At 57.7% G+C, this 55,890-nt stretch carries 55 protein-coding genes (1 of these 55 only partly in view); 28 read left to right on the top strand and 27 right to left on the bottom strand.

Annotated features, from left to right (window positions below; translation table 11 throughout):
* From lipB to lipA, 3 genes are all read left to right on the top strand, one after another.
* Positions 1 to 443 carry the 3' portion of a lipoyl(octanoyl) transferase LipB gene (gene lipB, locus ACWYRJ_RS04985; protein ID WP_111964398.1) on the top strand. The gene continues 199 nt to the left of window position 1, outside the view, so only the last 443 of its 642 coding nucleotides appear in the window; its start codon lies off the left edge, out of view; it ends in the stop codon at positions 441 to 443.
* A gap of 291 nt (positions 444 to 734) precedes the next feature.
* Positions 735 to 1,688 (top strand): YbeF family transcriptional regulator, encoded by a 954-nt coding sequence (locus tag ACWYRJ_RS04980; protein WP_455507505.1) that lies wholly within the window; start codon positions 735 to 737, stop codon positions 1,686 to 1,688.
* A gap of 207 nt (positions 1,689 to 1,895) precedes the next feature.
* Positions 1,896 to 2,861 (top strand): lipoyl synthase, encoded by a 966-nt coding sequence (gene lipA, locus ACWYRJ_RS04975; protein ID WP_028019480.1) that lies wholly within the window; start codon positions 1,896 to 1,898, stop codon positions 2,859 to 2,861.
* An 81-nt stretch (positions 2,862 to 2,942) separates the two neighbouring features.
* On the opposite strand, the gene tatE is transcribed toward lipA, so the two are convergent.
* Positions 2,943 to 3,146 (bottom strand): twin-arginine translocase subunit TatE, encoded by a 204-nt coding sequence (gene tatE, locus ACWYRJ_RS04970; RefSeq protein WP_023310742.1) that lies wholly within the window; start codon positions 3,144 to 3,146, stop codon positions 2,943 to 2,945.
* 125 nt (positions 3,147 to 3,271) lie between these two features.
* Entirely contained in the window at positions 3,272 to 4,060 is a 789-nt protein-coding gene (locus ACWYRJ_RS04965) for a deaminated glutathione amidase (RefSeq protein ID WP_455507504.1), read from the bottom strand.
* A gap of 67 nt (positions 4,061 to 4,127) precedes the next feature.
* Here ACWYRJ_RS04965 and crcB point away from each other — a divergent pair, with 67 nt between their 5' ends.
* On the top strand, positions 4,128 to 4,511 hold the full coding sequence (gene crcB, locus ACWYRJ_RS04960; protein WP_008501029.1) for a fluoride efflux transporter CrcB: 384 nt from the start codon (positions 4,128 to 4,130) through the stop codon (positions 4,509 to 4,511).
* Between the two features lie 219 nt (positions 4,512 to 4,730).
* Here crcB and cspE read toward each other — a convergent pair whose 3' ends face one another.
* Together cspE and pagP are read right to left on the bottom strand one after the other, a co-directional pair.
* Positions 4,731 to 4,940 (bottom strand): transcription antiterminator/RNA stability regulator CspE, encoded by a 210-nt coding sequence (gene cspE, locus ACWYRJ_RS04955; RefSeq protein WP_002439184.1) that lies wholly within the window; start codon positions 4,938 to 4,940, stop codon positions 4,731 to 4,733.
* 191 nt (positions 4,941 to 5,131) lie between these two features.
* Complete coding sequence (gene pagP, locus ACWYRJ_RS04950; RefSeq protein WP_249429395.1) at positions 5,132 to 5,749, bottom strand: lipid IV(A) palmitoyltransferase PagP; 618 nt, start codon at positions 5,747 to 5,749, stop codon at positions 5,132 to 5,134.
* A 393-nt stretch (positions 5,750 to 6,142) separates the two neighbouring features.
* On the opposite strand from pagP, the gene dcuC reads away from it, so the two are divergent.
* On the top strand, positions 6,143 to 7,510 hold the full coding sequence (gene dcuC / locus ACWYRJ_RS04945) for an anaerobic C4-dicarboxylate transporter DcuC (RefSeq protein WP_249575710.1): 1,368 nt from the start codon (positions 6,143 to 6,145) through the stop codon (positions 7,508 to 7,510).
* Between the two features lie 94 nt (positions 7,511 to 7,604).
* Positions 7,605 to 8,414 carry a ribonuclease I gene (gene rna, locus ACWYRJ_RS04940; RefSeq protein ID WP_455507503.1) on the top strand — a complete coding sequence of 270 codons (810 nt, stop codon included), beginning with the start codon at positions 7,605 to 7,607 and terminating at the stop codon, positions 8,412 to 8,414.
* On the opposite strand, the gene ACWYRJ_RS04935 is transcribed toward rna, so the two are convergent.
* Positions 8,408 to 9,025 carry a flavin reductase family protein gene (locus tag ACWYRJ_RS04935; RefSeq protein WP_111964405.1) on the bottom strand — a complete coding sequence of 206 codons (618 nt, stop codon included), beginning with the start codon at positions 9,023 to 9,025 and terminating at the stop codon, positions 8,408 to 8,410. The genes rna and ACWYRJ_RS04935 overlap by 7 nt on opposite strands.
* Before the next feature lie 246 nt (positions 9,026 to 9,271).
* Here ACWYRJ_RS04935 and rnk point away from each other — a divergent pair, with 246 nt between their 5' ends.
* Positions 9,272 to 9,682, top strand: a complete 411-nt coding sequence (gene rnk, locus ACWYRJ_RS04930) for a nucleoside diphosphate kinase regulator (protein ID WP_033144918.1) — start codon at positions 9,272 to 9,274, stop codon at positions 9,680 to 9,682.
* 139 nt (positions 9,683 to 9,821) lie between these two features.
* Positions 9,822 to 9,911, top strand: coding sequence for a small membrane protein YldA (yldA, locus tag ACWYRJ_RS04925; protein ID WP_271367125.1), 90 nt, complete (start codon positions 9,822 to 9,824; stop codon positions 9,909 to 9,911).
* A gap of 8 nt (positions 9,912 to 9,919) precedes the next feature.
* Here the strand turns inward: yldA and ACWYRJ_RS04920 are convergent, their stop codons facing one another.
* Positions 9,920 to 11,158: a zinc-dependent alcohol dehydrogenase gene (locus ACWYRJ_RS04920; protein WP_455507502.1), complete on the bottom strand. Its 1,239-nt coding sequence runs from the start codon at positions 11,156 to 11,158 to the stop codon at positions 9,920 to 9,922.
* 180 nt (positions 11,159 to 11,338) lie between these two features.
* Here ACWYRJ_RS04920 and uspG point away from each other — a divergent pair, with 180 nt between their 5' ends.
* Positions 11,339 to 11,767 carry a universal stress protein UspG gene (gene uspG / locus ACWYRJ_RS04915; protein ID WP_023310731.1) on the top strand — a complete coding sequence of 143 codons (429 nt, stop codon included), beginning with the start codon at positions 11,339 to 11,341 and terminating at the stop codon, positions 11,765 to 11,767.
* A gap of 61 nt (positions 11,768 to 11,828) precedes the next feature.
* On the opposite strand, the gene ahpF is transcribed toward uspG, so the two are convergent.
* Together ahpF and ahpC are read right to left on the bottom strand one after the other, a co-directional pair.
* Positions 11,829 to 13,394: an alkyl hydroperoxide reductase subunit F gene (ahpF, locus tag ACWYRJ_RS04910; RefSeq protein WP_047648423.1), complete on the bottom strand. Its 1,566-nt coding sequence runs from the start codon at positions 13,392 to 13,394 to the stop codon at positions 11,829 to 11,831.
* 126 nt (positions 13,395 to 13,520) lie between these two features.
* On the bottom strand, positions 13,521 to 14,084 hold the full coding sequence (ahpC, locus tag ACWYRJ_RS04905; RefSeq protein ID WP_014882974.1) for an alkyl hydroperoxide reductase subunit C: 564 nt from the start codon (positions 14,082 to 14,084) through the stop codon (positions 13,521 to 13,523).
* 622 nt (positions 14,085 to 14,706) lie between these two features.
* On the opposite strand from ahpC, the gene citR reads away from it, so the two are divergent.
* From citR to ACWYRJ_RS04890, 3 genes are all read left to right on the top strand, one after another.
* Entirely contained in the window at positions 14,707 to 15,606 is a 900-nt protein-coding gene (citR, locus tag ACWYRJ_RS04900; protein WP_455507501.1) for a DNA-binding transcriptional repressor CitR, read from the top strand.
* Between the two features lie 170 nt (positions 15,607 to 15,776).
* Complete coding sequence (locus ACWYRJ_RS04895) at positions 15,777 to 17,000, top strand: phosphoadenosine phosphosulfate reductase (protein WP_111964408.1); 1,224 nt, start codon at positions 15,777 to 15,779, stop codon at positions 16,998 to 17,000.
* Positions 16,985 to 17,611, top strand: coding sequence for an IbrB-like domain-containing protein (locus tag ACWYRJ_RS04890; protein ID WP_455507500.1), 627 nt, complete (start codon positions 16,985 to 16,987; stop codon positions 17,609 to 17,611). The genes ACWYRJ_RS04895 and ACWYRJ_RS04890 overlap by 16 nt, the downstream gene beginning before the upstream one ends.
* Here the strand turns inward: ACWYRJ_RS04890 and ACWYRJ_RS04885 are convergent, their stop codons facing one another.
* Positions 17,612 to 18,772 carry a pyridoxal phosphate-dependent aminotransferase gene (locus ACWYRJ_RS04885; protein WP_111964410.1) on the bottom strand — a complete coding sequence of 387 codons (1,161 nt, stop codon included), beginning with the start codon at positions 18,770 to 18,772 and terminating at the stop codon, positions 17,612 to 17,614. It abuts the gene before it with no gap.
* 122 nt (positions 18,773 to 18,894) lie between these two features.
* On the opposite strand from ACWYRJ_RS04885, the gene ACWYRJ_RS04880 reads away from it, so the two are divergent.
* From ACWYRJ_RS04880 to ACWYRJ_RS04870, 3 genes are read left to right on the top strand one after another with little or no spacing between them, the layout of a single operon-like run.
* Positions 18,895 to 19,509, top strand: a complete 615-nt coding sequence (locus ACWYRJ_RS04880) for a methylthioribulose 1-phosphate dehydratase (protein ID WP_115874478.1) — start codon at positions 18,895 to 18,897, stop codon at positions 19,507 to 19,509.
* Positions 19,506 to 20,195 (top strand): acireductone synthase, encoded by a 690-nt coding sequence (gene mtnC, locus ACWYRJ_RS04875; RefSeq protein ID WP_149366036.1) that lies wholly within the window; start codon positions 19,506 to 19,508, stop codon positions 20,193 to 20,195. The genes ACWYRJ_RS04880 and mtnC overlap by 4 nt, the downstream gene beginning before the upstream one ends.
* Positions 20,192 to 20,734: a 1,2-dihydroxy-3-keto-5-methylthiopentene dioxygenase gene (locus tag ACWYRJ_RS04870; RefSeq protein WP_023293046.1), complete on the top strand. Its 543-nt coding sequence runs from the start codon at positions 20,192 to 20,194 to the stop codon at positions 20,732 to 20,734. Before mtnC ends, ACWYRJ_RS04870 begins: the two co-directional genes overlap by 4 nt.
* 53 nt (positions 20,735 to 20,787) lie before the next feature.
* Here ACWYRJ_RS04870 and ACWYRJ_RS04865 read toward each other — a convergent pair whose 3' ends face one another.
* Entirely contained in the window at positions 20,788 to 21,258 is a 471-nt protein-coding gene (locus ACWYRJ_RS04865; RefSeq protein WP_111964413.1) for an SRPBCC family protein, read from the bottom strand.
* A 42-nt stretch (positions 21,259 to 21,300) separates the two neighbouring features.
* Complete coding sequence (gene mtnA, locus ACWYRJ_RS04860; protein ID WP_455507499.1) at positions 21,301 to 22,317, bottom strand: S-methyl-5-thioribose-1-phosphate isomerase; 1,017 nt, start codon at positions 22,315 to 22,317, stop codon at positions 21,301 to 21,303.
* Positions 22,318 to 22,421: 104 nt separating this feature from the next.
* Here mtnA and mtnK point away from each other — a divergent pair, with 104 nt between their 5' ends.
* Positions 22,422 to 23,621 carry an S-methyl-5-thioribose kinase gene (mtnK, locus tag ACWYRJ_RS04855; protein ID WP_455507498.1) on the top strand — a complete coding sequence of 400 codons (1,200 nt, stop codon included), beginning with the start codon at positions 22,422 to 22,424 and terminating at the stop codon, positions 23,619 to 23,621.
* A gap of 52 nt (positions 23,622 to 23,673) precedes the next feature.
* Here mtnK and ACWYRJ_RS04850 read toward each other — a convergent pair whose 3' ends face one another.
* Genes ACWYRJ_RS04850 through ACWYRJ_RS04835 form a run of 4 tightly spaced genes read right to left on the bottom strand, consistent with a single transcriptional unit; the run spans position 23,674 to position 28,490 of the window.
* Complete coding sequence (locus tag ACWYRJ_RS04850) at positions 23,674 to 24,915, bottom strand: LVIVD repeat-containing protein (protein ID WP_149366039.1); 1,242 nt, start codon at positions 24,913 to 24,915, stop codon at positions 23,674 to 23,676.
* Entirely contained in the window at positions 24,912 to 25,976 is a 1,065-nt protein-coding gene (locus ACWYRJ_RS04845; protein ID WP_455507497.1) for a sugar ABC transporter substrate-binding protein, read from the bottom strand. The genes ACWYRJ_RS04850 and ACWYRJ_RS04845 overlap by 4 nt, the downstream gene beginning before the upstream one ends.
* A 19-nt stretch (positions 25,977 to 25,995) precedes the next feature.
* A complete protein-coding gene (locus ACWYRJ_RS04840) occupies positions 25,996 to 26,991 on the bottom strand; it encodes an ABC transporter permease (protein WP_115874471.1) in 996 nt (331 codons plus the stop codon).
* Positions 26,988 to 28,490, bottom strand: coding sequence for a sugar ABC transporter ATP-binding protein (locus tag ACWYRJ_RS04835; protein ID WP_455507496.1), 1,503 nt, complete (start codon positions 28,488 to 28,490; stop codon positions 26,988 to 26,990). The genes ACWYRJ_RS04840 and ACWYRJ_RS04835 overlap by 4 nt, the downstream gene beginning before the upstream one ends.
* 158 nt (positions 28,491 to 28,648) lie before the next feature.
* Between ACWYRJ_RS04835 and ACWYRJ_RS04830 the strand changes: the two genes are divergently transcribed.
* The 4 genes from ACWYRJ_RS04830 to ACWYRJ_RS04815 all read left to right on the top strand — a co-directional run bounded on the left by ACWYRJ_RS04830 (position 28,649) and on the right by ACWYRJ_RS04815 (position 31,403).
* Positions 28,649 to 29,737, top strand: a complete 1,089-nt coding sequence (locus tag ACWYRJ_RS04830) for an oxidoreductase (RefSeq protein WP_455507495.1) — start codon at positions 28,649 to 28,651, stop codon at positions 29,735 to 29,737.
* Between the two features lie 57 nt (positions 29,738 to 29,794).
* Positions 29,795 to 30,538 carry an SDR family NAD(P)-dependent oxidoreductase gene (locus tag ACWYRJ_RS04825; RefSeq protein WP_223581551.1) on the top strand — a complete coding sequence of 248 codons (744 nt, stop codon included), beginning with the start codon at positions 29,795 to 29,797 and terminating at the stop codon, positions 30,536 to 30,538.
* Positions 30,539 to 30,721: 183 nt separating this feature from the next.
* Positions 30,722 to 31,018 (top strand): type II toxin-antitoxin system RelE family toxin, encoded by a 297-nt coding sequence (locus tag ACWYRJ_RS04820; RefSeq protein ID WP_149366043.1) that lies wholly within the window; start codon positions 30,722 to 30,724, stop codon positions 31,016 to 31,018.
* A complete protein-coding gene (locus tag ACWYRJ_RS04815) occupies positions 30,999 to 31,403 on the top strand; it encodes a helix-turn-helix domain-containing protein (RefSeq protein ID WP_115874467.1) in 405 nt (134 codons plus the stop codon). The genes ACWYRJ_RS04820 and ACWYRJ_RS04815 overlap by 20 nt, the downstream gene beginning before the upstream one ends.
* Here ACWYRJ_RS04815 and ACWYRJ_RS04810 read toward each other — a convergent pair.
* The 7 genes from ACWYRJ_RS04810 to entC form a co-directional block, all read right to left on the bottom strand.
* Complete coding sequence (locus ACWYRJ_RS04810) at positions 31,400 to 31,597, bottom strand: YbdD/YjiX family protein (protein WP_006809671.1); 198 nt, start codon at positions 31,595 to 31,597, stop codon at positions 31,400 to 31,402. The genes ACWYRJ_RS04815 and ACWYRJ_RS04810 overlap by 4 nt on opposite strands.
* Before the next feature lie 104 nt (positions 31,598 to 31,701).
* Positions 31,702 to 33,807 carry a pyruvate/proton symporter CstA gene (cstA, locus tag ACWYRJ_RS04805; RefSeq protein ID WP_111964422.1) on the bottom strand — a complete coding sequence of 702 codons (2,106 nt, stop codon included), beginning with the start codon at positions 33,805 to 33,807 and terminating at the stop codon, positions 31,702 to 31,704.
* A gap of 149 nt (positions 33,808 to 33,956) precedes the next feature.
* A complete protein-coding gene (entH, locus tag ACWYRJ_RS04800; protein ID WP_455507494.1) occupies positions 33,957 to 34,370 on the bottom strand; it encodes a proofreading thioesterase EntH in 414 nt (137 codons plus the stop codon).
* A complete protein-coding gene (gene entA / locus ACWYRJ_RS04795) occupies positions 34,371 to 35,126 on the bottom strand; it encodes a 2,3-dihydro-2,3-dihydroxybenzoate dehydrogenase EntA (protein ID WP_455507493.1) in 756 nt (251 codons plus the stop codon). It lies immediately after the preceding gene.
* Positions 35,126 to 35,980 (bottom strand): isochorismatase family protein, encoded by an 855-nt coding sequence (locus tag ACWYRJ_RS04790; RefSeq protein WP_455507492.1) that lies wholly within the window; start codon positions 35,978 to 35,980, stop codon positions 35,126 to 35,128. Before ACWYRJ_RS04790 ends, entA begins: the two co-directional genes overlap by 1 nt.
* 10 nt (positions 35,981 to 35,990) lie before the next feature.
* Entirely contained in the window at positions 35,991 to 37,601 is a 1,611-nt protein-coding gene (gene entE / locus ACWYRJ_RS04785) for a (2,3-dihydroxybenzoyl)adenylate synthase EntE (protein ID WP_455507491.1), read from the bottom strand.
* Between the two features lie 9 nt (positions 37,602 to 37,610).
* A complete protein-coding gene (entC, locus tag ACWYRJ_RS04780; RefSeq protein ID WP_455507490.1) occupies positions 37,611 to 38,786 on the bottom strand; it encodes an isochorismate synthase EntC in 1,176 nt (391 codons plus the stop codon).
* A 188-nt stretch (positions 38,787 to 38,974) separates the two neighbouring features.
* Between entC and fepB the strand changes: the two genes are divergently transcribed.
* Positions 38,975 to 39,934, top strand: a complete 960-nt coding sequence (fepB, locus tag ACWYRJ_RS04775) for a Fe2+-enterobactin ABC transporter substrate-binding protein (protein WP_455507489.1) — start codon at positions 38,975 to 38,977, stop codon at positions 39,932 to 39,934.
* Between the two features lie 46 nt (positions 39,935 to 39,980).
* Here the strand turns inward: fepB and entS are convergent, their stop codons facing one another.
* A complete protein-coding gene (entS, locus tag ACWYRJ_RS04770) occupies positions 39,981 to 41,228 on the bottom strand; it encodes an enterobactin transporter EntS (protein ID WP_455507488.1) in 1,248 nt (415 codons plus the stop codon).
* 108 nt (positions 41,229 to 41,336) lie between these two features.
* On the opposite strand from entS, the gene fepD reads away from it, so the two are divergent.
* The 3 genes from fepD to fepC are packed head-to-tail and all read left to right on the top strand — an operon-like array spanning position 41,337 to position 44,121.
* Positions 41,337 to 42,341, top strand: a complete 1,005-nt coding sequence (gene fepD / locus ACWYRJ_RS04765) for a Fe(3+)-siderophore ABC transporter permease (protein ID WP_455507487.1) — start codon at positions 41,337 to 41,339, stop codon at positions 42,339 to 42,341.
* Positions 42,341 to 43,330, top strand: a complete 990-nt coding sequence (fepG, locus tag ACWYRJ_RS04760; RefSeq protein ID WP_127732739.1) for an iron-enterobactin ABC transporter permease — start codon at positions 42,341 to 42,343, stop codon at positions 43,328 to 43,330. The genes fepD and fepG overlap by 1 nt, the downstream gene beginning before the upstream one ends.
* Positions 43,327 to 44,121, top strand: a complete 795-nt coding sequence (gene fepC, locus ACWYRJ_RS04755) for an iron-enterobactin ABC transporter ATP-binding protein (protein WP_455507486.1) — start codon at positions 43,327 to 43,329, stop codon at positions 44,119 to 44,121. The genes fepG and fepC overlap by 4 nt, the downstream gene beginning before the upstream one ends.
* 82 nt (positions 44,122 to 44,203) lie before the next feature.
* Here fepC and entF read toward each other — a convergent pair whose 3' ends face one another.
* From entF to fes, 3 genes are read right to left on the bottom strand one after another with little or no spacing between them, the layout of a single operon-like run.
* Positions 44,204 to 48,061 carry an enterobactin non-ribosomal peptide synthetase EntF gene (gene entF / locus ACWYRJ_RS04750; protein WP_455507485.1) on the bottom strand — a complete coding sequence of 1,286 codons (3,858 nt, stop codon included), beginning with the start codon at positions 48,059 to 48,061 and terminating at the stop codon, positions 44,204 to 44,206.
* Positions 48,058 to 48,270, bottom strand: coding sequence for an MbtH family protein (locus ACWYRJ_RS04745; protein WP_149366052.1), 213 nt, complete (start codon positions 48,268 to 48,270; stop codon positions 48,058 to 48,060). Before ACWYRJ_RS04745 ends, entF begins: the two co-directional genes overlap by 4 nt.
* Positions 48,271 to 48,280: 10 nt before the next feature.
* Positions 48,281 to 49,480, bottom strand: a complete 1,200-nt coding sequence (fes, locus tag ACWYRJ_RS04740) for an enterochelin esterase (protein ID WP_455507484.1) — start codon at positions 49,478 to 49,480, stop codon at positions 48,281 to 48,283.
* 144 nt (positions 49,481 to 49,624) lie between these two features.
* Here fes and ACWYRJ_RS04735 point away from each other — a divergent pair, with 144 nt between their 5' ends.
* Positions 49,625 to 51,874: a TonB-dependent siderophore receptor gene (locus ACWYRJ_RS04735; protein WP_115874453.1), complete on the top strand. Its 2,250-nt coding sequence runs from the start codon at positions 49,625 to 49,627 to the stop codon at positions 51,872 to 51,874.
* A gap of 85 nt (positions 51,875 to 51,959) precedes the next feature.
* Positions 51,960 to 52,607, top strand: coding sequence for an enterobactin synthase subunit EntD (gene entD / locus ACWYRJ_RS04730; protein WP_149366054.1), 648 nt, complete (start codon positions 51,960 to 51,962; stop codon positions 52,605 to 52,607).
* Positions 52,608 to 52,718: 111 nt separating this feature from the next.
* Here the strand turns inward: entD and betT are convergent, their stop codons facing one another.
* The gene (gene betT / locus ACWYRJ_RS04725; RefSeq protein ID WP_455507483.1) at positions 52,719 to 54,752 is read right to left on the bottom strand and encodes a choline BCCT transporter BetT; all 2,034 of its coding nucleotides are present in this window, start codon (positions 54,750 to 54,752) and stop codon (positions 52,719 to 52,721) included.
* A gap of 128 nt (positions 54,753 to 54,880) precedes the next feature.
* On the opposite strand from betT, the gene betI reads away from it, so the two are divergent.
* Complete coding sequence (gene betI, locus ACWYRJ_RS04720) at positions 54,881 to 55,468, top strand: transcriptional regulator BetI (RefSeq protein ID WP_111964437.1); 588 nt, start codon at positions 54,881 to 54,883, stop codon at positions 55,466 to 55,468.
* A 13-nt stretch (positions 55,469 to 55,481) separates the two neighbouring features.
* The coding region (locus ACWYRJ_RS04715) for an aldehyde dehydrogenase family protein (RefSeq protein ID WP_455507482.1) at positions 55,482 to 55,890 on the top strand (409 nt) is incomplete at its 3' end.

Here is a 55,890-nt window from a genome sequence, read left to right as displayed (position 1 = left end):
TTCAGAGCGATCGCGGCGGTCAGGTCACTTACCATGGACCCGGGCAGCAGGTGATGTACGTCCTGCTCAACCTGAAGCGCAGAAAGCTGGGCGTCCGCGAGCTGGTTACCTTACTGGAACAAACTGTCGTCAACACGCTGGCGGAATATGGTATTGATGCGCATCCGCGAGCCGATGCGCCTGGGGTGTACGTTGGGGAAATGAAGATCTGCTCTCTGGGGCTGCGTATTCGTAAAGGCTGTTCGTTCCACGGCCTGGCATTGAACATAAATATGGATCTCGCCCCTTTCCAGCGCATAAACCCCTGCGGCTACGCCGGCATGGAAATGACGCAAGTGCGTCAGTGGGTTGAAACCGCTACGCCAGACAGTATTCGTCCCGTGCTTTTGAAGAATGTTTTAGCACTACTTAACAATCCCCCACACGAATATATCGCTGCTTAATATATCATACAACATGGCTCGCTAATTTGGCGGGCCATCGTTTATTTACCGTTTTTGCGCTTTACAATAATCCACAGATTCTATATTTTCGAAGCGCCCGAATATTACCGCTACATATTATTTAGCCTCCAGCAAGTACGGCAAACACGGCATAAGTAACGTGAGCAATTATCACACAAGTGTTTGCTTTTGATAAACAAGTGAAACAAAACCAACACTTTACGAATCTCTACAAGCATAATAAATAAATTCAACTATCATTCATATTGTGAATGTATACGGAGTGAAAGCGTGGAGTATAATAATTTACCAGCCAAACGACTGAATGAACCCGGTGGCGAAGACAAGCCGCAAATTTTTCGGACTTTACGTAATATTGATCTCAATTTATTGACTATTTTTGAGGCAGTATATGTCCATAAGGGTATCGTTAACGCTGCGAAAATTCTTAATCTCACGCCTTCAGCAATAAGCCAGTCAATCCAAAAGCTGCGCGCTATATTTCCTGACCCGTTATTTATCCGTAAGGGCCAGGGGGTAACGCCGACGGCTTACGCCACGCATCTGCATGAGTACATCAGCCAGGGTCTGGAGTCGATTCTGGGCGCACTGGATTTAACCGGGAGCTATGATAAGCAAAGAACCATCACCATCGGCTGTTCCCCTTCTGTGGGTGTACTGGTCATGCCTGCGATCTTTCAGGCCGTGAAAGAGCATGCTCCGCAGCTCCTGCTTCGCAATGTGCCTCTCAATGAACCTGACGTTCAACTTGCCCAGTTCCAGACGGACCTGATTATAGAAAGCGGCAGCTTCAGTGCCAGAGCGCTGGGTCAAAATGTGCTCTATGCAGATAATCTGGTGCTGGTTTGCCGCCAGCAGCATCCTGCTCTTAGCGAGCCGTTGACCATCGAAAACCTTCGCAACTACGACCATTCGTCTTTCATGACCGAAGGGCAGTCTAACCATGCACTTCGTCAGCGCATTGATGAAATTTTCCCTGAACGACAGATCAGCTTCAGCAGCTACAATATGTTTACCACCGCATCCCTGATCGGTAGCAGCGACATGCTGTGCGTTATGCCATCACGCCTGTACGGTCTGCTACGAAAATGCTGGCCGCTGGAAAGCATTCCGCTCAGCCAGCTTAATGCGGAATCTATCGAGATTTCACTTCATTATAACAAGCTGAGTTTGCGCGATCCGGTCCTTGAAAACGTCATCCGCATTATCCGTCAGGCCTTCTGACAGGTTTACCCAGCACAAGTCCCTGCAACGGGCAGGGCAAAAGGCACAAAACAACAACTATTTTACAAATTGGCGATCTGGCAGGCTGCTTTAACGACCGTTTCAATGATATACTGCCTGTCGTTCGTTCAAAAATAGTTGATAAATACAACATTCCCTTGAATTGAAACGCTTTCCTTCGATATTCGCAACTGGAACACGCACGCTATGAGTAAACCCATTGTGATGGAACGCGGTGTTAAATACCGCGATGCCGATAAAATGGCCCTTATCCCGGTTAAAAACGTGGCTACAGAGCGCGAGGCGCTGTTAAGAAAACCGGAATGGATGAAAATCAAACTTCCGGCCGACTCTTCGCGTATCCAGGGGATCAAAGCGGCGATGCGCAAGAATGGCCTTCACTCCGTTTGTGAAGAAGCCTCTTGTCCGAACCTTGCTGAATGTTTCAATCACGGTACCGCGACGTTTATGATTCTGGGTGCTATCTGTACCCGTCGCTGCCCGTTCTGCGATGTTGCTCATGGCCGTCCAGTCGCACCTGATGCTAACGAACCCCAGAAGCTAGCGCAGACTATCGCCGACATGGCGCTGCGTTACGTGGTTATCACCTCCGTTGACCGTGACGATCTGCGTGACGGCGGAGCGCAGCACTTCGCCGACTGTATTACGGCCATTCGCGAGAAAAGCCCAAACATCAAAATCGAGACGCTGGTGCCTGACTTCCGTGGCCGTATGGACCGCGCGCTGGATATCCTCACCGCCACGCCGCCAGATGTGTTTAACCACAATCTGGAGAACGTGCCGCGTATCTACCGTCAGGTACGCCCGGGTGCTGACTATAACTGGTCTCTGAAACTGCTGGAGCGTTTCAAAGAAGCGCATCCACATATTCCGACTAAGTCCGGTCTGATGGTGGGTCTGGGTGAAACTAACGACGAAATCATCGAGGTGATGCGCGATCTTCGTCGCCACGGTGTGACCATGTTGACCCTGGGACAGTATCTCCAGCCAAGCCGTCACCACCTACCGGTACAGCGCTACGTGAGCCCGGACGAGTTCGATGAAATGAAAGCCGAAGCGATGGCGATGGGCTTCACCCACGCAGCATGCGGCCCATTTGTTCGCTCCTCATATCATGCCGATATGCAGGCTAAAGGCGAAGAAGTGAAATAATGCTGTAATATTCATTTACAGTAATACAAAAAAACCGGCCACATGAGCCGGTTTTTTTTCGCAAGCCCTCGGGCGATGCTGTCACTCTTTGTGAGAAAGCTTATCTGCCGGGACGTCATCCTCGGCGCTTTTCTTCGCCGCTGCATCATCATCGTTCATCGCTTTCTTAAAGCCCTTGATGGCAGCCCCCAGGTCACCACCCAGCGTGCGTAACTTCTTGGTACCAAACAGCAGGACGACCAGTGCGGCAACCACCAGCAGTTTGGTAATACTAATCTCACCCATAGATACCTTCTTTACTTATAACAGGCTGCATTCAGCGCCAAAACCTGATTGTATTAACGGTCATTTAGCGCGTGCACACAATAGCAATCTGTAACAAGGTGAATCAAGCATTGTTGAAAAAAACATCACAATAATTGCGGTGGCGCAAACCGACGATTAAGAAGAACGGGTAATTGCTGACGCGCAAGCGCAATTCTCTCTGATTTTATCTCCGCCACCAGCAAGTCCGGGGCTTCAGCGGCGGCGGCTATCGTCACCCCCAGCGGATCAACCACCCTGCTTTGTCCGATGTTTTTCGTGCCACATTCTCCTGCGGCAACGACATAGCAGGTGGTATCCAGCGCGCGTGCCGCAAGCAGCGTTGCCCAGTGGTGCTCTTTTAACGGCCCTTTGACCCACGCGGCAGGAAGTACCAGCATGTCCTCACCCTGCAGCGCCAGATGCAGCGCCAGCTCGGGAAAACGCAAGTCATAGCAGGTCATCAGCCCGATCCTGAATCCGTCAATCTCCAGCAGCGGTGGGATATTGTCTCCGGGGTCAACGAGCCTCGACTCCTGGATGCTGAACGCGTCATAGAGATGAAGCTTGGCGTAATGTGCGACTATGGCCCCGTCACGAATGGCCACCAGCGTATTCACTGCGCGACCCGGCGTGGAGGGGACATGGATCGTTAAGATTGTCGTCATCGTATTGCCCGCGCTCTGGGCGAGCAAATGTTGTAAAAATTCCCCGTCCAGCGGCTGCGCGGACTTCACGGATAAATCCGGGTCATTATCATCCCTGGCCAGCAGCGCCTCGGGGAGAACCAGCAGCGACGCCCCTTTCTGCCCGGCCTGCTTCATCAGGTTGACGCACGTGAGCGCATTTTTATGCCACTCAGGCGTGACCACAAACTGCCCTACCGCAACATACATATTTGTCCCCTTATCATAAACGGCGTTAAACTCGCTTCTCTTACACATCAAATAGCAGGTATTTAGCGTGTTACAACTACTTTTAGCCGTTTTTATTGGTGGGGGAACGGGTAGCGTTGCGCGGTGGTTTCTGAGTATGCGGTTTAATCCCCTGCATCAGGCGATTCCCATGGGGACGCTTGCCGCTAACCTGATTGGTGCTTTTATCATTGGCATGGGGTTGGCCTGGTTTAACCGAATGACGCACATCGACCCAATGTGGAAGGTATTGATTACAACCGGATTTTGCGGCGGTTTGACCACCTTCTCAACCTTTTCTGCGGAGACAGTTTTTCTCTTTCAGGAAGGCCGTATCGGCTGGGCGCTGATGAATATGGCGATCAATATGCTCGGCTCTTTTGCGATGACGGGGATCGCATTTTGGCTATTTTCTTCCGCAAGCGCGCATTAACAGCCGAACCGTTAATGTTGGCTTAATTTTTCTCTGTCACTCTGAATGCAGTACTGAACGAGGGTGACAGAATGAAACAGAGTCTGATGAGCGCAGGAATGGTGTTATTGAGCGTGCTGATCGTTGCCAGCTTCCTGAAAATGTATCTGCTTGGCTGATTCAACACGAAAAAAACCCGCTCGTTGAGCGGGTTTTGAAATTCTTGCTGACGCGTCTGAATTACAGAGCGATTACGTTAGCAGCAGAAGGGCCTTTGGCACCGTTAGTGATTTCGAACTCTACACGCTGACCTTCAGCCAGAGTTTTGAAACCATTAGACTGGATTGCAGAGAAGTGTACGAACACGTCTTTGCTGCCATCTTCAGGAGTAATGAAACCGAATCCTTTGGACTCATTAAACCACTTAACGTTACCTTTAATCTTAGACATCAAAATTACCTTTACATTAAAAAACGACACAAATGCTGTGTCGGTTATCAGTACATCAATTGTGGGACCTTTTGTCCAGCGGATCTTTGATAAAAAGTGACTAAAGTCGCGTTAATTTTCACTGACAGATTTTTATCGCTTATGAATCAACGTCTGCGCGTTTTTTTCACCAGCATGTAACGTTTTGTCAGTTAAAACTGAAAACGCATCCATGCGAAGTAAACGTTACCGTTGTTGTACGTACCCGGAATGTAGGTCATCTGGAACGTTGCGGGGCCATAGCCAATAGAGGCCAACGGCAGCAGCACTGGGATCGGGATGTAGTTCCAGTTGTCACGTGCAGTGACCCCGGCGGTATAGCCCAAACCGACGTGGAAGTTTTCGTCCGCTAGCGGGCGCCAGGTTTTCTCCCAACCATAACCCCCAATAGGCTCCCATTTATTAAACGAGTCTTTGAAGGCCATCAGATAGATGCCATGCCAGTTTCCCTTTTCATCCCAGCGCGACTGACCAAAACCCGCACCCCATGGACGCTCGTTGTATTTATCGGTTTTCTCTTTGTCATAAGCAAACCGCGCATGCCACGTTATTGCCGGAACATAGAGATCATAATGTTCGGGTGCCGTCCATGTCTGGGAAACATTATCCGTAAAGGTTGAGAACCAGCCTTTATCCGCCTCTTTGCCTTCTGCCTGTGCAACAGAAGAAAACGTTAACTGCCCAAAAATAAACAACAAAATAGAGAAAAATGTATTACGTACGATCACAATGCAATTACCATTCTTAGTATTCGAAGCAAAGTTTACCATAAAGTAGTTGAATCAAGTCTTAACGACATCGGCGTTATTCCTAATTATTCGGCCTCTTTCCGGGAATATTCTTAAAGAAAGCATGCAGCACGCTCAAATAAACCCATTCGGAGTGTGGGCTTATACTTTAACCTTCTTAATCAGTGACATGCATAACCACACAAAGCATTAACAATTTGTTATCATTATTGGGACATGTTGCGCTATTTCTGACGGTCAAGGGCCTCATGACATAAATGTATGAACCATGGCAAAAACACGGTTGTTCTGTTCTCTAGTCGTCTGTTTATTGATTTTAATCAGCAAGAACAGGCCAATTATTCGGCACATTTTCATCCTTCTTTTTTTTATTGATTTTTTGTGCTCCATTGCAGCAGAGATACAGGGGAAATCATGCTTACGCTATTCGAACTCCTTATTGGAGTCGTCGTCATTGTCGGCGTCGCACGCTACATCATTAAAGGTTACTCGGCCACGGGCGTATTATTTGTTGGCGGTTTAACACTGCTGATTATCAGCGCAATAATGGGGCATCAGGTGTTACCTGCCAGCGCGACCAGCACCGGTTACAGCGCTACAGATATTGTTGAATACATTAAAATATTGCTCATGAGCCGCGGCGGCGATCTGGGCATGATGATCATGATGCTGTGTGGTTTTGCGGCCTATATGACCCACATCGGCGCTAACGATATGGTCGTTAAGCTTGCCTCCAAACCTCTGCAATACATCAATTCGCCATATCTGCTGATGGTCGCGGCCTATTTCCTCGCCTGCCTGATGTCGCTGGCCGTTTCGTCGGCTACCGGACTTGGCGTACTGCTGATGGCCACGCTGTTCCCGGTTATGGTGAACGTGGGCATCAGCCGTGGTGCAGCAGCGGCAATTTGTGCGTCTCCTGCGGCCATTATTCTCTCCCCAACATCCGGCGACGTTGTGCTGGCGGCAAAGGCGGCGGAGATGTCACTCATCGACTTCGCCTTTAAAACCACGTTACCGATCTCAATCGTTGCCATAGTGGGCATGGGGATCGCGCATTTCTTCTGGCAACGCTATCTCGATAAGAAAGAAAACATTAGCCATGAAATGATGAATGTGAGTGAAATCACCACCACCGCTCCCGCGCTCTATGCCATTCTGCCGTTCACTCCGATCGTCGGAGTGCTGATTTTTGACGGCAAATGGGGTCCACAGCTGCACATCATCACCATTCTGGTTATCTGTATGCTGCTTGCCGCCGCGCTGGAGTTTGTGCGCGGTTTTAACACGCAAAAGGTCTTCTCGGGTCTGGAAGTAGCGTATCGCGGTATGGCGGATGCCTTCGCTGGCGTGGTGATGCTGCTGGTTGCAGCGGGCGTTTTTGCCCAAGGTCTGAGCACGATCGGCTTTATCCAGAGCCTGATCTCTATCGCCACCTCGTTCGGCTCGGCCAGTATTATCCTGATGCTGGTTCTGGTGGTACTCACCATGCTGGCGGCGATGACCACCGGTTCCGGTAATGCCCCTTTCTACGCTTTCGTTGAGATGATCCCGAAACTGGCTCACTCCTCCGGCATTAACCCGGCCTATCTCTCCATTCCCATGCTGCAGGCGTCAAACCTGGGCCGTACCATTTCGCCGGTGTCGGGCGTGGTCGTTGCCGTTGCCGGAATGGCGAAAATCTCGCCATTTGAAGTCGTCAAGCGCACCTCAGTACCCGTTTTGGTTGGTCTGATTATCGTGATTATCGCCACGGAAGTGCTGGTTCCCGGCGCGGCCTAAGCTAAATTACTGATATCCAAAAAGCGCCTGCGGGCGCTTTTTGTGCTTTAATAACTTCCAGAAATTAATCGTGCTCATTCGATCAGGAAATCATATGTTCAGGAAGGATATCGTCATCCCGTCTGGCGCAATGGCGCTTGCTCTCTGTATCTTCTCCGCACAGGCGGAACCGCTGAAGGCAACACAGTACGGCGATTTCGATCGCTATGTGTTGGCTCTGTCCTGGCAAACCGGTTTTTGCCAGAGCATGGTCGAACGCAACCGCAATGAACCTGACGAATGTCGCCTGCAAAAAGAGCGTGATAATAAAGCCGATTTTTTGACCGTTCACGGACTATGGCCCGGCCTGCCGAAATCCATCGCCGCACGCGGGGTAGATGAGCGTCGATGGATGCGTTTTGGCTGCGCCACGCGCCCCATTCCGAACATGCCGGAAGTGAAGGCCAGCCGCAAATGCGATGCCGCCGAAACCGGGCTGTCGCTTTCCGCTGCCGCAAAGCTCAACGACGTGATGCCGGGTGCAGGCGGTAATTCCTGCCTGGAACGCTACGAATACGCCAAACATGGCGTCTGCTTTGGTTTCGATCCGGATGCCTATTTCGGCACGATGGTGCGAATGAACCAGGAAGTTAAAAACAGTGCGGTCGGTAAATTCCTTGCCGATAACTACGGAAAACCCGTCAATCGCAGCGACTTTGACAGTGCCGTTGCCAAAAGCTGGGGCAGGGAGAACATCAAAGCGATCAAGCTGACATGCAACGGCAACCCGGCGTATCTGACCGAGATGCAGATTTCGCTGAAGGCTGACACTATCAACAACCCGCTTTCTGCAGCGTCATTTGCGCCGCAGCCACATCCAGGTAACTGCGGAAATCAATTCGTGATTGATAAAGTCGGTTACTGACCCACAGTCGGGCGCACCATATCAAACCGGTTTTCGTCACTGATGCCATAATACGCCGTCGGCCCACCCGCACGCAGGATGGGCTGCGCTTTCGCCGTCTGGTATATCCCCTCTTCCAGCAGCGTTTCGGCAATATGGATACCGACCACCTCCCCCAACACCAGCCAGGTATCGACCGGTGTGCCGTCGGCACCGGTAAGCTGAATGCACTGTGACAGGCGGCACTCAAAGTTCACCGGGCTTTCTGCGACGCGGGGCGCGTTAACCAGTTGACTTGCCGCTGGCGTGAGCCCGGCAAAGCTAAATTCATCCCGATCGTGAGGAAGCATTGCAGAGGTTTGATTCATCGCGTGCGCGAGATCGCGCGTTGCCAGGTTCCAGACAAATTCCTTTGTTTCGGTAATATTACGCACGCTGTCCTTCCAGCCGTTGCTGGAAAAGCCGATGATCGGCGGGCGATAGTTAAAGCAGTTAAAGAAGCTATACGGCGCGAGATTGAGCTGACCGGCCTTATCGCAGGAGGAGATCCAGCCAATCGGACGTGGACCAATAATGGCGTTTAGCGGGTCATGCGGCAGGCCGTGCCCCTGGGACGGTTGATAGAAGTACATAGTGCTCTCTCGTTGGTGGGCAACGCCCGGATTCAGGACACTCAGCGTAACGTATTCCGCCGGGAATGAAGACTGAATAAATTTCAGTGAAAATTCATATGGACCATGAATGTGACCTTCATCACTTCAAACTTGCGCGCTCAGCCAGTATCATCGGGAGAGTTAAACCCTCGCTGCCAGACGGCGAGGGTTTTCTTTTGGATCAGTTTCTGCGTTAGACGCAGCATTAACGACATGGAGTAAAAAATGTCCAGACCTACCATTATCATCAATGAGCTCGACGCAGAACGTATCGACAGACTGCTGGAAAAAGCGGAATTCGCCTCGCTCCCCGTGGCCGACGCCCTTAATGAGGAGCTCGACCGGGCACAGATGTGCACGCCTGAGACGATGCCGCATGACGTGGTCACTATGAACAGCCAGGTGAAATTCCGCAACCTGACCACCGGGGAAGAGCTGACCCGCACGCTGGTTTACCCGGCTCAGATGACCGACAGCAGCACACAGCTTTCTGTTCTGGCTCCTGTGGGCGCCGCACTGCTGGGGCTGCGAACGGGGGATACGATCCACTGGGAATTGCCGGGCGGCGCCTCTGCCCATCTGGAAGTACTGGCGTTGCTGTACCAGCCAGAAGCTGCGGGCGATTACCTGCGTTAAACACTTCTGAACAAGCGCCCACCCGCTTTGCACAGAGGATGCAGCCGCATCCTCTTTCCGTAAATTCACCCCATTTTCTTATATCGCGCAAAAGGCCCTTAACCCAGGCTTAATCTGTTTTGGTGCCGTGGGGACGGTCATGAGTGAGATACTGGCTATCACACTTATTTTTCTCATTATTGTGGCGATTATCGTTGCGGCCGTGCTTTATCTTGAACGCCACAGTTAAGCAAGAACTCATGCAACCCCACCCGGGAAAGCATTTACCAGGCCCTTAACTTTCTGCTCTGCGGCCTCGGGCGTTTCCGCACCAGGGACCAGAATCACCTTCCGGCACTCTTCCTCCCGTTTTTCGAATACCTTATAGGCGCGTTCCGCATCCGCAAGGGGAAGATAATGGGTCACGATCTCTTCCGGGGTAAGCAGCCCTTTTTCGATCAGCGGTAACAGTTCACCCAGCCAGGCATGGACGTGCGTCTGGCCCATCTTAAACGTCAGCCCCTTATCGAAGGCATCGCCAAACAGGAAGCCATGAATAAACCCAGCGTACACGCCGGGTACGCTGACCACCCCACCGCGTCGAACGGCAGCAATGCACTGACGCAACGCTTTGCCGCTACTACCTTCAATTTTAAGATTGCTGAGGATCGTTTCAGTGGTGCTACCTTTCGCTTCAAACCCGACTGCATCAATCACGGCGTCAACGCCGCGATGGCCCGCGGTCTGTTCGATGATTTTTTCCGCCGCGTCGTTATCATCATCAAAGTTGATAGGGATTGCGCCGTAACGCGCCTCTGCAAATCGCAACCGGTACGGATGATGATCGATAACAAAGATCTGCTCAGCCCCCAGCAGTCGCGCGCAGGCAATGGTCAGTAGCCCCACCGGCCCGGCACCGAAAACCGCTACGCTTGAGCCTTTTTCAATCTGCGCATTTTTTGCCGCCTGCCAGGCCGTAGGCAAAATATCGGAAAGGAATAACGCTTTATCATCGGAAAGAAGCTGCGGGACCTTAAACGGCCCGACGTTGCCTTTTGGGACGCGGACATATTCCGCCTGCCCCCCCGGCACGCCGCCGTAGAGATGGCTATAGCCAAACAGCGCGGCCGGTGCGGGAATTTGCTTTTTGTTCAGCGCGGCACCCTGCCCGGCATTGGTATTCTCACAGGCCGCGTATTGCTGCAGACGACAGAAGAAACAGTCTCCGCAGGCGATGACAAAGGGGATCACCACGCGATCGCCTTTTTGCAAATTCTTCACCTGTGTGCCGCACTCGACGATTTCCCCCATAAACTCATGGCCAAAAATGTCGCCGTGCTGCACCTTCGGGATCTTTCCGCGATAAAGATGCAAATCGGAGCCGCATATAGCCGTGGCCGTAACGCGCAGAATGATATCGTCAGGCTGTTCGATGATGGGATCGGGGACATTCTCGACGCGAACATGGTGCGGACCGTGATACGTAAGTGCTTTCATGCGACCTCCGAAAGGCTTCAGGTAAGTGTATAAGGGTAGCTACCCCTGAAGGTCTGCCCTGGAATACGGGGCTTTTGAGATTTATCCTGGTGAGATAAGAAAACTGACGGAGCGCTTACAGAAACCATTAATATTTTATGGTTAAATGAGTTCAGCGTTTATAAACAAGGAGAAACGGGTATGTATCAGAGAATCATTATGCCGGTTGATGTTTTTGAGATGGAGCTGAGCGACAAGGCCGTTCGCCATGCGGAGTTCCTGGCGCAGCAGGACGGTGTTATCCATCTTTTACACGTACTGCCGGGTTCCGCCAGCCTGAGCCTGCACCGCTTTGCCGCCGATGTACGCCGCTTCGAGGAGCATTTGCAGCATGAAGCGGAAACTCGCCTGCAAACCATGGTCAGCCACTTCAGCATCGACCCTTCACGAATCAAAACGCACGTCAGATTCGGCAGCGTTCGCGATGCGGTAAACGAACTGGCGAACGAACTGAAGGCAGACGTGGTGGTCATCGGTTCGCGCAACCCTTCCATTACCACGCATCTGCTGGGCTCTAACGCCTCCAGCGTCATCCGCCATACCCATATACCGGTGATGGTCGTCAGATAAAAAAAAGAGGCCACCTTTCGGTGGCCTCTCGCTATTGCAGGTGTAGCCTTACTTTCTTTTCTTATGCGGTTTTGGTGCGAATCAGATAGTCAAATGAACTCAGAGACGCCTTCGCCCCTTCGCCCGTGGCGATAATGATCTGTTTGTACGGCACGGTGGTGCAGTCGCCCGCCGCAAACACGCCTTTCACGCTGGTTTCACACTTCGCATCAATGATGATTTCGCCCATGCGGTTGCGCTCAATAGCGCCTTCCAGCCAGGTGGTGTTTGGCAGCAGACCAATCTGCACAAAGATCCCTGACAGCTGAACGCTGTGCACGTCGCCGCTCACGCGGTCGCGATATTCCAGACCGGTCACTTTGCTGCCGTCGCCCTTCACTTCCGTCGTCTGCGCGTTCAGTACGATGTCGACGTTTTTCAGGCTGCGAACTTTATCCTGCAGAACCTGGTCGGCTTTCATCTCCGGAGCGAACTCCAGAAGGGTTACGTGTTCAACAATCCCCGCCAGGTCAATGGCCGCTTCCACGCCGGAGTTACCGCCGCCGATCACCGCCACGCGTTTACCTTTGAAGAGTGGACCGTCGCAGTGCGGACAGTAGGTCACGCCTTTGGTGCGATACTGATCTTCACCCGGGACGTTCATGTTGCGCCATTTCGCACCGGTGGCAATGATAATGCTGCGGGCTTTCAGCACCGCGCCGGAGGCGGTTTCAATCTGGTGTAACCCCCCCTCGACCGCTGCCGGAACCAGCTTGCTGGCGCTCTGGCTGTCGATCACGTCCACGTCATAGTCGCTGACGTGCGCCTTCAGCGCCCCCGCCAGCTTCTGGCCTTCGGTCTTCGGCACGGAGATATAGTTTTCGATGTCCACGGTATCGAGCACCTGGCCGCCAAAGCGTTCGCCCATCAGGCCGGTACGAATACCTTTACGCGCGGAGTACACCGCTGCTGCCGCGCCGGCAGGGCCGGAACCGACGATCAGCACGTCGTAGGCATCGCGTTTGTTCAGCTCTTCCGCCGCACGTTTTTCAGCACCGGTATCCACTTTGGCGACGATTTCAGTCAGCGTCATGCGGCCCTGGCCGAACTCTTTGCCGTTCATGTAGACCGCCGGAACGCCCATCACGTTGCGATCGGTGATTTCATTCTGGAAGGTACCGCCATCAATCGCCGTGTGCTTGATGCGCGGGTTCAGGACCGACATCAGGTTCAGCGCCTGCACCACGTCCGGGCAGTTGTGGCAGGAGAGCGAGTAGTAGGTTTCAAACTCGAAATCACCGTCGATATCGCGGATTTGCTCCAGAAGCGCCTGCGCTTCTTTTGACGGATGACCACCGGTCCACAACAGCGCCAGCACCAGTGAGGTAAACTCGTGACCCAGCGGAGAACCGGCAAAGCGTGGTCCTCGATCGGACCCTGGGTTGGTAATCAGGAAAGAGGGCTTACGGACCGGCAGCGCGTTGTCTTCTTTGAAGGTCACTTTCGGCGACAGCTCGGCGATCTCCGCCAGCAGTTCCTTGATCTCTGCCGATTTGGCGCTGTCGTCAAGCGTAGCAATCAGCTCAACGGGTTTGGTCAGTTTCTCAAGGTAGGCCTTGAGCTGGGTTTTCATGTTTGTGTCGAGCATTGTTCTTCCCTCTCTTAAGACGTCATCATGCAAGCTGCCTTATACGGGCGGCCTGAATGCAACTTGCATCATGGTGCTGGAATGAAATGGGCGCGGTGCGCCCATTGATTACTGAATGGGCAAAACTTAGATTTTACCAACCAGATCTAAGGATGGAGCCAGCGTTGCTTCGCCTTCTTTCCATTTTGCCGGGCACACTTCGCCTGGGTGAGAAGCCACGTACTGAGCGGCTTTCACTTTACGCAGCAGGTCAGAAGCATCACGGCCGATACCTTCAGCGGTAACTTCGATAGCCTGGATAATGCCCTGCGGGTCAACAACGAAGGTGGCGCGGTCAGCCAGGCCTTCATCTTCACGCATGTTGTCGAAGTTACGGGTCAGGGCGCCAGTCGGGTCGCCGATCATCGCGTATTTGATTTTGGCGATGGTTTCAGAGCTGCTGTGCCATGCTTTGTGGGTGAAGTGGGTATCGGTAGAGACAGAGTAAACGTCTACGCCCAGCTTCTGCAGTTCTTCGTAATGGTCTGCCACGTCGCCCAGTTCAGTCGGGCAAACGAAGGTAAAGTCAGCCGGATAGAAGAAGAAGACGCTCCAGCGGCCTTCGGTATCTTTCTCGGTAACTTCGATGAACTCACCGTTTTTGAACGCCTGGTTTTTGAAAGGTTTAATTTTGGTATTAATCAAAGACATCTGTACTTCCTCCGTGTTTTCGTTGAGATGTAAGGTAACCAACTTTATTCATCGGGGCTAATGCGTATGCTTTATCAAATCAATCAGCCAAACCTTACAACGTCGACAAGACAACAAGGTGAACCTTTTACAGGAAAGCCTGAAAGTAAAAAGGCCGCCTCAACGGGCGGCCCTGATACCTGAATTCCCCGCAGGTACATTCAGTGCCAGCCGAAACTGGCGTTGCGTTGCGCTCTACAACCCTTTATATCAAGGCGGTAACAGCCGTTTGATTACACCACCCGCGCAGGGATTGAGCAATCCATAAGAGAGGCATTCCTGCCTATGGCTGTGATAGGCTATGTCGAACATCATTGCGGAGCGTTATAAATTTATTTTTATTATAAAACCATCACAATATATAAGTGACAATTGTCATTTAATACGTTTACTCCCTACTCGAGGATAAAATTATCCTAATCGTCTTCGAAGCGCTATTTCAATAATCTGGCACCGTGATATATTAAGATGATTTTAATTTAAAACTACGAAAGTTAACCGAACGGATTGTTAATGATTAGCTTCAAACTATTGTTATCAGTTATATGATAACCAAAGCAAACGCAGCATCTCAGGACGAAACATGGCAAACCTCTATGACCTTAAAAAATTCGATCTTAATCTGTTAGTCATTTTTGAGTGTATTTACCAACACCTTAGTATCAGTAAAGCCGCCGAGACGCTGTATATCACGCCCTCTGCCGTGAGCCAGTCACTGCAACGCCTGAGAGGACAACTTAACGATCCTCTGTTTATCCGTTCCGGAAAAGGGATCACGCCCACGACCGTCGGCGTCAATTTGCATTATCATCTGGAACAGAACCTGAACCAGCTAGAGCAGACTATCAATATCATGCACAGCAGCGGGTTGAAGAAGAATTTTGTCATTTATTGCCCGCAGTTTATGAGTACGAAAGCAACCCTTGATCCTATAAAACTGCTCATGAATAACCATAACTATTCGATTGAATTACATGATGTTTTTCCTTCTCCTGATTCAGCGGAAGATCTCCTGGCCTACAGAAGGGCGGACTTGATATTCTCGTATTCCTCTTCTAACAGTCATTCTGTCGCCTGTAGCCTCTACCATAAACTTCCTTTCGTTCTCGTTTGTCGGGAGGGTCACCCCCGTCTCGGTGAAAATCCTACACGTGAAGAAATTCTGAATGAAAACTTCACCGCCTGCCTGAACGGTGAGAACAGCTTCAAAGGCTATCAGAACAAGGCCGATAACCTGTTATTCGAAAGAAATATCGTCTATCGTAGCGACTCTTTTATATCCCTTCTGTCGATGATCGGTTCATCCGATCTCATAGGTTTAGTACCCACGTCGGCCTTCGAACAATATGGGCCCGCCCTCAATCTGCGCAAAGTGGAAACAGACATTCATTTCCCCAGCATTGATATTTACATGATGTATAATCGTTCTGCACTCAATAGCTCGGCATTCGCCAGTTTTATTGGAGAAATATCATCACCATGAATATTGATGTAGTTTTCGCACCAAATGGGAAACATACTGCAAAACATACACCACCGTTATAGAACTACGCGACATGACCGTCATATATCCATTTAATTGTTGACTGATATAATCCTCTCTTTAGTTTTGACGCTACAGTCTGGTATTTATTCCTCAGGATGAGAATAAACATGTCAATTTATAAATACCCTTTAAACCAGGATGTTCTTACTGCTGCTCGGGAACGAATAAAATGGACTCTCGAAAATTTTCCCAGAACCTGTGTTTCTTTTTCAGGTGGAAAAGACTCCACCGTCATGCTGCATCTGGTTGCCCAACAGGCGCGACAGATGAAAGTCAAAATAGATGTGCTCTTTATTGACTGGGAGGCGCAGTTTTCCCATACCATTAACCATGTGCAACATATGCGAGAATTGTACAGCGATGTCATTAACCATTTCTGGTGGGTCGCGCTTCCCCTGACAACGCAAAATTCACTGTCGCAATTCCAGCCGGAATGGCAATGCTGGGAACCCGGCACCCAATGGGTCCGCCAGCCTCCCGGCGATGCGATAACCGATCCCGCTTTTTTTCCTTTCTACCAGCCTGGCATGACGTTTGAAACCTTTGTCCGCAGTTTCTGCGACTGGTTCTCTCGCAATCGCCCGGCGGCGGTACTGATTGGCATCCGCGCCGATGAGTCTTACAACCGTTTCCTGGCTATTGCATCGGCGCGTAAGCAGCGGTTTGCCGACGATAAACCCTGGACTACCGTCGCACCGGGAGGACATGCCTGGTATATCTATCCTCTCTACGACTGGAAAACCGCCGATATATGGACCTGGTTCGCCAAATCAGGTTGTTGCTATAACCCACTTTATGACCTGATGTTTCAGGCTGGCGTGCCGCTACGCTACATGCGTATTTGTGAACCCTTTGGCCCAGAACAGCGCCAGGGACTATGGCTCTACCACGTTGTTGAGCCCGATCGCTGGGCGGCCATGTGCGAGCGCGTGAGCGGTGCACGCAGCGGAGGAATGTACGCCGGACACGATAATCATTTTTATGGTCACCGAAAAATTTTGAAACCCGAACACCTCTGCTGGCGCGAATATGCCATGTTGCTCCTCGAAAGCATGCCGCAAAATACGGCTGAGCATTACCGCAATAAAATCGCCATTTATCTGCACTGGTATCAGAAGAGAGGCATGAAGGATATTCCCGATACCCAGGACGGTGATATCGGAGCCAAAGACATTCCCTCATGGCGCCGTATTTGCAAGGTTCTCCTGAATAACGACTACTGGTGCAGGGCGCTATCGTTCAGCCCGAATAAACCCAAACATTATCAGCGCTACAGCGACAGAATGAAGGCTAAACGCAAGGAGTGGGGCATATTATGCGACAAAGACTAATCACCGAGATGGAAACGTACCTTCAGTCACTTTCAGAAGAGGACCGCATTAACGCAATAAATGCTTTTCGTGAGGCGATCCATAAACACAGTCCGTTTCGCGAGCAACCGATAGACTGCGTCCTCTGGATAAGACAGGACGCTATTACCGCTAACGATTACAACCCCAATAACGTTGCTCCACCAGAAAAACGACTGCTCAGTAAGTCGCTGGAACTCGATGGATTCACCCAACCTATCGTTGTGACAGAAAGTGAACCGCAACACTACGAAATCGTGGATGGTTTTCATCGCCATGAAATCGGTAAAAATCGGGCGGCGTTGAAGCGTCAGCTTAAGGGTTATCTCCCCGTCACCTGCCTGCGTCGGGATCGGCAGGATAAACATAACCGTATGGCCGCAACCATTCGCCACAATCGGGCGCGGGGTCGACACCAGATTAACGCCATGTCGGAAATCGTTCGCGAGCTGGCGCTGCTTGGCTGGAATGATGAGAAAATAGGCAAGGAGCTGGGAATGGACAGCGATGAAGTCTTGCGCCTCAAGCAAATCAACGGCCTGCTGGAGCTCTTTGCAGACCGCCGTTACTCAGAAGCCTGGACAGTGAAATAATCAGAGCGTGTTCAGGCGCTCTGCCGCCGCCAGCAGCGTCGATTCCTGCTTCGCAAAGCAAAGACGGATCAGCTTATGCGGGAAGGGATCGGCGCAGAACACCGACAGCGGAATGGCGGCCACGCCGACCTCTTTCGTCAGCCACTGGCAGAAACTCACGTCGTCCAGCTCCGATATCGCGCTGTAGTCGGCGAGCAGGAAATAGGTCCCTTCTGAGGGCAAAATTTCCAGACGGCTTTTGCTTAATGCCGTCACAAACAGATCCCGACGTTCACGATAGAAGTGCGGCAGCTCGCGGTAATGTCCGGGCTCAGCGCGCAGCATATCCGCCAGCGCCAGCTGGGCCGGCGTGTTCACGGCAAAGGTCAGGTACTGGTGCACCTTGCGCAGCTCAGCGCTGATAGCCGCCGGTGCGACGCAGTAGCCCACTTTCCAGCCGGTCATATGGTAGGTCTTACCAAACGAAGAGACGGCGATAGCACGCTCGCGAAGCTGCGGATGGGCCAGCACGCTGGCGTGTCCCTCTTCAGCAAAGCAAATGTGCTCATAGACCTCATCGCTCAGCACGTAAATTTCGCGTTCCGCAATTGCCTGCCACAGCGCGGCGAAATCGGCTTTCTGCCACACCGTCGCCGACGGATTGTGCGGGGTATTCAGGATCACCAGGCGGGTTTTGTCGCTCAGCAGCGCAGCAAACGCCTGCCAGTCAGGGCGGAAATGCGGCGGCTGGAGCGCCACGCGTTTCACCACGCCGCCGGAGAGTTCAACCGCAGGCGCATAGCTGTCGTAGCTCGGATCAAAGCAGATGACTTCATCGCCCGTACGCACCAGCGCGGTGATGGCGGCATACAGCGCTTCGGTCGCCCCTGCCGTCACCGTAATGTCGCTGTTCGCATCGGGCTTATAGCCATACAGCTCCGCCGTTTTATCCGCAATGGCTTCCCGCAGCGCCTGCACGCCCGTCATCGGTGCATACTGATTTGCCCCCTGCGCCACGTGGTACGCGAGACGCTCCTGCAGATACGTCGGGCCATCGAAATCCGGGAACCCCTGAGAAAGGTTAATGGCGTTGTGCTTTTGTGCCAGAGCGCTCATCTGCGTAAAGATGGTGGTACCGAGATTGGGAAGTTTACTCTGCGGAATCAATGCGTTATTGCTCATTGTGTCGTGCCTGCCTGTAATACTTATGTTGCTGCCACTATAACACGATGTTAGTCTTTGGCAATCAAGACGCTTAGACGTCTAAACCATATGAATATTCCTGGCCGAGAGGGTAAAAGGAAATGAGAGATAACCTGCAACTCACGCATCTGGTCGACGCCTGCCGCTGGATTGGTGCCAAAGGCTGGGCCCCCGCCACCGGCGGCAATATGTCGGTGCGTCAGGACGAACATCTGTGCTGGCTCAGCGAATCCGGAAAGGACAAAGGCAGCCTCACCACCGATGACTTCCTGCAGGTCGAGATTGCCACCAATCGCGCCCCGTCCGGTCGTAAACCGTCGGCGGAGACCGGGCTGCACACCCTTATCTATCGTCTGTTTCCTGAAGCCAACGCCGTCCTTCACGTTCACACGGTTAACGCCACGGTGCTGTCCCGTCTGGTCAAAGAAGCCGAGCTCAACATCAGCGGCTTTGAGATGCAAAAATCCCTCACCGGGCAGACCACGCATATGGACACGGTGGCTATCCCGATCTTTGATAACGACCAGGATATCGACGCCCTCGCCTCCCGAATCGCCCATTACGCAGAGGAACGCCCGCTTAATTATGGTTTTCTTCTGCGCGGTCATGGCTTAACCTGCTGGGGACGCGACGTGGCCGAGGCCCGCCGTCATCTGGAAGGGCTAGAATTCTTATTTGAATGCGAAATGCGTTTACGACAACTGGAGAGAATATGATTCGCGCGATTGTGACGGATATTGAAGGGACCACCAGCGATATTCGTTTTGTCCATAACGTTTTGTTCCCCTACGCGCGTGAGCGGCTGGCGGCCTTCGTGACCGCGCAGCAGTACGCCGAGCCGGTCAAATCCATTCTGGACAACCTGCGTGATGAAATCGATAACCCGCACGCCAGCGTCGGCGAACTTATCGACGCTCTGTTTGCCTTTATGGACGAAGACCGCAAATCGACCGCGCTCAAAGCCCTGCAGGGGATCATCTGGCACGACGGCTACGTTAACGGCGATTTTACCGGACACCTCTACCCCGACGTGCTGCCTGCGCTGGAAAAGTGGAAAGCGCAAGGGATTGATCTCTATGTTTATTCCTCTGGCTCCGTCGCCGCGCAGAAACTGTTATTTGGCTACAGCGACGAAGGTGATATTACTCATCTGTTCAGCGGCTATTTTGATACCCACATCGGCGCCAAGCGCGAGGTGCAGTCTTATCAGAACATCGCGGCGCAAACGGGCATTGCCCCGTCGCAGATCCTGTTCCTGTCCGATATTCATCAGGAGCTGGATGCGGCTGAACAGGCAGGTTTTCGTACCCTGCAGCTGATTCGCGGTGATGATGACGGCGCAAGCCACCACCATCAGGTCCACCAGTTTGACGAGATTAACCCGGAGCAGATCCCTTCATGAGCGCATTGACCATTTATTCCGACAAAGACGCCAGTCAACACCAGTGGCACAGTACCGACGCCGCCGAGATTGCCCAACAGCTCAACGCGAAAGGCGTTCGGTTTGAACGCTGGGCTGCGGATCGCGATTTAGGACACGATCCCGCCCCTGAAGCCGTGATCGAGGCGTATCAACATGCGATCGACAAACTGGTGGCGGAAAAAGGCTACCAGAGCTGGGACGTGATCAGCCTGCGCGCCGACAATCCGCAGAAAGATGCGCTGCGCGCGAAGTTCCTGAACGAACACACCCACGGCGAAGACGAAGTGCGCTTTTTCGTGGAAGGCGCGGGGCTGTTCTGCCTGCACATTGGCGATGAGGTGTATCAGGTGCTGTGCGAGAAAAACGACCTGATCTCCGTCCCCGCGGGCACGCCGCACTGGTTTGATATGGGCTCAGAGCCGAACTTTACCGCCATTCGTATTTTCGATAACCCGGAAGGCTGGGTGGCCCAGTTTACCGGTGATGCCATCGCGGATGCGTATCCACGCCTGGCATGATCTTTTCTCCCTCTCCCTGTGGGAGAGGGTAGGAGTGAGGGCATCCGCGCGCGTTACACCTTCAATCCCTTCACATATCCCACCAGCTGATCCAGCACAATCCCCCATCCTTCGTGGAAGCCCATCTGTTCATGCTGCTCGCGGATCTCCTTCGTCGGATGACGCGCAATCGCCGTATAGCGGGTCTTCCCCTCCCCGACATCTTCCAGCAATAAAATCGCCGTCATAAACGGCTTCTCGGCCGGTTTCCAGCCTTCGGTATAGCCGTCGGTAAAGACCAGCTTTTTACCGGGATCGATTTCCAGGAAGACGCCCCGGTTATCCATCCGCTGACCGTCCACCTCAAACACGGTGTTGAACCGCCCGCCCACGCGGAGGTCGAGGTCGCATTCGGTCACCTTATGGGGAGCAGGAATGAAGAAGTTTTTGATGTGTTCCGGCCTAGTCCAGCAGAGCCAAAGCAGGTCGCGCGGTGCATCCACCACGCGCTCCAGTTTTAAGTCAGTTTCAGGATCGAGCGTCACGATGTTGTCCTCTTAAGGGAGCCCCTTAAAGGATAGCCGGACTCAGGCAAATTTCCCTTCCGCAACCTCTTCCGGCGTGACCACGCCCGTATCCAGCACCCAGCCGCTAATCAGCGAGGCTGGCGTAACGTCAAACGCCGGGTTGTAGACCTGCGCGTTTTCCGGCGCCCACTGAACCGCGCCAAAGCTTCCGGCGACGCCCGTCACCTCGCTGGCGGCACGCTGCTCAATCGGGATCGCGTCACCGTTCGGGCAGTCCGGATCGAGGGTCGTTTGCGGCGCGGCCACATAGAACGGAATGCAGTGGAATTTTGCCAGCACCGCCAGGGAGTAGGTGCCGATTTTGTTCGCCACGTCGCCGTTAGCCGCAATGCGGTCTGCGCCCACCCACACGGCGTCTACCTGCCCTTTCGCCATCAGGCTGGCGGCCATGGAGTCGGTAATCAGCTGATACGGCACGCCCAGCTCGCCCAGTTCCCAGGCGGTTAATCTTCCCCCCTGCAGCAGCGGGCGGGTTTCATCGACCCAGACGTTGCTGACGTTGCCTTCCCGGTGCGCGCGAGCAATGACCCCAAGCGCCGTACCGACCCCCGCCGTTGCCAGTCCGCCGGTGTTGCAGTGGGTCAGCAGGCGGCTGCCGGGCTTCACCAGCGCGCTGCCCGCTTTCGCAATGGCATCACAGAGTCGTTTATCTTCATCAATCAGGCGCAGCGCCTCCGACACCAGCGCCGGAACATACTCTTCCTGCCACAGCGCAATCTTCATGCGGTCGAGATTGTTCATCAGGTTCACCGCCGTCGGGCGGGACGCGCGCAGGGTTTTCAGCGCAACCGCCAGCTCGTCACGGTTTTTGCCGTTTTCCGCCAGCAGCGCCAGCAGCAGGCTTGCAGAGAGACCAATCAGCGGCGCGCCGCGCACGCGCAGGGCGTGGATATGCCCAACCAGCGCCTCTACGGTCGAGGCATCCAGCCAGCGTTTCTCCTGCGGGAGGGCCTGCTGGTCGAGAATAAAGAGCTGATTATTCGCCACCCGCAGGCTGGTCGTCTGTAATGTCTGCATGTCGTTAATTCCCTGTTGCGTTGTTGTAGCACATTGTGTCAGGATGAAATCCAGATGTATAGACGTCTACATGTCTTAATTTAAAAACTCGTGAGGAGCAGGCCATGTCGCAATACCGTACCTTTACCGCTCAGGATGCCGTGGAGTATGCCAGGCAGTTTGGCGGACTTGACGATCCTTCATCGCTGGTAGAGGCGCAGGAGATTGGCGACGGCAACCTCAATCTGGTCTTTAAAATTTTCGACAGCGCGGGCGTGAGCCGCATCGTCGTTAAGCAGGCGCTACCCTACGTGCGCTGCGTCGGCGAGTCCTGGCCGCTGACTCTGGACCGCGCCCGTCTGGAGGCGCAAACCCTGGTCGAGCACTACCGGCACAGCCCGCAGCACACCGTGAAAATCCACCACTTCGATCCGGAGCTGGCGGTGATGGTGATGGAAGATCTCTCCAGCCATCGCATCTGGCGCGGCGAGCTGATCAAAAATAATTATTACCCGCTGGCGGCGCGCCAGCTGGGTGAATACCTCGCGCACGCGCTGTTCCACACCAGCGATTTCTACCTGCACCCGCACGAGAAAAAAGCGCAGGTGGCGAAATTCATCAACCCGGAGATGTGCGAGATCACCGAAGATCTGTTCTTCAACGATCCGTACCAGATCCACGAGCGCAACAGCTACCCGGCCGAGCTGGAAAATGACGTCGCGTCCCTGCGCGACGACGCCCAGCTGAAAATAGCCGTGGCCTCCCTGAAGCACCGCTTCTTCTCGCACGCCGAAGCGCTCCTGCACGGCGATATTCACAGCGGGTCGATTTTTGTGGCGCACGGCAGCCTGAAGGCCATCGACGCCGAGTTTGGCTACTTTGGCCCGATTGGCTTTGACGTCGGTACCGCCATCGGCAACCTGCTGCTGAACTTCTGCGGCCTGCCGGGGCACCTGGGCATTCGCGATGCCGCCGCCGCGCGCGAGCAGCGCCTGACCGATATTCAGGAGCTGTGGAACACCTTCGCGGAACGCTTCCAGGCACAGGCACACGAGAAAACGCGCGACGCCGCGCTCGGCGCGCCGGGTTACGCCTCCGCGTTCCTGAAAAAGGTCTGGCATGACGCCATCGGCTTCTGCGGCACCGAACTCATTCGCCGCAGCGTCGGGCTTTCCCACGTCGCGGATATCGACACCATTCAGGACGAGGCCATGCGACACGAATGCCTGCGCCACGCGATAACGCTCGGTAAAGCGCTGATTGTGATTGCCGACCGCATCGACAGCGTGGAAGATCTGGTGGCGCGGGTGCGGCAGTACAGTTGATTTTCTCCCTCTCCCTGTGGGAGAGGGCCGGGGTGAGGGCATCAAACCGCGCTTACCCCAAATACTCAATCACCGACAGCCCGCCGTTATAATCCGTGCTGTAGATAATTCCCTGCGCATCCACAAACACGTCACACGACTGGATCACCTGCGGGCGATTCGGACGGGTATCCATCATTTTCTCCGGTGCTGCAGGCACCAGCGCCCCCGTTTCAACCGGTCGATACGGATTGGAAATGTCATACGCGCGCACGCCCGCGTTCTGATACGTCGCAAAGATCAGCGTTGAGCTGACAAAGCTCCCCGGCCGGTTCTCGTGCAGGTTGTGTGGCCCGAAATGCGCCCCTTTCGCCACGTAGTCGGTTTCATCCGGCTGCGGGAAGGTCGAGATGCTTACCGGATTCGACGGCTCGCGGATATCAAACAGCCAGATCAGCTTCTCACCGTCTTCCTGGTTATCGAGCACCGCTTCGTCCAGCACCACCAGCAGATCGCGGTCGGGCAGCGGCAGCGCGGTGTGCGTGCCGCCGCCAAACGGCGGGCTCCAGTTACGGTGGCTAATGAGCTTAGGCTGGGTACGATCCTTCACGTCCAGCAGCGTCAGGCCGCCGTCGCGCCAGCTGCCGTACGCGGTATCGCCTGCAATAATCGCATGGTGCAGCGCGTAGCGTTTCCCTTCCGGCCAGTTCGGCTTCTCACCTTTGGCCTGGTTCATGCCCGGCAGCCACCAGCGCCCTGCCACCTCAGGCTTACGCGGGTCGGCCAGGTCGATCGTCAAAAAGATGTAGTCGGTAAAGCCGTCGATCAGCGCCGACACGTACGCCCAGCGTCCGCCGATGTACCAGATGCGGTGGATGCCGATACCGCTCAGCGACAGAAAACCGATTTCGCGCGGCTTGTCCGGCGTGGAGATATCAAAAACGCGAAGCCCCGCGCTCCAGCCTTTGTCCTGCACGTCGCTGACGGTCTCGCCCACCTGCCGGGTGTAGTAGACCTTCTCGTCGGCAAAACGCGCATCGGCAAAAAGATCCCGCGCGTTGATGACCAGCAGGAGATCGTCATGCGCCTGCAGATGCACGTTCCAGGTGCCCGGCGGCGCGGGCACGTAGCCTGCCGCTTTCGGGTTTTTCGGGTCGCGCACGTCGACAATCGAAAAGCCCTGCGACACCATATGGCCGATATAGGCGAAACCGCGATGCACCATCAGCTGCACGCCGTCCGGGCGACCACCCTGATCGCTATGGCCAATCAGCCGCATATTGCGGCTGTATTCGGGCGTAGGGAGCTCGCTCATTTATTTTTCGCTTCCAGCGTCGCAAACCACGGCGCAATGAAATCTTCCGTCTGGCCCCAGCCCGGAATGATTTTCCCGAGTGACGCCACGTTCACCGCACCCGGCTGGGCGGTCAGCAGCGCCTGCGGAATTGCCGCCGCCTTAAAATCGTAGGTCGCTGGCGTCGCTTCCCCGGCAATCTTGTTCGCCACCAGACGCACGTTGGTCGCGCCAATCAGCTTCGGATCCACCGCCACGCTCACCTTCCACGGGCTGCCCGGCTCGCGCATCAGCTGCAGATCCTGGTTAGAGATGTCGATGCTGTAGAGCTTAATCTCGGTGCGGCCGTTCTCTTTCAGCGCCTTATATGCGCCCTGGCTGAAGGCGTCCCAGGTTCCCCAGATGGCATCGATTTTGCCTTTCGGGTATTTAGCGAGGATTGCACCCACCTTGTTGGCGGTGTCGCCCTGCACGTCGGAAGAGACCGCGCCGATAGACTCCAGCTCTTTAATGTCCGGATACTGTTTTTGCAGCTCTTTATAGGCCCCCTGACGACGCTCCATCGGCGGGAAGCCCGCCACCCATAGCTTGACGATATTGGCCTTGCCGTTGAAATCTTTCGCCAGCTGGCCGAAGGAGAGGTTAGTCAGGGAGGCATCATCCTGCTGGGTAACGGTCACGCCAGGGATCTCGCCGTTAACGGCGGTATCAAACACCGCGACCTTAATCCCGGCGTCCACCGCCTTCTTCACCAGCGCGGTGGAGTACGGATCGCGGCCCTGAGAAAGGATAATCCCGTCGTACTTCTGGCTTATGGCCTGGTTCACGAAGTCCTGGAATTTGGCGTCGTCGCCGTTGCTTAAAAAGGTGCTGACCTTAAAGCCGAGCTTCTTCCCTTCCTGAATGGCCCCGGCAATAAACTGTGTGGTGTTGTCGTCTGAGCCGAGGTTACGGATCACCGCGATGCGGATCGGGCCGTCATGGTTGGCAATGGCCGCCGGAAGCGGTGCAGGCGTGACCGCAAAGCCAGGCAGAGCGGTGAATAACCCTAATGCCACCAAAGAGAGTGCAATCTTTTTCATTTTTTATCCCGTTGTGTTGTCAGCGTTTTTGTATGTAGGTAATCGCCAGCGCTACCGCGAGCACCAGCCCTTTTATAATGTCCATGGCGTAATACGGCACGGAGAGCATCACCAGCCCGTTCGACAGCACGCCGAGAATCACCGCCCCGACCAGGGTCCCCAGCGCGTTCGGCTTGCCGGACCCGGCCAGCGAGAAGCCAATCCACGCCGCCGCTACCGCATCCATCAGATAACCGCCGCCCGCGTTTACCTGCGACGACCCGATGCGCGAGGCCAGCAAAATCCCGCCCAGGCCCGCCAGCAGGGAGGCAATCACGTAGGCCGCCACCTTGTAGCGGGTGGTGCGAATGCCGGAGAGACGCGCCGCTTCCGGGTTACCGCCAATGGCGTACATCCGGCGTCCATGAGTGGTGAGCGACAGCCCCAGCTGTGCCAGCACGGTCACCACCAGCATAACGATCACGATGGTCGGCACCTGTCCCAGCAGGCTGAACGTCGCCGGAATAGTCCCTTCCGCCATATCGCCGCTCGGCAGCACCATGTTTTCGGTAATCGACCCGCCGTAGCTGTAGGTCATCGCCACGCCCTGGATCACAAACAGGCTGGCCAGCGTCGCGAGCATGTCCGGAATGCGCAGGATGACGATCAGAAAGGCGTTAAACAGCCCCACCAGCGTGCAGAGCGCGAGGGTAATCAGAATCGACTCGGTGGTGCCGAAGCCGTGCCAGACGAAAAGGGAAATCACCAGCGCGTTCGCCAGCGACGCGGTAGACCCCACGGAGAGATCGAATCCGCCGATGGTCAGCGAAATCGACACGCCTATGGCAATCACCGTCACGATGGCAATCGAGCGCAGAATGTTGATGATGTTGTTCGGATCGAGGAAGCTGTCCGACGCCAGGCCAAAGACGGCCACCAGCGCGACGACGGTCAGCAACATGCCCCACCTGTAGAGAAAATCGAAAATCTGCTGACGGCCAGACGCCGTCGCGTTTACTGAAAGGGCCTTGCTCACGACGCCGTTCCTCCGGTTGAATAATAAAGTAATGTCTCTTCACGGGCCTCGGTCCCGGCGATTTCCGCCACGATGCGCCCGTCCCACAGGACGCAGATGCGGTCGCACAGCCCGACCAGCTCGGCAAATTCGCCGGAGGCGTAAATCACCCCTTTGCCCTCGCGCGCCAGGCCGTCAATCAGCTGGAAAAGATCGGTTTTGGCCTTCACGTCCACGCCTTTGGTCGGCTCGTCGAAGATCAGCACGCTCGCGTCATTGCGCAGCCACTTGCCGATAGCCACCTTCTGCTGGTTACCGCCGGAGAGACGTCGCAAAACCTGCCCGGGACCGCGGGCGCGAACGCCGACGCGGGCGATCACCTCCTCCGCCCAGCGCCACGCCTGACGATGACCGAACAGGCTCCAGCGCGAGAAGCTGTTATCGGCGCAGACGGCAAGGTTCATGCTCACAGGCTCGTCGATAAAAATACCCTCTTTGCGCCGCTCTTCCGGCACCAGCGCCAGCCCGCGCAGCACCGAGTCCGCCGGGTCGCGCGGCTGCCAGGGCTGTTGATTCAGCTCACCGCGCGCCACGCGGCTTTTGCTGGCGCCAAACAGCGCCTTACAGAGTTCGGTTTTTCCCGCCCCCGCCAGCCCGGCAATACCAAGAATTTCGCCCTTGCGCAGGTGCAGGGAGATATCTTTCAGCAGCGCGTCGTCGTGCAGACCTTCTACCCGCAGGAGCGTCTCTTCGCCGTGCGGCGGCCGCGCGGGCGGATAGATATCGCTCAGCACGTGGCCGAGCATCTTCTCGACGATCGCTTCTCCGCTAAGATCGGCCATCGGTCCGGACTCAATCAGCTTGCCGTCGCGCAGCACCGTCAGGGTGTCGCAGATGGCCTTCAGCTCGTGAATGCGGTGGGAGATAAACACCACGCCGATGCCCTGCTGCTTTAAGCGTCTGACTACCGCAAACAGGCGCTCGCTCTCGTGCGCGTCCAGCGGCGCGGTGGGCTCATCAAGAATCAAAAAACGGCAGTGGTGGGATAGCGCCCGCGCCAGCAAAATCTGCTGCTTTTCGGCAAGCGTGCAGCTATCGATGGAACGGCGTACGTCCAGAGAAACATCCAGCTGCGCCAGCGCCTGTCTCGCCAGCTGACGGATCGCGCCCCAGCTGAAGCGATACCCCGGCTGCGCCAGCTGGTCGAGCATGATGTTCTCGGCGATGCTTAACCCCGGGATCAGGGCCACGTCCACCTCCTGCTGCACAAGGTGGATCCCCAGCCGTTTGGCATCGAGCGGTTCGCGGATGCTTACCGGCTGGTTGTTAATGCTGATCTCACCCTCATAGTGGTCGTGCGTCCCGCACAGCACCGCCATCAGCGTCGATTTTCCCGCGCCGTTGGCGCCGGTCAGCGCGTGTACGGAGCCGCCGGATAAGGTGAAATTCACGCGCGACAGCGCCTGAAAGCCGGAAAAGGCCAGGCTGATACCGCGCATTTCAAGGCGACTGGAAACCATCCGCGTAAATCCTTCATTACTCTTCTGATTTATCGAATTTTTCACAGCTCCGGTTGACTGACAACGACGGAAAAGGCATAAGTTAAAGCGAAATATTATTAGCCATCCGGATGTCCAGACATAACATCGGGTTAGCGCTTCCCAAAAAGGACACCATCATGAGCAACACCGATATCCGCGTCGTGCCTGGCCCGGCGAACTACTTCTCTCATTCCGGAAGCCTTGCGCATCTGAATGACTTCTTTACCCCTGAACAGCTTTCCCGCGCGGTGTGGATCTACGGCGAGCGCGCGATCGAAGGCGCGCGCCCTTTCCTGCCGGAGAGCTTTAATGCGCCGGGGGCGAAACACCTGCTGTTTAAAGGCCACTGCAGCGAGCGCGACGTCACCGATCTGGTGAATGAATCCGGCAGCGACGCCAGCGTGGTGATTGGCGTTGGCGGCGGCGCGGTGCTCGATGCCGTCAAGGCCGTGGCGCGCCGCTTAGGGGTGCCGTTCGTGGGCATCCCCACTATTGCCGCCACCTGCGCGGCGTGGACCCCGCTCTCCGTCTGGTACAATGATGCCGGTCAGGCGCTGCATTTTGAGATCTTCGAAGACGCCAACTTCCTGGTGCTGGTGGAGCCGCAGATCGTCCTTAACGCCCCGGCGGAGTATCTGCTGGCGGGCATCGGCGATACGCTGGCGAAGTGGTATGAAGCGGTAGTGCTCGCCCCGCAGCCTGAAAAGCTGCCGCTGACCGTGCGGCTGGGCATCAACGGCGCGCTGGCTATCCGCGACGTGCTGCTGGAGCACAGTGAGGAAGCCCTGGCTGACCAGCAGCGCGGTGAACAGACGCAGGCGTTCCGGGACGTGGTGGATGCGATTATCGCAGGCGGCGGGATGGTCGGCGGTCTGGGCGAACGCTATACCCGCGTGGCGGCGGCGCATGCGGTGCACAACGGTTTGACCGTGCTGCCGCAGACGGAAAAATACCTCCACGGCACCAAGGTGGCCTACGGTATTCTGGTGCAGAGCGCGCTGCTCGGCCAGGACGACGTGCTGGCACAGCTGGTCTCGGCGTATCGGCGTTTTAACCTGCCGACCACGCTTCGCGCGCTGGAGGTCGATATTAACAACCGAGAGGAGCTGGATAAGGTGATTGCCCACACCCTGCGTCCGGTGGAGTCAATTCATTATCTGCCGGTGACGTTAACGCCTGAGGTTCTGCGCGCGGCGTTTGAGAAGGTGGAATACTTCAGCCGTTAATCTCCCTGACCGTCTATACCTAATGATGATTCTTACCACTCTCGTAACGAGGTCATCATGCAGATCGATTTAACAGGTAAAAAGGCGCTGGTTACCGGTGCCAGCCGCGGGTTGGGTCGGGCTATTGCACTGTCGCTGGCGCGCGCCGGTGCGGATGTGATTATTACGTATGAAAAATCTGCCGATAAAGCCCAGGCGGTCGCCAATGAGATTAAGGCGCTGGGACGACACGGCGAAGCCGTGCAGGCGGACAGCGCCAGCGCGCAGGCGATTCAGGATGCCGTCACCCATGCGGCGCGTTCCCTTGGCGGGCTGGATATTCTGGTCAACAACGCCGGGATCGCGCGCGGCGGCCCGCTGGAATCCATGACCCTGGCGGACATCGACGCGCTCATCAACGTCAACATTCGCGGCGTGGTGATCGCCATTCAGGAAGCGCTGGTGCACATGTCTGACGGCGGGCGCATTATCAACATCGGCAGCTGTCTGGCCAACCGCGTGGCGATGCCGGGTATTGCCGTTTACTCGATGACCAAGTCTGCCCTCAACTCCCTCACCCGCGGCCTGGCGCGCGATCTGGGGCCGCGCGGTATTACCGTTAACCTTGTCCACCCCGGCCCCACCAACAGCGATATGAATCCGGAAGACGGCGAACAGGCGGAAGCCCAGCGCCAGATGATCGCCGTCGGCCACTACGGCCAGCCGGAAGACATCGCGGCGGCGGTCACGTTTCTTGCCAGCCCAGCCGCCGGGCAGATCTCCGGTACCGGCCTGGATGTGGACGGCGGGTTGAACGCCTGATCGCAATCACCCTGCAAGCCTCTGTCGCCAGGCAGAGGCCTTCTCGAGCCGCCTCGACGGTTTGCGTTTTGCCTCTTACCTGTATTTTTTCTCCGCTCTACAGTACCCCATAAGAAATTCGGAATTTATCTAATAGCCTTATTATTTCCTTATATTTTGTGTGGGCGTACAGTGGAGGTACGGATGAAGATTGTCTGGTCAAAGAATGCAAAGAAAGAGTTTTCCAAAATCGATGGCCGATATCAGCGAAGAATCAAAGCAAAACTTGCTGAGCTGGGCGATCGCTCAGCTCCCCGGCCCGATATCAAAAAAAAATCGGCAACAGAAAATCATTTTCGGCTACGCGTTGGCGATTACCGCATTCTGATTACACTTCGGGACGATCCCGATAACCATTGTTATGTTTTGGCCGTCAAGCGCAGAACATCAACGACCTACCTTCACGAGGAGAAAGCCCCCTATGGCTGTTCAGCTAATTAAGGACGATGACGGAAAAGCGCAGTACGCCGTTATTCCCTATGATGAATACTTTCGTATGTGCTTACAGATGGCAGAAATTGACGACGAAACCGACGATGATCTAGAGGATATTGAAGTCGAACACGATTGTTATGATGACGTAGGATTACCTGGTGAAGTATGCGACGTCATGCATAACGAGAACGTCAGCCTGCAGGCCGCGTGGCGTATCCTGCGCGGGCTATCCCAGCAGGAGGTGGCGGAGAAACTCGGCATCAGCCAGTCCGCCGTGTCACAACTGGAAGCGCTGGACTCCCGTCCGCAAAAGCGCACCCGCGAAAAGCTGGCGGCGATCTACGGCTGTAAGCAGGAGCAGATCAGCCTCTATTTACCGAAAGAGGGTTAACAGCACTTCGCCCCGCCCTTGCCGCCGTAGCGGGCGTCCTGGCGGTCACGGAAAAATTCTTCGTAGGTCATTGGCGTCTGGTCCGGATGATTGACGCGCATATGCTCGACGTAGTTGTCGTAGTCCGGCACGCCAATCATCATTTTTGCGGCCTGGCCCAGGTACTTACCTGCTTTGGATAGAGTGTCGAACATAGGTCATTTCTCGTTTGTTTCCCTCACCCCGCCCCTCTTCCAAAGGGAGAGGCCGGATAAGAAATGTAGGCCGGGTAAGGCGAAGCCGCCACCCGGCACACAGGTTAATGCGCCCCTTTCGCCTGGGTCACAATCTCTTCCAGGTTTTCAGGCATCGGCTCGTACGGCGTCTCTTTCGCCGTTGGCTTATCGTTTTTCAACGCCGCCAGCGCGGTCCTGAGAGAATACAACGCCAGCACCACGACCACCACCATAAAGAAGATGGTTAGCCCGGCGTCCAGACGGTTGTTAAACACCAGCTGCGACAGCTGCGATTCGGTGTACTGTGCCGGGATCTTGCCGCTGTCGATCATCGCCTGGAACTTGTTGGCAATCGCCAGGAAGCCCACCTTATTATCCGGGCTGAAGGCTTTCTGCCAGCCCGCCGTCAGGGTACAGATAAGCAGCCACGCGGTTGGCACCAGCGCCACCCAGGCGTAACGCTGGCGCTTCATCTTGAACAGCACCACCGCGCAGAGCATCAGCGCCATGCCCGCCAGCATCTGGTTGGCGATACCGAACAGCGGCCACAGGGTGTTAATCCCACCCAGCGGATCGACCACGCCCTGATGCAGGAAATACCCCCACGCCAGCACGCACAGCGCCGTCGCCAGTAGGTTAGCCGGGAGCGAATCGGTCCGCTTCAGGTTCGGGGAGATGACGCCCAGCAGATCCTGCAGCATAAAGCGCGCCGCACGGGTTCCCGCATCCACCGCCGTCAGGATAAACAGCGCTTCAAACAGGATGGCGAAGTGATACCAGAACGACACATCCATCAGCCCGCCCAGCGCGCCGTGAAGAATATACGCCATGCCGACCGCCAGCGTCGGCGCGCCGCCTGCACGGGAGATAATCGACTGCTCGCCCACTTCGCTGGCGATGCTCGTCAACGTATCAGGGGTGATCGCAAAGCCCCAGCCGCTCACCACCTGCGCGGCAGACGCTACCACGTCAACGGTGCCGGCCGGGGCCAGGACCGCCATCGGGCTGTTCATTGCGAAATACACGCCCGGGTCGATAATGCAGGCGGAGACCAGCGCCATAATGGCCACGAAGGACTCCATCAGCATACCGCCGTAGCCGATCAGGCAGGCCTGATTTTCATTCGCCAGCATCTTCGGCGTGGTACCGGAGGCAATCAGAGCGTGGAAGCCCGACACCGCACCGCAGGCGATGGTGATAAACAGGAACGGGAAGAGATTGCCGGTCCAGACCGGGCCGGTACCGTCGATGAATTTGGTTAACGCCGGCATGGTCAGCGTTGGGCGCATAATCAGAATACCGATCGCCAGCCCGACGATAGTGCCGATTTTCAGGAAGGTAGAGAGGTAGTCACGCGGGGCCAGCAGCAACCATACTGGCAGCACCGCCGCCACAAAGCCGTAGCCCACCAGCATCCAGGTCAGCTGTACGCCGGTAAAGTCGAAGAAAGGCGCCCAGGTCGGGCTTTCCGCCACCCAGCCGCCGGAGATAATGGCGAACACGAGCAACACCAGGCCAATCACCGACACTTCACCAATGCGGCCCGGACGCAGGTAGCGGATATAGATCCCCATAAACAGCGCCAGCGGAATGGTGAAGGCAACGGTATACGTTCCCCAAGGGCTGTGGGTCAGCGCTTTCACCACGATCATCGCCAGCACCGCGAGGATGATGACCATGATCATAAAGGTCGCCACCAGCGCAATCACCCCGGCGGTCGCGCCCATCTCCTCTTTCACCAGCTCACCCAGCGAACGTCCGTCGCGGCGGGTGGAGACGAACAGCACCATAAAGTCCTGCACCGCGCCTGCCAGCACCACGCCCGCCAGGATCCAGATCATCCCCGGCAGGTAGCCCATTTGCGCCGCCAGCACCGGCCCCACCAGCGGGCCTGCCCCGGCAATCGCCGCAAAATGGTGACCGAACAGCACTTTCTTATCGGTCGGCACGTAGTCCAGACCGTCGTTATGGCGAACGGCAGGCGTCATGCGCGTTGCGTCAACGCCCAGGACGTTCTTCGCGATATAGCGGCCATAAAAACGATAGGCGATCAGGTAAACGCAGACCGAGGCGACGACGATCCAGAGCGCATTGATCTGTTCCCCCCGGTTGAGGGCGATATAGCCCAGGGCAAAGGCTCCCACAACGGAGAGCCCTGCCCATGTAAGGTATTTCCCTGAGTTGTTCATAGTTGTTGTCCGTTGTTGTGAAACAGTGAGATGTTACATTTTGTTTCTAGAACAACCGGAAAAATTTAACAACTTTGAAACGCAATAATGCGTGGTCAAACCAGAGATTTACACCACAGTGTTAAGCCGATCACTTTGATCTGCCTGGGCTAGCCCAGCACCATCGTACTTAACCGGCAGGTGCAGCACCGCCGCCCCTGCTCGTCGAAGACCACAATCTCCCAGCTCTGGCTTGAACGCCCAAGATGCAGCGGCTGACACACGCCGCGAACCGTGCCGTGGGATACCGCCCGATGATGCGTGGCGTTCAGCTCCGTTCCCACCACGCTCTGCCCGTCGCGGGTCATCAGAAATCCGGCAATTGAGCCGAGCGTTTCCGCCAGCGCCGCCGAGGCCCCGCCGTGGAGCAGGCCAAACGGCTGATGGGTGCGCGCATCCACCGGCATCTCCGCTTCCAGCGTGTCGTCCCCGAGGCGGGTATAGACGATGCCCAGGTTCGCCACCAGGGTATTCACGCTGGTGGCGTTCAGTTCCTCAAGCGATAAATGACGTTTCCAGATCATTTACGCCCCCAGCGTGGAGCCGCCGTCCACCACGATATCCTGCAGGGTGATGTGGCTGGCGGCATCGGAGGCAAGGAACAGCACGGTCGCAGCTATCTCCTGCGGGCGGGCAATTTTGCCCAGCGGAATGCCGAGCTTAAACTGCTCGCCGAAGCCGCGGATGCGCTGCTGCTCCGCGTCGTCGCTTTTCCACAGGGTGCGCTGCATATCGGTATCCGTTGAGCCCGGCGACACCAGATTACAGCGCACGCCGCTGCCCGCCAGCTCCAGCCCGACGGTCAGGGACAGGCTTTTCAGCGCTGCTTTCGATGCGCCGTAGGCGCTCATGCCGATGCGCGGCGTGTGCGCCACGTCGGACGCCACGGTGACTATCGCCCCGCCCTGCTGGCGGCGAAACTGGCCCATCGTCTGCTGGAAAAGGTTGAACGCGCCGCCGACGTTGACCGCGAAGGTATGCTGCCAGTCATCCTGCGAGAGCTGGTCCGTCGCTCCCATGCGCAGAATGCCCGCGGCGTTGACCAGCACGTCCAGCCGTTCGAGCGAAGCCAGCGCGCGCCCGCACACCTCATGTACCTGTGCGGCATCCGCCACGTCCAGCGTTTCGGTGGCAAACGGATAATCATCCTGCGGGAAGGCCAGATCGAATCCGGTCACCTGCGCGCCTGCTTCGGCAAACGCCAGTGCAGTCGCGTAGCCAATCCCCTTCCCCGCGCCCGTCACCCAGACTGTTTTGCCGGTAAAATCGAATCCCGCCATTACTTCACCTCGCGGGAAAGCAGCGCCCACCAGGCGTCGAGAGTGGGATTTTTTGCCAGCATCACGAAGTCGATATCGCCGTGCACTTTGCGCCAGCGGGCGGCCAGCGCCATCATGCGCACTGAATCCAGGCCGTAGTCGATCAGGTTTTCGTCATCCATCGGCTCGTCGGACTCGTCCAGCAGCGGAAGGATCAGCTCGCGCAGCGCGGTTTTCGAGGCTGGAACGGACGGCAGCAGCTCGTCGGTCATCACCACGCGGCCAGAACGTCCGGCCACGTAGTTCAGGGACATCAGGTGCTCGTCACGGGTGAAATCCGCCAGCGCGTCGGCAATAAAGAACGGCTTAATGTCGCGCATAAAGGCGTCGGTGGCGGTGGTCATGCAGCCGATGTGAGCGTACACGCCGGTAATCAGCAGCTGGTTGCGGTCCGTCTCTTTCAGCATCTGCTCCAGGGGCGAGCGGTGAAACGCGCTGTAGCGCCACTTCACCAGCACCGTGTCCGCTTCGTCCGGGGTCAGCTCAGCGACGATGCACTGCTGCTCCGGCGAGCGGGTCAGGCCCGGCCCCCACATGTCGTTCAGCAGGGCGCGGTCTTCATCGCTCTGCTCTTTTGGCTGCGCGGTGTAGTAAACCGGGATATTGTGTTCTTTGCAGTACGCGCGCAGTTTAGCGATGTTCGCTACTACCTGCTGCATCATCGCGCTATTTTCGCCCCAGAAGTTCAGGAAGTACTCCTGCATATCGTGGATCAACAGCGCGGCGCGCTCCGGTTCAAACGCCCAGTTCACCTTGTTGGTCGGCAACTCTGCGGCGGTTGGCAGCGCGTAAGCGGTTAATTTAGGGATGGCCATACTCTGTTCCTCAGCCCCGGGCGCGTTCAGCAAGCCACAGGCGCAACTGTTTCTTATCGACTTTGCCGACCGGCGTCAGCGGGAGCGCATCCACGCTCTCCACGCGGTCCGGCAGCTTGAATTCGGCAACGCCCTGCTCGCGCAGGAAGCGACGTACCTCGACCGCGCGCAGGGGCTGTTTCACCACCAGATACGCGCAGCTCTTCTCGCCCAGCAGACTGTCCTCCATGCTCACCAGCGCGGCGTGGATCACCGACTCATGGCGCAGCAGCAGGTTTTCAATCTCTTCGGCTGCGATCTTCTCCCCACCACGGTTGATCTGATCTTTCTCACGACCCTGCACGGTGATGTAGCCCTGCTCGTCGATGGCGATCAGATCCCCGGAGCAGTAAAAGCCGTCGGCGTCGAAGGCGCTGGCATTGTGTTCCGGACTGTTGAAATAGCCGCGGAAGGTATACGGACCCCGCGTCATCAGCCGTCCGACTTCCCCGCGCGGCAGCGGGTTGCCGTGCTCGTCAGCCACCCACACTTCGTCGTCCGGGCACATCGGGCGGCCCTGAGTGTTGATGATGCGCTCCGGCGCATCGTCGAGCGTGGTATAGTTCACCAGCCCTTCCGCCATGCCGAACACCTGCTGAAGCTGGCAGCCGATTTCCGCCGGAATGCGCGCCGCGAGCGTGGCGGAGAGGCGCGCGCCGCCCACCAGCAACAGCTTCAGGGTCTTAAGCTGCGCATTGCCCGCACCGTCGGCAATCGCCTGCAGCCAGAGGCTCACCGCCGGCGGCACCAGCGAGGTGACGTTAATCTGATGTCGTTCAATCAGCGGGAAGCAGAGCGTGGCGCTCGGATCGTTCGCCAGCACCACGCAGCCGCCCGCGGTGAAGACGCCTAACGATCCCGGCGAGCTCATGGCGTAGTTGTGCGCCGCGGGCAGCGCATTCAGGTAACGCGTTTCGGCGGTAATGCCGCAGATCTCGTTGCTGCGGCGGATGCTGTAGTCGTAGTCGTTGTGCGTGCGCGGGATCAGCTTCGGCGTGCCGGTGCTGCCGCCGGAGAGCTGGAAGAAGGCCACTTCGTCGGCAGGCGTCGGGTTCGGGATGAAGTTGTCGGCCGGACGGGCCATCGCCGCTTCCAGGGCATGTTCACCCTTATCGCCGCGCAGCAGCACGACGCGAACCGAACGGTGTTCATCCACGAAAGCGTTGAGGAAGTCATCGCCCGCAAACAGCGCGTGGTCGCGATCGGCGATCAGCACGGCGGGGTTGATCTGCGCCGCGTAGGCGTTCAGCTCGCTGCGCTGGTGGCTAAAGAGCGCGTTGACCGGCGCGACGCCGATTTGCAGCAGCGCGAAGAAGGTGATGTAGAACTCGGCCACGTTGCCGAGCTGCACCAGCGCGGTCTCGCCGCGGTGCAGCCCTCGCCCCTGAAGGGCTGAGGCCAGGTTGTTTACGGCCTGATTCAGCGCGCGGTAGGTGATGTGCCGCTCGCCGTCAATTATCGCCACGGCATCGCTGTCCGCGCGATCCGTCAGGATGTGGGTCAACGGCAGATCCTGCCAGTAGCCTTTTTCACGGTAGCGGCGGGCAAATGCCTCAGGCCAGCGGGTAAAGGGAATGGTCATGAGTCTTCCTTAGTGCAAACCAAATACGTTGAGCATGGTGGAGAGCTTCACGCCCGTCTCGCGCCACTCGCCCACCGGCGAGGAGGCAGGCACAATGCCCGCGCCGGCAAACAGACGAACGGTATTTTCACGAAGGCGCGCGCAGCGGATGGTCACCACCCACTCGCCGTTGCCTTCGCTGTCGCACCAGCCGACGATGCCGCCGAACAGCTCGCGGTCGAACGGCTCCAGCTCGGCGATCAGCTCTTTTGCCGCCTGATGCGGGAAGCCGCTCAGCGCCGGGGTCGGGTGCAGCAGGCAGGCCAGGGTCAGGGCGTTTTCGTTTTCACGCGCGTCACCTTCAACCGGCGTCGCCAGATGCCACAGCGTCGGCGTGGTAATCAACTGAGGAGAATCAGGCATGGTGAGATGATGGCTGCGCGGTGCCAGAATGGCCTTCATCGCCTGGGTCACCAAATCGTGCTCGTGGCGATCCTTTTCAGAGGCCAGCAGCTTATTGCCCGCTTCGCGATCTAATACATCATCGGGCTGACGACGCGCCGAGCCTGCCAGCGGCAGCGAACTAAAGTGCGCGCCCTCTTTGCGCAGCAGCAGTTCAGGGCTGGCGCCGAGGAGCACGCCGCCGTCTTCCAGCGGCACGTGGAAGTTGAAGCTCGCCGGGTTCTGGGCGATCAGGCGCTCCATCAGGGCGCCGCTATCCATGCGTTTGTCGGTCGCGATATCAATCAGGCGCGACAGCACCACCTTGTTCACCTGCGGCGTGGCGGTGAGCGACGCGGCGCGAGCCACCATCTCTTCGAAAACGGGCTGCGGCGGGATCTCGGTGCGTTGTTCCACCTTCAGCGCCTGCGAGCCGGAAAAATAGCGTGCAGACTGCTGACGTGCCGGACGGGAAAAGGTCTGCCAGCGTTGGGGAATAAACAGAGAGGACGGCTTGCGGGTATCGAACGGGATAGCCCCTACCATCACCGGATGAGCGATACCGCTGGCTTTCGCATTCAGGAAGGCCTGGGCTAATTTTTGCTGGAAGCGACCCGCCGGATCGTCACCGCCAACAGCGGGTTCACTGAAGCGGGCAAAGCAGCCGGACGTAGTAAAGCTGCGGTAAGGCGACATAAAGAAAAAACGGTCTGATTCCAGCGTGGTTGCGGCGTGCTGGACTTCCTCAGCCAGGGACGTATCCATATCATCCTCCTTAAAATGATAAAAGAAGCAATAATGATTATCATTTATATTTTCGTCGGCTAACCTAATCCCACATCGCTCCGCTGTCAACCGTCGGACAAATAACTTGTGCGACAAAAGCTTGCATCCAGATGCTGCAACCATGAAAATGAGAAGCATTATCTTCAACAAAAACAGGATCCCGCGCTGTGAAATCCCCTGCCGTTTTCCGTAATCCCCTGCTTTTATTGGCACTTTTTGTTTTAGGACTTACCTCAGCCGCTGCCGCCGACTGGCCGCGTCAGGTGACTGACAGCCGCGGCGTTCACACGCTAGAGAGCAAACCGACGCGCATTGTTTGTACCAGCGTGACCTTAACCGGCTCCCTGCTGGCGATTGACGCCCCGGTCGTCGCCAGCGGCGCGACCACGCCGAACAACCGCGTGGCCGATGCGCAGGGCTTTTTGCGCCAGTGGGGCGATATTGCGAAACAGCGTCAGGTTGCGCGGATGTATATTGGCGAACCGAGCGCCGAAGCGGTCGCCGCACAAATGCCGGATCTGATTTTGATCAGCGCCACCGGCGGTGATTCCGCGCTGGCACTGTACGATCAGCTCTCCGCCATTGCGCCGACGCTTATCATCAACTACGACGACAAGAGCTGGCAGGCACTGCTGACGCAACTGGGCACCATCACCGGACAGGAAAAACAGGCCGAAGAGCGCATTGCCGCGTTTGATAAACAGCTCGCGCAGGTGAAACAGCAGATGAAGCTGCCGCCGCAGCCGGTGAACGCCATCGTCTACACCGCCGCCGCGCACAGCGCCAACCTGTGGACCGCGGAATCAGCGCAGGGCAAGCTGCTGCACCAGCTGGGCTTTACGCTGGCGGACCTGCCCGCCGGTTTGCAGACCTCAACAAGCCAGGGCAAGCGGCACGATATTATCCAGCTGGGCGGTGAAAACCTGGCAACGGGACTGAACGGCGAAGGGCTGTTCGTGTTTGCCGGCGACCAGAAAGATGTGGATGCGATTTACGCCAACCCGCTGCTGGCGCATCTGCCGTCGGTGAAAAACAAACGGGTTTGGGCATTGGGAACCGAGACGTTCCGCCTGGATTATTACAGCGCGATGCTGGTGTTAGACAGATTGAATACGTTGTTTAAGTAGGCATTTTCCCACCCTCTCCCTGTGGGAGAGGGCCGGGGTGAGGGCATCAGGCCACACCGTCGTTCAACACAACCTCCTGCCTGAACCGCCGCAATTTCACCAACGCCACTAACAAAATCACGCCAACCATCGCTAACGCAAACCCGCTACTGCTCGCCGACGCCGCCGGGGTCATTATCGCCCCCAGCCCGCCGAGGATCGCCGCGCCAATGGCATCGCCCGTGACGTTCTGCGCCGTCCACAGGCCGTTGATGCGCCCGAGCATCCCTTCCGGCGTCTGGGTCTGGATCAGGGTGTACTGCAGCAGCGAACTGATGGCGCTCAGCCAGCCGAAAATCACCAGGCACAACACCCCGAGCGCCCACGCCGGCATCAGGCTAAAGAAGCCGATGGCGATAAACGACGCCAGAGAGGTAAGCAGCATAATCAGCCCCGGACGCGCGCTCTGCGCCAGGTTGCCGCTGGTCAGCGCCCCGCACGCCGCGCCGAGCGGAATGGCCGCGTAGAGAATGCCAATCTCCGAGGCGCTCATCTGCCACTCTCCCGCTAATGCCGGATACAGCACGCGCACTGCGCTCGCCATGGTCAGCAGGCCGCCGAGCAGCGCAATGCCGCCAATCAGCGGGTTGCTGAACAGGAAACGAATCGCGGCCATCAGCGATTTCAGCGGGTGCTCACGCGGCTGCGGCGGAGGCGGCAGCAGCGGCAGGCGCAGCAGCGTCAGCGTGGTGATAAAGGTCCCTGCCGCCGCCAGCCCGTAGTTCCACGCCACGTTGCCGGTCGCCAGCAGCAGGCCGCCCACCATCGGTGAAATCACCGAGCCGAGGCGCACGGTGAGCATAGTGATCGCCCCCGCCTGCATCAGATTTTCTCGCCCGACCAGCGCGGGCGTGGCCGCCAGCAGCGCCGTCACGCCCAGCGAGGCGAAAAAGCCGTCCCACAGCCCCAGGGCATAAATGGCGATCAGCGACGGCTCAGGCAGCATGGCGTTCAGACACAGCCCGATAAAGCCCACGCCGCAGGTGCCGCGCGCCAGCAGGATCAGCGTCTTGCGCTCGTAGCGGTCCGCCAGCACGCCGCCAACCATCAGGCCGATAAACATCGCCCCGCCGGTTAAGGTAACCGATAACCCCACCAGCCAGCTGGAGTGCGTCATGGTCTGGATCTGGACCGGCACGGCCACGCCGAGCAGGCCGAGGGATAAAATGGAGATAAAGCGAGCGATAAACACCGCGCGATAGGCCGGGTGCGTTTTGAGCAGGCTGAGGTTAAGCAGCCAGGATTTTTGATTCATGACAAAGCCTTGAGTGTAATTCTACCCATTCCATGGGCGCACATGCTAACATAGCCAAATAAGATAGATAACGATAATCACTATCATTATCAAATCATGGGTGTTGCTATGTCGTTTTCCTCTTCTTCGGTGCGCGCCATTGCCGTGCCCGTTTTACTGCTGCTCCTGAGCCTTGCGGCTGCACTCAGCCTGCTGGTCGGCGCGAAGCCGCTGCCCGCGTCCGTTATCGTTGATGCGCTCTCCGGCACCTGCCAGAGCGCTGACTGCACTATCGTGCTCGACGCTCGCCTGCCCCGCACCCTTGCCGGGCTGCTGGCCGGTGGCGCACTCGGCCTTGCCGGTGCCCTGATGCAAACCCTCACCCGCAATCCGCTGGCGGACCCCGGCATTCTCGGCGTTAACTCTGGCGCCAGCTTTGCCATCGTGCTCGGAGCGGCGCTGTTTGGGTTTACTTCTCCCTCTGAACAGCTGGCGATGGCTTGCTGCGGCGCGCTGGCCGCCTCGCTGCTAGTGGCGTTTACCGGCAGCCAGGGCGGCGGCCAGCTGAGTCCGGTACGCCTGACGCTGGCGGGCGTGGCGCTCGCGGCGGTGCTGGAAGGCTTATCTAACGGCATCGCCCTGCTCAACCCGGACGTCTACGACCAGCTGCGCTTCTGGCAGGCCGGCTCGCTGGATATCCGCACCCTTGAAACCCTGAAAGTGGTGGCGTTCCCGGTCATTATTGCTGCCGCCGTGGCGCTGTTTTTAAGCCGGGCGCTGAACAGCCTGAGCCTCGGCAGCGACACCGCTACCGCTCTAGGCAACCGCGTGGCGCGCACGCAGCTGATTGGCCTGCTTGCCATCACCGTCCTGTGCGGCAGCGCGACCGCCGTGGTCGGTCCGATTGCCTTTATCGGCCTGATGATGCCGCACATGGCGCGCTGGCTGGTGGGGACGGATCACCGCTGGTCGCTGCCGGTCACGCTGCTGGCGACGCCTGCGCTGCTGCTGTTTGCCGACGTGCTGGGTCGCCTGCTGGTGCCGGGCGAGCTGCGCGTCTCGGTGGTCAGCGCCTTTATCGGCGCGCCGGTGCTGATCTTCCTGGTACGACGTAGACGCGGAGGTGGCGCATGATGGCCCCGTCCCGTCGTTTACTCACCAGCGTCTCGCTGCTAAGTATCCTCATTCTGCTGCTGGCGGTCTGGAGCCTGCGCAGCGGCGCGGTGACGCTCGATTTTTCTCAGGTGCTTAACGCCCTGCTCGGCAGCGCGCCGCGCAATATCACCATGGTTGTCACCGAATGGCGCCTGCCGCGCGTGGCGATGGCGATTCTCGTAGGTGCGGCGCTCGGCGTCAGCGGTGCGATATTCCAGTCGCTGATGCGCAACCCGCTCGGTAGCCCGGACGTGATGGGACTCAACACCGGGGCCTGGAGCGGCGTGCTGGTGGCGATGGTGCTGTTCGGTCAGCACCTAACGGCCATTACCTTTACGGCAATGGCGGGCGGCATTCTGACGTCGCTGGTTATCTGGCTGCTGGCCTGGCGCAACGGCATCGATACCTTCCGGCTGATTATTATCGGTATCGGCGTACGTGCGATGCTAATGGCCTTTAACACCTGGCTTTTACTGCAGGCCTCGCTGGAAACGGCGCTTTCCGCCGGGCTGTGGTACGCAGGTTCGCTTAACGGCCTGACGTGGGGCAAAACCTGGCCCGCCGCGCCGCTGATTGTGCTGATGTTTATCGGCGCGCTGCTGTTGGTTCGCCGCATGCGGCTGCTGGAGATGGGCGACGACAGCGCCTGCGCGCTGGGCGTGAGCGTCGAGCGCTCGCGCCTGATGCTGATGCTGGTCGCCGTACTGCTGACCGCAGCCTCTACGGCGATCGCCGGGCCAATCTCGTTTATCGCCCTCGTGGCACCGCATATCGCGCGACGTCTTAGCGGGACGGCGCGCTGGGGATTAACCCAGGCGGCGCTGTGCGGCGCGCTGCTGCTGCTGGCCGCCGATCTCTGCGCCCAGCAGCTGTTTATGCCTTATCAACTGCCGGTGGGCGTAGTGACCGTCAGCCTTGGCGGGATTTACCTCATCGTCTTGCTCGTTCAGGAGTCACGCAAGAAATGACAGATACAACCACCCGCTTGCGCGGCGAACATCTCACCCTCGGCTACGGCAAAAAAATCATTGCCCGAGACTTAACCGTTGCCATTCCGGACGGCCACTTCACGGCAATTATCGGCCCGAACGGCTGCGGCAAATCGACCCTACTGCGCACGCTGAGCCGCCTGATGACGCCAGTGGAGGGCTTCGTATTCCTCGACGGGGAGCAGATCCAGCGCTTCGCCAGCAAAGAGGTGGCACGCCGCATCGGGCTGCTGGCCCAAAACGCCACTACGCCGGGGGACATCACGGTGCAGGAGCTGGTCTCGCGCGGGCGCTACCCGCACCAGCCGCTGTTTACCCGCTGGCGCAAAGAAGATGACGAGGCGGTGAACCGCGCGATGCAGGCGACGGGGATCGCCGATCTCGCCCGGCAGAGCGTGGACACCCTCTCCGGCGGCCAGCGTCAACGGGCGTGGATTGCGATGGTGCTGGCGCAGGAGACGTCGATCATGCTGCTGGACGAGCCGACAACGTGGCTGGACATCAGCCATCAGATTGACCTGCTGGAGCTGCTGAGCGAGCTGAACCGCACGCAGGGGTACACCCTGGCGGCTGTGCTGCACGATTTAAACCAGGCATGCCGCTACGCCACGCACCTGATTGCCTTGCGGGACGGTGAGATTGTGGCCCAGGGTGCGCCGAAAGAGATTGTCACGCCGGAGCTTATAGAGCGGATCTACGGCATGCGCTGCATGATAATCGACGATCCGGTGGCGGGTACGCCGCTGGTGGTGCCGTTAGGTCGGCGCTAATAGCCGTGTGGCGGCTACGCCTTACCCGGCCTACATTTAGCTCCCGTAGGCCCGGTAAGCGCAGCGCCACCGGGCATTTGCACTATCCTAAAATTTCCTTCAACACCGGCCCAATCTTTTCAAACGCCTGCGGTGAAATGATATCCACGTGGGCGCAGTCCTGGCTGTTCACCTCAAGTTCCGCCACCCACGGCGCCCATGCGGCCTGCGGATCCATCGTGCGCGTGCGCTCGGCAACAAACAGCGTCGCTTTACCCTCGAAGCGCGCGCTGTGCGCTGTGGTGAGCAGCCGCACCGCATCGGCGTAGTTGCCCTCAATGGCGGTAAACAGCTCGCTGGAGCCCTGTTCCTGCTGGGCGGCGATAAACGCCTGACGCTCGCGTTCGATCTCCGCCAGCACCGCCGGGTCGAGACCGTTAACCTCTTTTTCCGCCCAGTTCTGGGTTTCCGGCGGCCAGGTATCCAGCAGGCCGAGGAACGACACCTCTTCACCCTGCTCGCGCAGACGAGCTGCAATGCCCTGCGCCAGCGTGCCGCCGAGGGAATAACCGAACAGGTAATACGGCCCCTGCGGCTGCTGCTTGCGCAACGTGTTCAGATGATGGTCGATCACCCCATCGAGATCCGCGCACTGCTGCATCGGGCCGTCCGGGCGCGGCGACTGAATGCCGACGATTGACCAGCGTGGGCTGAGATAGCGCGCCAGGACGCTAAACTGCCAGGCGAAGCCGGACGCCGGATGGAAGCAGAACAGCGTCGGGCCGTCGCTCTCACGCAGCGGCAGAAGCGTTTCAAACCCCAGACGCTGCGCCTGCTCGTCGCTCATCGCCGAATCCAACAGCGCGCTAAGCTTGCTCACCGTGGAGGCAACCATAATTTGCCCCGGCGTCACCTTACGGTTGAACGTGCGGCTAAGCTGCGCCGCCAGACGCATGGCCAGCAGCGAGTGGCCGCCGAGGGCAAAGAAATCCGCCTCGATGTCATTGATCTCGCAGCCCAGCAGCGCGGTAAAAGCCTGCGCGACGGCGATTTCGGTTTCGCTTTCCGGCGCCCGCCCTGAGGTATTGCGGGTCAGTTCCGGCAGCGGCAGCGCCTTGCGGTCAAGCTTGCCGTTGGCGCTCAGCGGCAGCGCGCTGATTTGCAGCAGCACAACCGGCACCATATGCGGCGGCAACTGGGCTTTGAGTGATTCCAGCAGCGCGTCGCGATCCAGCGGTATACCGGATCCAGAAACCACGTACCCCACCAGCTGACGGGCATCGCCACCCGTTGCAGCCGCCTGGTTGAAGACGCAGGCGTGCGCCACAGCCTGGGCCACGTCCGGCAGCGACAGCATCGCCCGGTCGATTTCGCCCAGCTCAATGCGCTGACCGCGAATTTTTAGCTGATCGTCGCTGCGGCCGAGATATTCCACCGCGCCGTTATCCAGCCAGCGGGCAACGTCGCCGGTGCGGTACATGCGCTCGCCGGGAGCGAACGGGTCAGCAATAAAGCGGCTGGCGGTGAGGTCCGGACGGCCCAGATATCCCTGCGCCAGTTGAATGCCGGTGAGGTAGAGATCGCCCGCCACGCCGAACGGCACCGGGCGCATCATGGCATCCAGAATGCGCAGGCCCGTGTTCCACACCGGGAAGCCGATCGGCACGCTGTTGCCTGCAACTGCCGCCAGCTCAGGGCCATACGCCGGATACCAGCTGACGTCTACCGCCGCTTCCGTCGGGCCATAGAGGTTGTGCAGCGGCACGTGGGTCAGCTGTTCCCACTCGCGGCACAGTTCCGTCGGCAGCGCTTCGCCGCTGCAGAACACCTGCTTAAGCGTTTTGCAGCAGTCGACGTTTTCCGGCGTCAGTGAGGCAACAAACGCCGCCAGCATCGACGGTACGAAGTGGGTGGTGGTCACGCCGTAGTGGGCGAAGAAGCTCTGCATCGCCTGCGGATCGCGGTGCGCGTCCGGCTCGGCCATCACCAGCTTCGCCCCGGCGATAAACGGCCACCAGAACTCCCACACCGACACGTCAAAGCTGCACGGCGTTTTCTGCGCCACCACGTCGTTCGCGTTCAGAGGGTAGCGATCCTGCATCCACTTCAGGCGGTTGACGATAGCGGTATGGCCGACCATGACCCCTTTTGGACGCCCGGTCGAGCCGGAGGTAAAGATGATGTACGCCGTCTGCTCCGGCTTCGCCAGCCGCAGCGGCTCAGCACCCGCGGTCGGTAATAGCGTGTTGTAACTAAACGTCTCGACGGAAAGATCGCTAAAGCGCGAAAGCTGTTCGTCAGTGGTAATAAGCAGGGACGGCTTCGCATCCTCCAGCATCATCCGCAGGCGATCGTCCGGGTAGCCGGTGTCGAGCGGCAGCCACGCGGCGCCCGCCTCCACAATGCCGTGCAGTGCTAACGTCAGGAATACCGAGCGCGGCAGGGCCACCGCCACGCTGTCGCCCGGCTTCACGCCGCGCGCGCGCAGCAGGTTTGCCAGCGCGATGACCTGCTCGCGCATCTGGCGATAGTTCAGCTCATTATGCGCATCCGCCAGCGCCAGGGCGTCCGGCGTTTTGCTCGCCTGTTCCGCCACCAGATCCGCGAGCGTAGTGGACGGCAGCGCCAGTCCGGTATCGTTGATGCGCGCCAGTTGGGCATATTCTTGTTCTGAAACGGTTTCCACCTCGCCGCAGCGCAGGTCCGGGTTGGCTGCAAATTGCCTCAGCATCGCGTTCAGGCGCGCGACGTGACGCGTCAGCGTCGCCTCGTCGTAGCGCTGTTTATTGGCGAGGATCTCAATGCCCAACCCGCCCCGCTCGTCCGGGAACAGCGCCAGTTCCAGATCGTTCACCGGGCCGGTCGCCAGCGTGTGGGTGATGGCCTCCACACCGTCGATATCAAGCTGATAATCAAACACCTTAACGTTCAGCACGGGACCAAACAGCGCTTCATCACCCGCCGCTTTCCCGCTGTCTCGCACGATCTGCTCGGCGTCGTAGCGCTGGTGGCGGCGCATTTTTTTCAGCTGGTTCGCCAGGCGCAGCGCCAGCGCGGGCAGGCTCTCCTGCGCATTGATATTGACCGCCAGCGGCAGGACGTTAAGCACCGGGCCGGTCGCGGTCAGCGCGGCAGACCCCATGCGGCGCATAAAGATAAACCCGGCAGCGTAGTCCAGGCGTCCGGTAAGACGGCCCAGCCACAGCGCCACCAGCGCAAGCGCCAGTTCAGTACGCTGCGTCTGCCCTGCCGCCTGCGCAAGCTGGCTAAAGGCGCGACCGTCGGCGTCAACCTTCAGGCGAAGAATATCGCTCGTGGCGGCGCGTCCAGGCAGCGGCGCGGAAGAGAGCGAGACCGGAGAAGGCAGCTGTTTACGCTGCTCGGCCCAGAAGGCGCCGTCGCGCCGGTACGCCTCGCTCTCGCGATAGCGCTGGTACTCGCCCACTACCTCTTCAAAAGGCGTAAACGGGGATTCAGGCGTGGTTTCGCCCTTTTTCCACGCGGCATAAATTGCGGCGATCTGGCGGGTAATGGCCGGGAAGCTGAAGCCATCCACTACCAGATGATGATAGCGCTGATACCAGTACCAGTGGTTTTCACCGACCTGAATCAGCTGGTGAAACGCCAGCGGCTGGCCGCTGTCGACGCGCAGGTTCTGTTTAAGATCGGATTCCATCAGCGCCACGGCGGCGGCGTGGGAATCAACGCGAACAACGGGCGGTTCCGGCAGAATGAAGGTGTCATCCACCCACTGCCACACCTCACCGTTTTCTTCCGCAAAGCGCATGCGCAGGGTATCGGCCTGCATCATGCCTGCGGCAATGGCTTTTGCCAGCAGTGGCGCATCAATATCGCCTTTCAGCTCGGTGTAGTGCGCCACGCTCCAGGCGTTTGGCAGCGTGGACAGCTGTTCCGCCATCCAGATACCCGGCTGGGCAGCGACGAGAGGAAGACGGTTCATGCGTTCTCTCCCGCAAAGTGAGACGGCTCAAGCGTTTGCCAGTATTCCGCCAGCCACTGCTGGCACGCCTCCTGAGACTGTGCTTCGCACACCACGCGCCATCCTGCCGGCAGTTCGCACTGCTGCGGCCACAGGCTGTACTGCCCCTGGTCATTTTGCAAAATGGCGAACTGTCCCTGCGGATTATCGAAAGGATTGCTGAATTCCATACAGACTCCGTTAGTGAATAAGCGGCTGCCAGAGGGTCATCAGCCCCTGCGTCAGCCCACCGCGCCAGCAAAGCGCATCGTGTCCGCCGTCAACCTGACGCCAGATAACCGGTTGGTGCGTGTGCAGTTCGGCGTAAATCGCCTGATTCGCGCGGAAGATGAGCGGCTCGTTGCGCCCGGCTTCAAGAATGATGCGTAGCCCGCGAGGGGATATTTCACCGGCTTTAAGTTGTTCGATTAACAGCCCGTCCTGCTGCCCGCCGCGGTGCGGCCACCAGTAGGAGCCGGACTGGCTGAGCACGCAACCAAAACGCTGCGGCCAGTTGAGGCCTGCATAAAGAGACGCGAGCCCGCCAAAGCTTTGCCCTGCGACCACCGTACGGTCGGCGCGGTCGCTGAACGGCGCGCTTTTTTGGACAAGGGGGAGAAGTTCTTCCTGCACCGCCAGCCAGAAATCGGGATTGCACGGCAGCTCGCGGTTGCGATGCTGCATGTCGATAACATCGATTAAGACGTAGACCGCAGGCGGTAATTTGCGCTCGGCGGTGAGAGACGCCAGCGCAGGCCAGACCGGCATGCTTTCGGCCCAGAACTGCCCGTCGAGCAGCACCGCCAGCGGACGTTCCGGGTTGTCGCCCCCGGAGGTGAAAATCCAGATGCGGCGGCGATTTTTCAGGCGCGCGCTTTCCCACTCAATGCAAATCGGAGGTTGATACGGCGTATCGGGATGATTCCAGCCCGGCTGAACCGGCGCGTCCGGCAGCTCCAGCGCGGAGACGGCATGGCCGCGCCCGCCGCGCCAGCTCTGCGGATTCAGCGGGTCTGAAACCGCGTGCGGCAGCAGCTTGCGCCAGCCCTCGCGCAGCGCCATGCGTTCCGGCTGCTCGCCTTCAAACACGACGCTGGCAAAATCGTTTTCATTAACAGAGGGGATAAAGCAGTAGCTTCCGCGCCACTCGGGGCTGAACTCACCCTGCCACTGCCAGACGTCGGTATCGGGAATGCGTTTGAGGGACTGCGGACGGGCATTTTGGTGATGATCGGTCACGCCGGTGACGTAGAGCCAGACGCGTTTGATCGGTGACGTTGTTTGCGTTCCTGCCGGGTCACGCCACCAGAACGTGACGCGATATTTTCCCTTTTCCGGCTTCCATTCAGGCCCGTTTTTAGACTCCCACCACGCCTCACTTCCCGTTGTTAACGCCGTCACCCTTATAACCTCATGTTTAACAGTCTTTTTTGTTTCAGAGCAAATTTTATTGATAATATTATTGATAACTATTTGCATTTGCAATAGCGTAGTGCCCGCGCTGTGGGAAGCGCTCATAAAACAACCACAAAAGCAGGACGTACAATGAATAAGAAGATTCACTCTCTGGCCTTGCTGGTCAATTTAGGGATTTACGGCGTCGCGCTGCCCGCTCTGGCAGACGACAACACCGCCTCTGCGCAGCACGAAGACACGATGGTGATCACCGCCGCCGAGCAGAATCTGCAGGCGCCGGGGGTATCGACCATCACCGCCGATGAGATACGTAAAAACCCGCCCGCGCGGGACGTGGCGGAAATCATCCGCACCATGCCGGGCGTTAACCTGACCGGTAACTCCACCAGCGGCCAGCGCGGGAATAACCGTCAGATTGATATCCGCGGCATGGGGCCAGAAAACACCCTGATCCTGATCGACGGCAAGCCGGTGACCAGCCGTAACTCCATCCGTCTGGGCTGGCGCGGCGAGCGCGACACCCGCGGCGATACCGGCTGGGTGCCGCCGGAGATGATCGAGCGCATCGAAGTGATCCGCGGTCCGGCCGCCGCGCGCTATGGCAACGGCGCGGCAGGCGGCGTGGTGAACATCATCACCAAAAAATTCGACGACCAGTGGCACGGCTCCTGGAACACCTACCTGAATGCGCCTGAGCACAAGGATGAAGGTTCCACCAAACGCACCAACTTCAGCCTGAGCGGCCCGCTGGGCGGCGACTTCAGCTTCCGCATGTTCGGTAATCTGGACAAAACCCAGGCCGACGCGTGGGACATCAACCAGGGTCACCAGTCTGACCGAACCGGTGCCTACGCCGACACGCTGCCCGCGGGCCGTGAAGGGGTGGAAAATAAAGACATCAACGGCGTGGTGCGCTGGGACTTTGCGCCGATGCAGTCCCTGGAATTTGAGGCGGGCTACAGCCGTCAGAATAACCTCTACGCCGGTGATACCCAGAACACCAACAACGACAACAGCTCCAGCGGCCTGGTGAAGAAGAACTACGGCAAAGAGACCAACCGTATCTATCGCCAGAACTTCGCGGTGACCTGGAACGGCGGCTGGGATAACGGCATCACGACCAGCAACTGGGCGCAGTACGAGCACACCCGCAACTCCCGTCTGGGCGAAGGGCTGGCGGGCGGTCTGGAAGGGCTGTTCAACAGCAATAAATTTACCGACACCGACCTGGCCGACGTGATGCTGCACAGTGAAATCAACCTGCCGATTGATTTCCTCGTTAACCAGAACCTGACGCTGGGCACCGAGTGGAACCAGCAGCGTATGAAGGACTCCACCTCCTTCACGCAAACCCAGCAGGGCGGCATCATTCCGGGCATGAGCAACGACCGCAGCCCGTACACCTCGGCAGAGATTTTCTCGCTGTTCGCCGAGAACAACATGGAGCTGACCGACAGCACCATGCTGACCCCTGCCCTGCGCTTCGACCATCACACCATCGTCGGCAACAACTGGAGCCCGTCACTTAACCTGTCGCAGGGTCTGGGGGATGACTTCACGCTGAAGATGGGGATCGCCCGCGCCTACAAAGCGCCGAGCCTGTACCAGACCAACCCGAACTACCTGCTCTACAGCAAAGGTCAGGGCTGCTACGCCAGCTCCGACGGCGTGGGCTGCTACATGATGGGTAACGACGACCTGAAGGCCGAAACCAGCATCAACAAAGAGATTGGTCTGGAGTGGAAGCGCGACGGCTGGCTGGCGGGCGTGACCTGGTTCCGTAACGACTACCGCGACAAGATCGAAGCGGGCTACGCGCCGATCGGTCACACCTCGTCCGGTAAAGTGAAGACGGATATCTACCAGTGGGAAAACGTACCGAAGGCGGTCGTCGAGGGGCTGGAAGGCTCCCTGAACGTACCGGTCAGCGACACCATTAACTGGACCAACAATATTACATACATGCTGCAGAGCAAGAACAAGGAGACCGGCGATCGTCTGTCGATTATTCCAGAGTACACGCTGAACTCGACCCTGAGCTGGCAGGTGCATCAGGACGTGTCGCTCCAGTCGACCTTTACCTGGTACGGCAAGCAGCAGCCGAAGAAGTACAACTACAAAGGTCAGCCTGTGACAGGGTCTGAGAAAGACGAAGTCAGTCCGTACAGCATCGTTGGTCTGAGCGCGACCTGGGACATGACCAAAAACGTCAGCCTGACCGGCGGCGTGGATAACGTCTTCGACAAGCGCCAGTGGCGTGCGGGGAATGCCCAGACGACCGGGAACGCCACCACCGGCGCGTATATGTACGGCGCGGGGGCTTATACCTATAATGAGCCAGGCCGCACGTGGTATATGAGCGTAAATACGCGATTCTGATAAAGGCAACAACGCCTCCCTCTCCCTGTGGGAGAGGGCTGGGTGAGGGCATCAGGCCGCACTATTTATTGATAGAGGGGAAACCATGCACACCACCCACCGCACGTTCATTCTCGCCGGCCATACCGTACACCACGTCACCTTCGACCCAACCACCTTCACCGACGCCGATCTTCTCTGGCTCCCCCATCACGCAGAGCTTTCAAAAGCCGGACGCAAACGCAAAGCCGAGCATCTGGCAGGCCGCATTGCCGCCGCACATGCCTTACCTGAGCACACCGTCCCCGGCATCGGCCCCAGCGGTGAACCGCTCTGGCCGGAAGGCGTCTCAGGGAGCATCACCCACAGCGGCACGCAGGCGATTGCGGTTGCCGTGCGTTATCCAGACGCGCTTGTGGGTATTGATTGCGAAGCCATTCTTCCTGACCGTGAAGCCCGAGAAATCCAGGACGGCATCATTAATGCACAGGAAGCGATGTGCCTGACGCGCTCGGGCTACCCCTTTGCGCTGGCGTTGACGCTTGCATTCAGCGCCAAAGAAAGTTTGTTTAAGGCGTTCTTTCCGCAGGTGAAGACTTTTATGGGGTTTGAGTGGGCGAGAGTCACAGAGTTAACGGAAAAAACAATCACGCTGGCGCTTTCGCACCCGGCTGGAGACTATCCTGAGGGTAAACGCTTCACCCTCATCTGGCAGAATAATGATACGAGCGTGTGGACACTGCTAAAAGCCTGATGGCGCAACGCTTATCAGGCCTACAGTAAAGCGGTTTGTAGGCCGGGTAAGCGCAGTGCCACCCGGCATGAGGACAGCGGCGATGCCTTTATACGTTCTTCAGATCAAGGCTCAAACATCCGGGAACATCACGCTATTACCCGGCGCTTCCCTGTGGAGATGGATAAAGTTCAGGTGCCGTTCATACTGGTCCAGAATATCCATAATCACCTGCTCCTTGCTGTAGTCCATCAAATCATTCCCCTGGCTTCCTTCCAGCAGGAAGGTCTCAAGCCGGTAGTAGGTCGACTTCCCGCTGCGCGCCCGGTAGGTAAAACCAGGAACCGAGTACTGCTGCGGCCAGATCTGATAGACAAAGTTCTGCTCGTCGCCCATGTGCACCAGCAGATCCAGGTGCCCCAGGGTCTCGCCCTCCTCCGGCGGCAGATTTTTGAGCTCCACGTAGGCGCCACGCAGCTTCAGCTCCTGCGCCACCTCTTCCATAGCAGGGAAGCAGACGGTCTCCATCATCTGTTTGGTGTAGCGCGTGCCCGGGTAATTCATCAGGCGCGACAGGCGTTTCTTCCAGCTCAGCCTGTCCTGCGCCCCCATCGGACGCGGCGCGGTGTCGCGGCTGGCGCTGACGCGGCGGTAGTCTTCCACCTTGAGCGATTTATACAGCCCGGCCATCACAAAGAAGATAACGAAGCTGAACGGCAGCCCCATGATCACCGTGGTGTTCTGCAGCGCCGAGATGCCGTTGGTCATCAGCATGCCGAGCGTCAGCAGGCCGATGGCGACGGACCAGAAGATGCGCAGCCAGTTCGGCGCGTCGCTGTTAATATCCTTCAGCTTCGAGGTGAAGTTGCCCAGCACCAGCGCGCCGGAATCGGCCGAGGTGACGTAAAACAGCAGGCCGGTGATGGTCGCCACGGAGGCGCTAAAGGTGAACGCCGGATACTGTGCCAGCAGGCTATAGAAGCCGCGCTCCGGGTGCGCCATCGCTTCCTGCGCGAAGGTCGCATTGCCGTGGATAATTTCGTGCAGCGCGCTGTTGCCGAAAATCGACAGCCACAGCAGGGTAAAGGTGAACGGGATAATCAGCGTACCCATTACGAACTGACGAATGGTGCGGCCACGCGAAATGCGCGCGAGGAACAGGCCAACAAACGGCGACCACGCGACCCACCACGCCCAGAAGAACAGCGTCCAGTTGTTCATCCACTCTACCGGGCGGTCGAAGGCGAAGCTGTTCAGCGTCATGCCCATAAAGCGGTTCACGTAGTCGCCCACGTTCAGCACTAAGGCATTGAGCAGGAACGAGGTATCACCCATAAACAGCACGAACAGGATCAGGCCCAGCGCCAGCGCCACGTTCAGCTCGGAGAGCACGCGGATGCCCTTATCGACGCCCGACGTCACCGAAATGGTGGCGATAATGACGGAGAGCGCAATCAGCGCCGCTTTCGCCGCCATCGAGTCCGGAATATCAAACAGCACGCTCAGCCCGTAGTTGAGCTGCACCACGCCGATCCCGAGCGTTGTCGCGATGCCGAAGATGGTGCCGATCACTGCCGCAATGTCGACGCTGTGGCCAATCGGGCCGTTAATCTTTTTACCGAAGATCGGGTAGAGCGCAGAGCGAATGGTGAGGGGTAAATTATAACGATAGCTAAAGTATCCGAGCGCCATGCCCATCAGGGCGTACATCGACCAGCCCGTCAGTCCGTAGTGGAACAGCGTCCAGACCATCGCCTGGCGCGCGGCCTCCATCGTCTGTCCTGCCCCTTCCGGCGGCTGCATATACTGCGTGACCGGTTCCGCCACGGAGAAGAACATCAGGTCGATGCCGATGCCTGCGGCAAACAGCATCGCGGCCCAGCTCAGCAGGCTGAACTCGGGCTTGGACTGCTCAGGCCCGAGCTTTACCGAACCAAAGCGCGAGCAGGCAATGCAGACCACGAAGACAATATAGAGCGTCGCCGCCAGCAGGTAGTACCAGCCGAAGGTCTTCGACACCCAGTTCAGGGTGCGCCCAATCCACTCGGCAGAAAAATCACGAAAGAAGATCGTCGTCAGGGAAAACAACAAAATCAGCCCGGCGGAAGTATAAAAAACGACCGGGTTGATTTTGTCTTTTTCTCTGTCCTGTGAAAGGTCTGTCATCCAGTATCCTCACTGTTTTTGTAACTATTAAAATCCAAATCCGCAACAATTAAGACACATTTTATATTGAACGTCCAATCAAAAACCGCTTTAATGTATAACCAACGCTGATGAATGGAGTGGCAACAATGCCCAAAGTGGGGATGCAGCCGATCCGGCGCAGGCAGCTTATCGACGCCACGCTGGAAGCAATAAATGAAGTGGGAATGCATGACGCGACGATCGCGCAGATCGCCCGTCGGGCGGGCGTTTCCACGGGGATCATCAGTCACTACTTCAAAGACAAAAACGGTCTGCTGGAAGCGACCATGCGCGACATCACCGGCCAGCTGCGCGACGCGGTATTAAGCCGCCTGCACGCCCTGCCGAACGGCAGCGCGGAGCAGCGTCTGCAGGCGATTGTCGGCGGCAATTTTGATGAAACCCAGACCAGCGGCGCGGCAATGAAGGCCTGGCTGGCCTTCTGGGCGAGCAGCATGCACCAGCCGATGCTCTACCGCCTGCAGCAGGTGAGCAGCCGCCGCCTGCTGTCGAACCTGGTGTACGAGTTCCGCCGCGAACTGCCGCGCGAACAGGCCCAGGAGGCGGGCTACGGGCTGGCGGCGCTGATCGACGGGCTGTGGCTGCGCGCCGCGCTGAGTGGCAAACCGCTGGATAAGACCCAGGCCCAGTCACTGACCAGCCACTTTATCAGCCAGCATTTACCGACCGAATAACCGAGGAGAATTTATGTCCCGAATGGCAGAACAGCAGCTTTATATCAATGGTGGTTATACATCCGCCACCAGCGGTCGCACCTTCGAGACCATTAACCCGGCCAACGGTGAAGTCCTGGCAAGCGTACAGGCCGCCGGGCGCGAGGACGTCGATCGCGCCGTAGAAAGCGCAACGCGCGGGCAAAAAGTCTGGGCGGCGATGACCGCCATGGAGCGCTCGCGCATCCTGCGTCGCGCCGTCGACATCCTGCGCGAGCGTAACGACGAGCTGGCAAAGCTGGAAACCCTCGACACCGGTAAAGCGTATTCCGAAACTTCCACCGTCGACATCGTCACCGGCGCGGACGTGCTGGAGTACTACGCCGGGCTGATCCCGGCGCTGGAAGGCAGCCAGATCCCGCTGCGTGAGACCTCGTTTGTCT

The sequence above is a fragment of the Enterobacter sp. genome (assembly GCF_977039595.1).
The sequence above is the reverse complement of the archived record's forward strand: the minus strand, read 5'-3'. Positions and strand labels throughout refer to the sequence as shown.

Excerpts from the sequence above, each read along its gene's own strand:
- lipA (WP_028019480.1), top strand. The coding sequence starts at position 1,896 with ATGAGTAAACCCATTGTGATGGAACGCGGTGTTAAATACCGCGATGCC.
- tatE (WP_023310742.1), bottom strand. The coding sequence starts at position 3,146 with ATGGGTGAGATTAGTATTACCAAACTGCTGGTGGTTGCCGCACTGGTC.
- ACWYRJ_RS04965 (WP_455507504.1), bottom strand. The coding sequence starts at position 4,060 with ATGTATGTTGCGGTAGGGCAGTTTGTGGTCACGCCTGAGTGGCATAAA.
- cspE (WP_002439184.1), bottom strand. The coding sequence starts at position 4,940 with ATGTCTAAGATTAAAGGTAACGTTAAGTGGTTTAATGAGTCCAAAGGA.
- pagP (WP_249429395.1), bottom strand. The coding sequence starts at position 5,749 with ATGGTAAACTTTGCTTCGAATACTAAGAATGGTAATTGCATTGTGATC.
- dcuC (WP_249575710.1), top strand. The coding sequence starts at position 6,143 with ATGCTTACGCTATTCGAACTCCTTATTGGAGTCGTCGTCATTGTCGGC.
- rna (WP_455507503.1), top strand. The coding sequence starts at position 7,605 with ATGTTCAGGAAGGATATCGTCATCCCGTCTGGCGCAATGGCGCTTGCT.
- ACWYRJ_RS04935 (WP_111964405.1), bottom strand. The coding sequence starts at position 9,025 with ATGTACTTCTATCAACCGTCCCAGGGGCACGGCCTGCCGCATGACCCG.
- rnk (WP_033144918.1), top strand. The coding sequence starts at position 9,272 with ATGTCCAGACCTACCATTATCATCAATGAGCTCGACGCAGAACGTATC.
- yldA (WP_271367125.1), top strand. The coding sequence starts at position 9,822 with ATGAGTGAGATACTGGCTATCACACTTATTTTTCTCATTATTGTGGCG.
- ACWYRJ_RS04920 (WP_455507502.1), bottom strand. The coding sequence starts at position 11,158 with ATGAAAGCACTTACGTATCACGGTCCGCACCATGTTCGCGTCGAGAAT.
- uspG (WP_023310731.1), top strand. The coding sequence starts at position 11,339 with ATGTATCAGAGAATCATTATGCCGGTTGATGTTTTTGAGATGGAGCTG.
- ahpF (WP_047648423.1), bottom strand. The coding sequence starts at position 13,394 with ATGCTCGACACAAACATGAAAACCCAGCTCAAGGCCTACCTTGAGAAA.
- ahpC (WP_014882974.1), bottom strand. The coding sequence starts at position 14,084 with ATGTCTTTGATTAATACCAAAATTAAACCTTTCAAAAACCAGGCGTTC.
- citR (WP_455507501.1), top strand. The coding sequence starts at position 14,707 with ATGGCAAACCTCTATGACCTTAAAAAATTCGATCTTAATCTGTTAGTC.
- ACWYRJ_RS04895 (WP_111964408.1), top strand. The coding sequence starts at position 15,777 with ATGTCAATTTATAAATACCCTTTAAACCAGGATGTTCTTACTGCTGCT.
- ACWYRJ_RS04890 (WP_455507500.1), top strand. The coding sequence starts at position 16,985 with ATGCGACAAAGACTAATCACCGAGATGGAAACGTACCTTCAGTCACTT.
- ACWYRJ_RS04885 (WP_111964410.1), bottom strand. The coding sequence starts at position 18,772 with ATGAGCAATAACGCATTGATTCCGCAGAGTAAACTTCCCAATCTCGGT.
- ACWYRJ_RS04880 (WP_115874478.1), top strand. The coding sequence starts at position 18,895 with ATGAGAGATAACCTGCAACTCACGCATCTGGTCGACGCCTGCCGCTGG.
- mtnC (WP_149366036.1), top strand. The coding sequence starts at position 19,506 with ATGATTCGCGCGATTGTGACGGATATTGAAGGGACCACCAGCGATATT.
- ACWYRJ_RS04870 (WP_023293046.1), top strand. The coding sequence starts at position 20,192 with ATGAGCGCATTGACCATTTATTCCGACAAAGACGCCAGTCAACACCAG.
- mtnA (WP_455507499.1), bottom strand. The coding sequence starts at position 22,317 with ATGCAGACATTACAGACGACCAGCCTGCGGGTGGCGAATAATCAGCTC.
- mtnK (WP_455507498.1), top strand. The coding sequence starts at position 22,422 with ATGTCGCAATACCGTACCTTTACCGCTCAGGATGCCGTGGAGTATGCC.
- ACWYRJ_RS04850 (WP_149366039.1), bottom strand. The coding sequence starts at position 24,915 with ATGAGCGAGCTCCCTACGCCCGAATACAGCCGCAATATGCGGCTGATT.
- ACWYRJ_RS04845 (WP_455507497.1), bottom strand. The coding sequence starts at position 25,976 with ATGAAAAAGATTGCACTCTCTTTGGTGGCATTAGGGTTATTCACCGCT.
- ACWYRJ_RS04835 (WP_455507496.1), bottom strand. The coding sequence starts at position 28,490 with ATGGTTTCCAGTCGCCTTGAAATGCGCGGTATCAGCCTGGCCTTTTCC.
- ACWYRJ_RS04830 (WP_455507495.1), top strand. The coding sequence starts at position 28,649 with ATGAGCAACACCGATATCCGCGTCGTGCCTGGCCCGGCGAACTACTTC.
- ACWYRJ_RS04825 (WP_223581551.1), top strand. The coding sequence starts at position 29,795 with ATGCAGATCGATTTAACAGGTAAAAAGGCGCTGGTTACCGGTGCCAGC.
- ACWYRJ_RS04820 (WP_149366043.1), top strand. The coding sequence starts at position 30,722 with ATGAAGATTGTCTGGTCAAAGAATGCAAAGAAAGAGTTTTCCAAAATC.
- ACWYRJ_RS04815 (WP_115874467.1), top strand. The coding sequence starts at position 30,999 with ATGGCTGTTCAGCTAATTAAGGACGATGACGGAAAAGCGCAGTACGCC.
- ACWYRJ_RS04810 (WP_006809671.1), bottom strand. The coding sequence starts at position 31,597 with ATGTTCGACACTCTATCCAAAGCAGGTAAGTACCTGGGCCAGGCCGCA.
- cstA (WP_111964422.1), bottom strand. The coding sequence starts at position 33,807 with ATGAACAACTCAGGGAAATACCTTACATGGGCAGGGCTCTCCGTTGTG.
- entH (WP_455507494.1), bottom strand. The coding sequence starts at position 34,370 with ATGATCTGGAAACGTCATTTATCGCTTGAGGAACTGAACGCCACCAGC.
- entA (WP_455507493.1), bottom strand. The coding sequence starts at position 35,126 with ATGGCGGGATTCGATTTTACCGGCAAAACAGTCTGGGTGACGGGCGCG.
- ACWYRJ_RS04790 (WP_455507492.1), bottom strand. The coding sequence starts at position 35,980 with ATGGCCATCCCTAAATTAACCGCTTACGCGCTGCCAACCGCCGCAGAG.
- entE (WP_455507491.1), bottom strand. The coding sequence starts at position 37,601 with ATGACCATTCCCTTTACCCGCTGGCCTGAGGCATTTGCCCGCCGCTAC.
- entC (WP_455507490.1), bottom strand. The coding sequence starts at position 38,786 with ATGGATACGTCCCTGGCTGAGGAAGTCCAGCACGCCGCAACCACGCTG.
- entS (WP_455507488.1), bottom strand. The coding sequence starts at position 41,228 with ATGAATCAAAAATCCTGGCTGCTTAACCTCAGCCTGCTCAAAACGCAC.
- fepD (WP_455507487.1), top strand. The coding sequence starts at position 41,337 with ATGTCGTTTTCCTCTTCTTCGGTGCGCGCCATTGCCGTGCCCGTTTTA.
- fepG (WP_127732739.1), top strand. The coding sequence starts at position 42,341 with ATGGCCCCGTCCCGTCGTTTACTCACCAGCGTCTCGCTGCTAAGTATC.
- fepC (WP_455507486.1), top strand. The coding sequence starts at position 43,327 with ATGACAGATACAACCACCCGCTTGCGCGGCGAACATCTCACCCTCGGC.
- entF (WP_455507485.1), bottom strand. The coding sequence starts at position 48,061 with ATGAACCGTCTTCCTCTCGTCGCTGCCCAGCCGGGTATCTGGATGGCG.
- ACWYRJ_RS04745 (WP_149366052.1), bottom strand. The coding sequence starts at position 48,270 with ATGGAATTCAGCAATCCTTTCGATAATCCGCAGGGACAGTTCGCCATT.
- ACWYRJ_RS04735 (WP_115874453.1), top strand. The coding sequence starts at position 49,625 with ATGAATAAGAAGATTCACTCTCTGGCCTTGCTGGTCAATTTAGGGATT.
- entD (WP_149366054.1), top strand. The coding sequence starts at position 51,960 with ATGCACACCACCCACCGCACGTTCATTCTCGCCGGCCATACCGTACAC.
- betT (WP_455507483.1), bottom strand. The coding sequence starts at position 54,752 with ATGACAGACCTTTCACAGGACAGAGAAAAAGACAAAATCAACCCGGTC.
- betI (WP_111964437.1), top strand. The coding sequence starts at position 54,881 with ATGCCCAAAGTGGGGATGCAGCCGATCCGGCGCAGGCAGCTTATCGAC.